Below are 56,587 nucleotides of genomic sequence, written 5' to 3'. Positions count from 1 at the left end.
ACTGCCACCACGTGAACGAAGACTTCTTCCAGTGCGTTATTTACGACGGCAACAAGTCTCACTCACGACTCATCGGTATCGAATACATCGTTTCGGAGAAGATTTTCAGATCGTTGCCCGCTGATGAAAAGCCGCTTTGGCATAGCCACCGACATGAGACGACGTCGGGCGAACTGGTAATGCCCCGCATCCCCATGGAAGTGGAACACACCGCGATTGCCAGTCTCGTCAACACTTACGGCAAAACCTGGCATACGTGGCAAATCGATCGAGATTCGGCGCTTCCGCTTGGAATCCCGCAGTTGATGATGGGCTTCACTCAGGACGGTCAACTTGAGGCGGCAATGATAGAAAGTCGTGACACGGAACTTGGTATTTCAACCCTGAAGGAGCGGCAGAATCGCGAAGATCTGGCTAAATCAGCTGGACCAGTCCAGGCGGGGGCAGACGGGTGGCAGTCCGGTCAAGCTGCGCAACTTGTCTTGCAGAAGCTTCCCTTGAAAAATCGGCGCGGCTGACAAGTGCCTGGTGCGAAGCCGACCAACAGGTGGCGCGCCTTCCCAGGTTCGACACTGTCAACGCAAGTGCGCAAAGGCTTTGATTCACCGGGTGCGTCTATAGTGGTCGTTCAGCGCGAGGTACTCAGGCGCTTCCTGGCATCCGTTGCCTCTCCTTCTCGTGGCTTCTGACAAAGCGAAGAGGCGAGCTCCGAGCCGAAAAGGAAAAACGATAGTGCGAAACTATAGCCGCATCATCGGGACCGCGGGGGAGCTTGCCGTGCCGAAAGCTCCCGCCATTCCAGCGTGCGCCAAATATAAGCCGAACAGGTTTCGTCCCACAGTAAACAGCAACGCTGCGACTGTCCCGCCGATAAGCGCGGGACGGAAGTCGACTCGCGTATCGGATAGCCATTTGATCAGCGCGCCAAGGCCGAAAGCAAGTATGACCGGGCCAACGATAGTCGGCACGATGCCCGCAATGACGGTCAGCGTGGAACTGCCGAAAGAAGGGTACGCCCTGCGCTCTGTATCGCGGCGTCGAGGACGAGCGAAACCACCAGCAAAAAACTCGCATAGCTGCGGCGGTTTCAATGTGCTGCTCCTGGCCGGCTTCCTTGACACCGAGGAAGCCGGTTTTTCCCAATGGCGAGTAACTCACGAAGCCGACGTCGAGGCACGCGCCGCTGCCCGGCACGCTCGCGAGCCAGGATGAAATCTGGCCACCGGTGCACGATTCGGCAGTCGCCAGTTTCAGGCCTGGCGACGTCAGGAATGACACGTTTGCATAGGAATACTCATGGGTTGTCTCCGGCAGTGAACCGGCTACGCGAGGGCAGCAGCAAGGACCGGTCCGCCGGTACATCGCACGCTGCGTTCCGCAGGCGCTCCGCCTGCGTTGCGACCCCCCGGCACGCGCGACGCCGGACGGTTGAACAGGAATGGGCCAGCTTGCGGCACATGGGTTGCTCCCGACCGATTGCCTTAACGGGTTCTTGCAATCACACCGTGCCAGCGGGTTCAGTCCTTGCGCGCAAGACGGTGTGCGGACCCAGACGCTATGAGACCGTCATTGCCTTTGCGTTCGACGAATAACCTCACCATGGAGCACCAAATGAGAGCCCTTTGCTGGCACGGCAAGAAGGATGTCCGCGTCGATAACGTCCCGGACCCCACCATCGAGCATCCACGAGATGCCATCATCAAGGTATCGAGCTGTGCGATCTGCGGCTCGGATCTTCACCTGTTCGACGGATTCATGCCGAGTATGAAATCGGGCGACATCCTGGGGCATGAGTTCATGGGCGAAGTGATGGAGGTCGGCGCCGAGAACAAGCGTCTGAAGGTGGGCGACCGGGTAGTCGTGCCGTTCACGATAGCGTGTGGCGAATGTGATCAATGCCGCCGGGGTTACTTTTCAGTTTGCGAGCGCTCGAACCGGAATAAGGAAATGGCCGACAAGGTGTTCGGCCACAGCACGGCCGGCCTGTTTGGTTATTCGCATCTCACCGGAGGATATCCGGGAGGGCAGGCGGAGTATGTGCGTGTTCCCTTTGCAGATTTTACGCCGGTCAAGATTCCAGACGGTTTGACGGATGAGCAGGTGCTGTTTCTCGGCGATATCTTCCCGACCGGTTGGCAGGCAGCGGTTCAATGCGACATTGAGCCCACCGACACGGTTGCCATCTGGGGAGCGGGTCCGGTGGGGCAGTTTGCGATAAGAAGCGCAATCCTGCTGGGCGCGAAGCAGGTGATCTGCATCGACCGGGTGCCGGAGCGCCTGGAAATGGCGCGCGGCGCCGGCGCTATTCCAATCAATTTCGACGACGAAAGTGTGCTTGACCGGTTGAAAGAACTTACCCAGGGAAAGGGGCCCGAAAAATGTATTGACGCTGTCGGTATGGAATCGCATGCAACGCGGTCGTTTGACGCGATTTATGATCGCGCCAAACAGGCCGTGATGCTTGAGACGGATCGGCCTCATGTGTTGCGCGAGATGATCTACGTATGCCGTCCCGCAGGCATTCTGTCCATTCCAGGGGTCTATGGTGGATTGATCGACAAGATTCCGTTCGGCGCGGCGATGAACAAGGGCCTGACCTTTCGAATGGGTCAGACGCACGTGAACCGATGGACCGATGATCTGTTGCGACGCATTGTGGAAGGGCAGATCGATCCGTCGTTTGTCATCACGCACACCGTGCCGCTGGAAAAGGGCCCCGATATGTACAAGGTGTTCCGCGACAAGGAAGATAGCTGCATCAAGGTGGTGTTGAAGCCGTAGTGCCTCTGCGCGTGTGAACAAGCCGTAGAAGTGATCGTGGACGGGCTGCGGGTTGCGCGCGTCGGTCGTAATCCGGCGACTGGTGCCGAGATCCCGCACCAAGGTGCCGAACGAGCTTTGTTGTCGCCGCGAATCTTGCTCAGCCGGCGAGGTTGAAGTGAGTCAGCATGCGTCGGGTCAAGCTCGATGCATCGCTGACAGGCGGTTCCCGCAGCGTCATAGCGGCTTAGCTCTTCGCGAACGACCGCGCGATTGAAGTGCGATTGCGCGTCATCAGCGAATTGCTGTAAAGCCCGTCCAACGGGGCAAAGGTTCGAGCGAACCGTATCTGGTCCCCATCGCTTTCCGGTGGCTGGGCGAGCGCCGCGCGCCTTGCCCCACAACGGATATTGCGGAGGTCCTTCCGCTCACGGCACGGGAGGGAGATGCCGAATCGAGTCCTGAGGCCATGGTCATAGCCGTGAGGAAGCGCATTGGGCAACGCTGTTCGTCGCCAGGTCGATGCGTACGAGTTTGTGTGCGCTTGCCACGACGAACGCTTGCGCGGGCGCGCCCGGGTCCAGCACCCAGAAGTTGTTTTGCGAATCGCACAACATAGCCTGCACGCAGACCGGGAGTTCTTGCGCGTTCATCTCATAGCGCCTCGCATTGCGCCAGCTATTCCATCTGTCGTCCCGGAAACGGGCGAACGTCGCCTTCCGGTGTCAATATTCCGATCGAAATGGGCGCATCTTCCTTCCACCGCAGGAAATTGACGAAGATGCGTCCGTCCTGGGCAACTGCAAACACCGGTCACCTGGTGCGCGAAAGAGGCTGTCTCGCGCAGATGTGGGCGCGAGCCGTCGCCGCCGACGGTCGATGCGGGGCCCGCGGTGAGCGGCACACGTCCGCGGCGGTAAATTAGCCCTCCAATAGATTTCACCTGCATACAGCGCGCAATTTCGGGGTGCGTGCGTCGTGGCGTGTCGGTGCACATTGTCTCCGCTGAGACCACGGTCGGCAACGCGGGGTTGTGTCGATACGACCGGCGTTTTCGAAGCGCAGTGCCGGCGTTTCCATTGCCATTGCAAAAGCGGTGCGTTTTGGCTATAGCAACTAGATGCTTACCGCGCAAGCGGCCGCGGCACAGCACGCGGATGGGGCCGCAGCATGCCCGACGCGCGGCGCCAACTTACACGATACCTAGGTAGGAGCGGGCTTGTCCGAGCTTATTCTTCCAGCACGCCCCTTTCACCCAACGCGGAATCGATTGCATGGCGTGCGTCGTCCACGGCTGCGCCAATTGCCGCTTTGCCGCGCAGGGGCGAGCGTGCAAGACGCGGCGCGGTCCATCCGGCTCGCTCGGCGGCATCTACTTCGGCGCGGTCGATCCGCGTAGTCACCGAGGAACCGCCAGCAGGGTCGTCCTCGACGAGAACGGTGATATTGAAACCGCGGTGGGCATGAATTTCCTGCATCAGGGGACGCTCCAGAGTTCGCCGCTACGCGTCATAAGGGTTGAGGTGCCGCGCCTGTGTCATCTTCGGCTCGACCGCCGCTGCCAGGTGGCGATGACGTGTCGCGCAGCTCGGTTTCTTCCGTACGCTTGGGCACGACCTTATCGACATCGGAATCGTCGATAGCATTCAGGTTGTTGCCGCCGGGCGTAGGAGAAGCACCGGGGGGCGGCGACGGAATCGGGTCAGGCTGCGCGGGTCCCGTTCCCGACAAGCCGTCTTTGGAAGGCGAAGATGGGGGCGGCTCAGCCGCGGGCTGCTGATCCGAAGGAACCTCTTGATGGTCGGCCATGGTTCATCCCCTGTTGAAGACGTTGAAATGCGTAAAAACCGATGAGGAGGGCGAAGCACATGAAGCTACGGCCGTCAGCGCAGCATGGCGTGTTCCCGCGCATGCTGTGTCGGTGAGTTGAGCCCTTTCGGCGGGCGGGCGATTGTCTCCCCACGTCGCTTGATCAGCGTTGAGCACTCAGCAATTCGTTGCCCTGAGCCGATAGAGGCACCTCGCGTCGCTCGATGAAATTGCGGGCCCATGCGAGCGCCTCGCCCATGGCATCCTCGCGAGTGGGCCGGATCAGATTCGGACACTCCCGGCCGGCACTGATAAGGCGACCTCGCAATGTCACCTCAACCCACGGCACCCACGCGCCGGTTTCAGTCGGCTGCGCTGTCGAGGAAATCAGGTATCCAAAGTAATAGGCCTCTTGTAGTTCTTGCTGGATTTGCAGGATATCTCTCATCATGCCCTCCGTCCGGGTTGGCCGCGCACCAGGTAGTCGTTACGCGAGCACGCGGCCGACAGCCCCAGTGACATGATCGCGGCGAACGCGCGAACCGGTGTATCTGGGGCAATATAACGCCGGACGACAGAATAAAGTCATCTGCTTATCGCCGTAAAGACGACAATCAGGCGCGCAGGGTCCTCGTTGGCGGTCATGCAAACGAAGGACACCGATGTACCCGGCAAGCATCAGTGAGCAAGCTTCATACCCAGAGATATGCGCGCCGTCGCAAAGCAACTGGCTGGGACCCGCACCGTTTCCTCGGTGGCTCAGGCGTCGCCATCAATGCGAATTCGCCGTCCGTAGCCGCACCCGCGCGTTGTGATCTAACGCCTTGTCGCCGATCCGCGGTTCATCCATTGTTTGAGCATGAACGGCGCCATCAAGCCCGCGCCGAATGCGACATAGACAGCCGTGATATGCGCGGCCGGCAGGTGATATTCAAAGCCCGGGGTGAAGCGTTTGGGTACGACGATGTAATCTCCGACCGCGGCCGCAACGGTCGTTCCCACGGCCAGCGCCATGCGATGGTTATGCTCGCGACTTCGGTTCGGGTGCACGCCGGCGGTTCCACGCTGCCGGCCGGTCTCAGCACGTTTCTTCGGGCCGTCCGCGCTGACCTCAGAGCCGCGCTCCTCTGCGTCGTTTTCGGCGCTCGCCTGCGCAATTCCGGCGAGAGCGCTGTCCTGAGTCGAACCGCCATGTCGCTCGAGCGCATCCCGGAGTGCCGCGAGCGCGACCGCATTGAACCCGGCCCACCCGATCGACATCGTCAGATGGATCAGCAGACCCGCGATCACATGCCGGGGAGCCGGGTGAGCGGTGCGGCGCGCTTCTTGCGGCCAGAGCCAGTGACTCACCGCACTGACTGGCGCGGTTGCCCGCTTTCCGTGCAGCTTGCCGCACAGCGCGAGCGCGGCGGTGGACAGCAAGCCCGCCGCTATGCCTGGCGCAAGGATGTCTTCTTTCGCTTCTATCCGGATGGTCATGGTTATCTTCCTCACAGGTGCAACGGGACTGATCGGAACGGCCGTTGCGCGGAAATTCGTCGAGCTGGGACACACCGTCATCTGTGGGGTACGCAATCCCGATGCCGCTTGCGATCGGCTGAACGGTTGCCGCCTGATGCCGCTCGATTTCGCGAAGCTGGCGAATCCCGCAAGCGCGGTGCCGCTCCTCGGCGGGGCCGACGTGCTGGTGAATGCGGTTGGTATTTTCGCCGACGCGTCAGGCAGCGATTTTCAACGTATCCATACCGACGCCGCTATTCGTCTCTTCGAGGCCGCCGTGCGAGCAGGCGTGCAGCGCATCGTGCAGATTTCCGCGCTGGGTGCCGATGAGCAAGCGCATAGTGCCTATCATCTGACCAAGCGCGCGGCGGACGACGCATTGCTCGCGTTGCCGGTTTCCTCGCTGATCGTGCAGCCGTCGCTCGTGTTCGCACCGCAAGGCCGCAGCACCCGCTTCCTGACCATGTGGGCGACTCTTCCGCTCGTTGCCTTGCCAGGCGATGGCGCGCAGCGCATTCAGCCCGTCTGTCTCGACGATCTCGTCGACGTGGTCGTGACGGGCGCTATGACTCTGCCACCCGGACGCACGCATGGCGGCGAACGCCTGGCCGTGGTCGGCCCCGAGGCGTTCACATTGCGCGCGTATCTGGCTCTGCTGCGCCGGCTCTCGGGGGGCGCGCCGCCTGTGTTCGTTCCGGTGCCGCGCAGTTGGGTCGTTCTTGCCGCGCGACTGGGCGAGCGCTTGCCGGGCTCACTGATCAGCACCGACTCGATCGACATGCTTGAGCGCGGCAACGTGGCTTCCGCCGATTCAGTGACGCGCTGGCTCGGTCGCCCGCCTCGTGCGCTATCCGGTTTGCCGCCGGATCGCGAAGGGTTCGGTGCATCGGCGAGACTCGAATGGCTGATGCCGCTCATACGGGTGTCGATTGCGGCGGTATGGATCTGGACGGCGATCGTGTCGGCGGGACTTTATCCGGCGTCGGCTAGCTATGCGCTGCTCGAGCGGGTCGGCGCGCCGCAGATGTGGCGGCCGTTGCTGCTGTACGGTGCGTCGCTGTTCGATCTGCTGCTTGGCATTCTGTCGCTGTGGTGGCCGATGCGGCTCGGCCCGCGCGTGCGGCTCTGGTATTGCCAGATCGCGCTGATGGTGCTCTATACGCTGCTGATTACCTGGCGTCTGCCTGAGTTCTGGCTGCACCCGTATGGACCTCTGTCGAAAAACCTGCCGATGATCGCTGCGCTGATCTGCCTGACGCAGCTGGATTGGAAAGACAGACCATGACGTATCTGCTGGTCAAGTGGCTGCATGTGCTGTCGTCGACCATCCTGTTCGGCACCGGTATCGGATCCGCGTTCTACATGCTGACGGTAAGCCTCGGCAAGGAGACACACACGGTCGCGCGGGTCACTCGGCGAGTGGTCGTGGCCGACTGGCTCTTCACGACGCCGACCGCCATCGCGCAGCCGTTGACCGGGTTTGCCATGGTAAAGCTCGCCGGCATGTCGATTGCAAGTCCGTGGCTTGCGTGGTCAATCGCCTTGTACGCGGTCGCAATAGCGTGCTGGCTACCGGTTGTGTGCTTGCAGATCAGGCTTGCAGCGATCGCTCGACGGTGCGACGAGATGCGCGCACCGCTCACGGCCGGGTACTGGCGACTGTTTGCGTGGTGGATCGGGCTGGGTGTGGTCGCATTTTTTGCGTTCGTCGCGATTTTCTGGTTCATGGTGGCCAAGACCGTGTAAGCCCAGCGCTTTCGGTGCAAATGCTGGGGCGGCAAGTTCGTCAGGTGAGTTGTTGATGCATTGGCAATGGAAGGAGTGAGCAGGATGGCAAGGCCGAAGTTAGCATTCGCGAAGTTGTCGATGAAAGCGGGAGTCGCTCTGCCCGTCAGCGCGACCGACTACCGGATCTACGCGACGTACCGGCGCACGGGCAGCGGCGCCTTCATGGGCGAGTTAAAAGTGGTGAGAACGCTCGACGACCGGCTGCTGTTCCCGTTCGACGGCGCACCCGCGATCGGTCCTTTCGAATTGGCATCCGACGCCCGCGAGGCCGCCAGATTGAAGGGAGAGGAGATAGTCGCGGCGGACCTTGCGAATCCGGAATATTGAAGCGACTCGCGCGGTGCACCGGCATGGCGAATGCACGTTCGGTTGCTGGCCTATCCAGCGTCCCACAGCCTACGGAGGATGAAATGGCACACTCCCAGCAGCAGTGTATTCAAGCCTGCGACGCTTGTGCCGCTGAATGTGGAAAGCACCTGTCAAGCTGCGCACCTGACCCGCGTGTCAGCGTTCGCCGTGCTTGCGCCGTCCTTCGGCCTCATATGCGACTGCCTCGAGGTTGCGTGCGTATTCCCGGACGTGCCTCGATACAGCATCTGTCTCGGTGCGTCGTCGATATCGACGACGCACAGTACTCTTGTGCAAGCCGTATCCCAAGCTCCATGATCGGCGACTCGCGGGCAATAAGGCTGCGGTCAACGCGCTATATGGCCAAATCTGCTCGCGGAAGCAATACTGAAAACGAGGTCTCCGTTCCGTCAGACCGCGCTTCAATCGCGCCGTGATGGGCCTTGGCAATTTCGCTGGCAATATACAGACCTAGTCCAAGGTTGCCCGCCTTGTCATTGGTGCCTTGAGAATTCGCCCCCCTGGTCAGAGGATCGAAGATGTGGGCGAGCGTTACACGCTCAATGGCAGGACCGCAGTTGCAGACGTCAATGCGGACATGCGTTGCATTACCGGTGACCACCACGCGAACTGGCGAGTCTTGCGCCCCATACTTGATGGCATTGAGTACAAGATTCTGCAGCAATTGCTGCAGGCGCTGACCGTCCCAAATTCCCTTTGAATCGCCACTCACCTGTAGTTCAAGCTTCCTGTCAGGATGAACCGCACGCAATTCGTCCAGTTCGTCCGCAAGCACGTCCGCCAGATCTACATGCGTGGGCATGACGTTGATCCCCAAGCCCAACCTGCTCCGATTAAAATCGCTGAAGTCATCTAGTAGTGACTGCATCCGGGCGCCGCTACGTATCAGACGGGCGGCTGCTGCCGATACTCGTTCTCCCGCATTCAGTGCTGCCAGATACGATGCAGTGACCTGAATCGCCTGGAGAGGGTTGCGCATGTCGTGCCCCAGCATGCCGAGGAGGAGGTTACGGCTCTGCTCGACCTGCGCACTAAAAAAATTCACCGATTCGGCGAGTGCCTGATCGATCGCTTCATTGAAGCGAATGACGTCGTCCAGATCAACCGCTTGTGGCGCGCGATGGTCCATCCACAAGCGAAGCACGCTTGCGCGCAGTGCGCGGTATTCGGCGGCGAGCTGATTGATATTGAAACCGGCGCGTGCCCTCAAAAGGGCATGCGTTTGTGCGGCTGTTTCGGTTGCTTCGAGCAGGCGCGGGGCACGCCCCATCGATTTTTCGCGCTGCACTTCGCTGCTTTGCGAAGTTCGCAAATCTTTTGCCACGGCATGCAGAATCTGCTCCGCGTGATTGCGCAACGCCCGCGGTTCCATGTTGGCCGCCGCCGGCAGGAGCGTGCCTGCGAACGTCTCCCATTGCGCCAGAATCGGCTCCATGTCTCGCAAGATAAAATCAGCAAGTCGCATATACACATCTCCACTGGTAAATGGGGTGTAAGGGGGCGATCAGCGGACCTATGAGCGCCATTGAGATTAACCTGGTAAGGGGCGGCTCCGCGTCCACCATTGGCATCAATGACCGAAACGGTTTGTCGGTCAGCCGAAACCCGACCGGCATTAGTAGCACAGCGTCACAGACGCTTGTCGCGTTGATAGGTCGGGGCCAACCTGGCCAGATATGCCTGTTTCCTCCCCGCGGACGCTAGCGATGGTCGCGGTTTGACTGGGCGTCCGAGGGTTTCTCCCATTTTTTATGCGGCGGTTTTGCCGTTCTGCGTATCGCCCTTCCAAGCCGAGCCACGATGTCTCGAAGAGACGATCGCGCATACCAAGGCCACCAGGCCAGGTGATAGAACCACAGGCATGCTGCGCGGTACCCGCTGCGCCACTCTTTGGGGATGCCAGTTGTGGGAAAGCTCTCCAAGGTGCGGTGTCCGAGCGCCATCGCCCCGATCGTCATCCAGACAGAGCGATCACGAGAGTTGGAATAGACAATGCCCGTGCCGCAACGAATAGCGCAAGCGGCAAACAGATATCAAGCGGCGAGAGGGTTTCATTTTCTGATCTCCCGGTCACGGCTCGTTCGGTCCTTTCACTTATATCACCTTGTGAGCAAATTTGAACCAGGTTCTTCACCACCATTTATCCCGGCAGGGTTCAGGTCCGGAAACTGCTCGTCAGGAATTCCACATGCGCGAATGGCGGCCAGATAACGCACTTACAAGGGAAGTGTCTTCCCGGGCTTTTTTGGCGACAGGCGAGGGCCCCGGAGCTGATTCATAATTCGGAGCCACCGCGTTGGGGCCAACCAGTCGTTCAGGGGAGAGCATGAAAGACAGAGCGACAATCGTATGCAGACGCGACGACAAGGTTCTTCTCGTCGCTCGGACGCGGTCACGGTGGTCGTTACCCGGCGGCACGATAAAGCGCGACGAGTCGCCGATGGAAGCGGCTCTGCGCGAGCTCGAAGAAGAAACGTCGCTGGCTGGGACGGAGTTCGTGTACCTGTTCCAGTTCGGCGGGCTCAGCAAACGGCACCACGTTTTCCTGGCGGACATCCCTCGGGATGCTTCTCCCCAACCGAGGAACGAGATCGCTCGCTGCCGCTGGTTCAGTCCTGTAAAGATATCGACGCTCGTTACTAGCATACCGACCCGAGAAATCGTCGATCTCAGTTTTCGACAGAAATTTTTCATAAATCTCTATCCTGTGGCCAGCGCCGAGCCCCTGCTGCACGTTGGTGAGTCGAGTCAGCCACCAGCCCGTGCTGCACAACGTGGGTGCGCGACAGGCCTAGCTCACCTGTCGAAGGGGAATTTGTGACAGGAAAGATCGAGAACCGTGCTAGAGCTTGAGGGAGTCTCATTACGCTCCCTGCGAAACAGCACGCCGTTGCGGTGGGCTTCGAAGCCTTTCTCTTTTGCGCCTTTTGCGATGCTTGTTCTGCGTCACCCGCTAGACGCGTACCGCCAATTGCGGCCTGGCAGAAAGCGGCCACAGACGACTGCGCCGCCGCCGTTCAACCGGCGGCCAGGTGACTGCGCGGCAGGCGCGGTGTTCTGCCCTGGCCGACCATCCGCTCCTCGCCTGCCGTGACGCCCCACGATGCTGTCCGGTGGATGGAGCGAGTTGTAATAAATGTAGTCACCGGGTGGACCAACCGTCTACATTTCCATGACCGCAGGTGGCGGCTCACGAGGGATTCGCGATGGAAACAGAAACAATAGAGCAACGCATCCGAGCCAAGGCGTATGCGCTTTGGCAGGAAGACGGCAGCATGGAAGGCTGCGCCGATGAGTACTGGAAAAAGGCGCGGGCCTTGGTCGAAGCTGAGGTGGCTGAAGAGCGTCGGCGTGAGGCAGCCGACGGACCGGCGAGCAACGAAGAGCGTAGACCCGCTACGGACGATCCGGCTACCTAACGCCGGCGCTGTTGTTTTCGGCTGGACTGCGATGGCGTGGCAGGCTGCCGTCATGAGCGGTGAGCGCGGCGCGGCCTATCGCACAGCCAGATGAACACCGGTTCAGCAAACTTATAGTTCCGGACGCGACGTTCGCCTGAACTGACGCGCAAGCGTATCGCGGTAAATGCCGGGGACGGCGGCGAGTTCGGCCGGCGCGCCATCCTGAACAACGCGACCACGGTTGAGCACGACGATGCGATCGAAGCTTTGCAGGGTCGAGAGGCGATGCGCGATTGCGACGACCGTCCGGTTTTTCATGAGTCGTTCCAAGGCCGCCTGGATAGCGATTTCCGATCCCGTGTCTAGCGCCGACGTGGCTTCATCGAGCAGCAGAATCGGCGAATCCCTCAGGATCGCGCGGGCGATCGCAATGCGCTGGCGTTGTCCGCCGGACAGCTTGGCGCCGCGGTCGCCGGCGATGGTATTGAGCCCATCGGGCATCGCGGCGATGAAATCAAGGCAGTGGGCGTCTTCGCATGCGCGGCGTACGTCTGCCTCGGTTGCATCTGGACGGCCATAGCGGATATTGTCCAGCAGCGAACGGTGAAACAGCGTCACGTCTTGCGGCACGATAGAAATTGCGGCCTGTAGACTTTGCATCGTCACGTTCGAAATATCCTGCCCGGAAATTCGCACATGGCCCGAGTTCGGCTCGTAAAAGTGTTGAAGCAACGCGAGCACGGTCGATTTGCCTGCGCCCGATGGGCCGACCAGACCCACGCGCTCACCTGCGTTGATATGAAGATTCAGCCCCTGGAGCACTGGACGCCGGCCGGGATAGGCGAACGTGACATTTTCGAAGTCTATCGTCGCGTGACCGAGTTCCAGCGGCGCGGCCTTGGTGGGCTCGGGCATCGAATGCGGGGTCAGCAGCGTCACCGAGGCCTCGCCGAGGCGGGCCACGTGCTGCGTCAGATCCACGAACGCCACGGCGATGTCGCGCGAGCCGTGCAGAATGGAGAAGCCCAGCGAGCCTATCAAGACGACGTCGCCGGTGGTCGCATGGCCGATGCTCCACAGCCACACGGTCCACCCGAGCACGCACGCCGACAGGACGCAGGTCGCTCCGGCGTGCAGCAGACGAAGCTTCTCGAGATAGAGCAGGCTGCGCTTGCGCGCATCGGTCTCCGCAGCGAGGTGGCCGTCGAAGCGCCGGCTCTCCATTGGCATCGCACAGAACGCGCGAACCAGTCCCATGTTGCCGATTACGTCGACAAGTTCTCCGTCTATCGATGCTGCTTTTTCCGCGAACGCCTCATGACGGGATGTGCCTCTGCGCGCGAGGAGGAACAGGCCGTAAGCGAGCGCCGCCGAAATGGCGACCAGCGCGAGGCTCATGGGAACGCTGACCGCGCCGACCATGCCAATGGCTCCGACCACGGTCAAGCTCGGTGGCAACGCAGTCCACGCAACCGTGTTTTCGACCACATAAACGGCATTGGCGGTGGCGGAGATACGGCTGGACAGAACACCGGGCTGCTTGTCGGAAAAGAAGGAGGGCGCGTGACCGGCCAGATAGTCGAACATGTCCCGCCGGATGTCGCCCGTGACGGCCACGAAGGCACGTGCTGAAACCCAACCAGCGACCCGCCAGAAGAGGTTATCGGCGAGGATCAGCATCACGAGCAGGGAAAACGCGCGTATCACGGTCTCCGGATGAGCACGGCCGGTCGGCAACGCGTCGATCAAATTGCGAATGCCGTACTGGGACCCCAGCGCACAGCCGACCGCGAAGATGACACTGAGGAGGACCACGGCATGCGCCGCTTTGTGGCGCCCGACGTAGCGCAAGATCAGCCGAACCGGATGCCCGGCATATCTGGACAGAACGCGGGAACGCCGTCGCCTGCGCACGCGACTGGCCCGGCCGCTCTCGCCATCGTCGACTAGTTCCATGATGCGATCACCAGGTTTGGTAGCAGCGAGCCCTACAGTCCGCACGTGAGGCAAACGTCAGGCCGGGCATCGAGGCTGGACCAGGCGTCAGTCACGAACGTCCAGAAGGAAACGCACCGGAGCCGATCTCGTGTAACCACGGAAGGAAATGACGTAAGAAAATCCCGTCGTTGCGGACGGGAGCTAATCAACATCGCGATTTCCCCCGGGGGACGCACTCATTGAGCAAGGCGCATACCGGGGAGTATCAGGCCGTGGCTCCGCGAAGCGTCTTGTTATCCCCGTTAATGTCGGTGTATGCGAAGGCAAGGAACTTTTACAGGCACCTTTTCAACCCTCTCTGTACCGGCCGATCATTGGCAGATCTTGGTGTTGGCGGTGAGACACGTTGCTTATTGGTGAGAAGCCCGGGGGACGCGGTCGGTCGAAGCGGCCATCATCGCCGGCCCGAATGGCCACCGAACCTGAGCCGCTGCACGCAGCACTTGAAAATGGGGCTGGCTCGTCCAACGCATGATCGGTCGCCGCCTTACCGAATGGCGGTTCGTCGCTCGTCAGCGGGCGTTCGCCAATAGTGCGAGGGGCCGTTGATGGCTGCACTGCGCCCCTCAAAAGCCGGCCGGTGTTGTATTCGAAGCTTCGACTGTCGGTCTCAGCGGACCAGCGGACGACATGAGCCGCTTCTTCATGAAGAAGCGGCTGTGTCCGGGAGGAAAGTCGTCGATGGTCCCGAACACCGCATAACCGAGCTTCTCGTAAAATCCGCGCGCTTGAAAGCTGAAAGTGTCGAGCCAGGCACCCACACATCGGCGGCGCCGCGCCTCCTGCTCCGCGAGCGTCATCAATTGACTGCCGTGGCCGCGGCCACGCAGGTGTTCGGGAACAAACAGCTGCCCCACATGAAGCTGCATAAAACCGGTGTCGCCCCATAACCCGCCAAGCACAGCTTCCGTTTCCGGGTGCATCAGCATGACCGCGAGCGGCTGCGGATTAACCGGACCAGCCCTGTGCTCGTTGAACTGCCGCAGCGGCACACTGACCGCGTCGCGCATTTGCTGCGCGTCGGACACCTCGGGAATGACGATAAGTGGAGTCACTGCGCGCGGCCTCATAGGTCTGGTTCACGACGTATTCTAAGGCGAGTGCGATCGCGCCGGCGGCAGCCGTCAACCGAAAGCCGGAGAAGGGTCGGGTCAGTCGTGGCTGCCTACGCGCTTGCAGTCCGAATGTCGACGATCCCGGTCCCAGAGCCGACCGGCTGCTTGTGGCCGAGCGCGGGCCGATGGCGAACGCACCAAACCGACCCTCATCGGACCCGTGAGCACAACGGCGGAGGTCGGAAGTACCCGCCAAACCGGTCGTTCGCGGTCACCGTCGGCGGCTGCTAGCCGGCTAGCGTCACATAGCGGAACCCGTCCGTGTCAAACGTAGATCGAGAATCGCCGCTATCGTTTTTCTTGCGGTGGATTTCGCGACCGGCGTATACGACGCAAAACATACCTACTAGCGTTGCTGCGACAGCAACTGACTCGTCAAACTGGTTTGAGGTATGTGCCGTCTCCGCGTAGCACCAAAGGCCGATCCGTACGGCCGTCATAAACACACCGAAAGTCGGTCCCCATCCCGGCCCTGCGGTTTGGGATTGCAATCTGTGTAGCATTTTTTCACGTATTCGCCGTGCGCTATCAAGTGGGTCTCTATGGTCGCGATTGGGCGAACTTACGGGACGAGTGTGTCGTCTACGATCCGCTGTCCCGCACTGAACCCTGCCATGAGCGCAGCGGCTTCCATCGCGAAAGGCTGCTGGTTATCTGCTGTCAGGCGTATTGGCGTAATTATCGGCCGAGTAGCTCCCGCCGTTCTAATGTGCACGATTGCGATGAACCCGCGTGGTGGCACCAATGTAACGTTGCCAGATGCTTCCCACACTGGTTCAAGCTCGACCGCGATCTCGAAGCCTTTGTACGTGTAGATTCTTTTCATCTGTCTATTTGAATTGCAACGCCACGGTCTCGCACTTTGCGAAATCAATTCTTCGACGTCGGCCCCTTCCTCTCGTTCCACAAGGAGGGTTCGCGGAAAAGTGCTGAGCAATATTTTCAGGGAGCGGCCATATTGACCTTTGTTTCAAAGTTGAGGCCGGTGGGCCGCATGGATGACATTATGCACACGATACCGCTAGGGTAAGTGATCGGCGTTACGGGCAAGCATCGTCGAGGCATCGATAGCTGTCGCCCGTGTTCAGGCGCCGCTATCAATCGGGGCGTCGCCCCGTCGAAGGGCCGCTCGCCTCTGCGAGTTCCGGATTTCGGCCTTCGCCGTCAGCTCAGCACGCGCAACATACGCGTGGCGTTGCCGCACTGGGGGATCAGGGATGCCTGCCGTGACGAGCCGCGCGTGTGTTTACCCACTCAATTGTCGACCTGTGCGGCCAACGTGAGGAAACGGCGTTTCAGTCATATCGTCCGGCGACTCAATCATAGAACTTCAAGACTCCCAAACGTAAATTGAGCGTGCCGGAAAGCCAGATCATTCGACTGGCTCTGGCCGGTGAATCGACACTCAACGCTAGACCGCGTGGCGGTCCATACTGGGAGAATTTCCATGAACGCAATATTGCGGCCGTCCGATCGCGATCGCTACGCCCGATGCATTCGCGCTTCGAAGATGGTCAATTGGGACATCGACCGTGACGTGATTGGAGGCCGTACCTTCGACATGTCGCAGAAGTATTTGCCCGACGGGCTCTCGTTGGTGCCGGATTTCATCATGCTCTCGGAGGCTGAGAAGCGGTTCGTCAGCCAGATTCAGGGGCGCACATACGCGAACGTTTTCGGGCTCGTCGAGCGCTTCATTAACGCCAAGGTTCTGGAAGTGAGCCGCGACTACTGGCTCGGCGATCAGGTGGCGCTCGAAGCGCTCGTGCGTTTCAGCGACGAAGAGCTTAAACACCAGGCGCTGTTTCGCCGCATCGAAAAAATGATCGGCGAAACGCTGCCCGCGGGGTACCGCTTCGACGTCGATCCCGATGCGCTCGCCGCCGTGGTCCTCGGCAAGAGCACGTGGGCGGTGCTGGCCATGACGCTGCATATTGAACTCTTCTCGCAAATTCACTACCGTCAGAGCATTTATCCTGACGATCAGTTATCCGAGCTGTTCAAGGATGTATTTCTGTACCACTGGAAGGAAGAAAGTCAGCACGCCATTCTCGATGAGCTGGAATGGAAGCGGCACGACGCTACGCTGACAGATGCGGCGCGCGACAACGCGGTCAACGAGTTCATCGACCTGATGATTGCGATCGATGGAATTTTGCGCGGGCAGGCGATAGCAGACTCGCGTTATTTCATCGCGAACTGCGGGCGTGCCGTCGTCGAGGCAGAAGCCAATTCGATCGAAGCGAATTTCCATCATGCCTACCGCTGGCAGTACCTCCATTCCGGTATGCATCACCCCCATTTCGCGGAAGTGCTCGATCGGCTCGTCTCCGAAGAGCAGGGGATGCGTATCCGGGCCGCACTCGCCACACTGCATTGAGCGAGCACGAACGCACACGAATCATCCAGCTAAAGGAGAGAGCACTATGAATGCCAATGCACAGTCGAATGAAGCGCACATCGTCAACGGACTGAACGTCGACGACCTGCGCGCACTGATCGACGACGTCAGGCGCGATGCGTCGAAAGCCGCAACCAGTTGGCGCGTCGTGACCGCCTGGCAGGGCCAGACGCGCAGTCGCGCGGAGGTCGAAGGGTTCTCGATCGGGGGCCAGCCGGTGCCGCGCCGTTTCACGATAGATATCGACGAACCATGCGAACTCGGAGGTTCGAACCGGTTTGCGAATCCTCAGGAACATCTGATCGCGGCGTTGAACGCGTGCATGACGGTGGGCTACGTCGCGCAATGCGCGGTTCGCGGGATCGCATTGCAATCGCTCGAGATTGAAACCGAGGGCGACATCGACCTGAGAGGTTTTCTCGGGCTCGACCCGCAGGTCGCGAACGGCTACGAGAGCTTGCGTTACACCGTTCGTATCAAGGGCAACGGCACCAGGGAGCAATTCGCGGAAGTGCATGACGCGGTGATGGCGACGTCTCCGAACGTCTACAACCTGGCGAATGCGGTTGCGTTGAGATCGACGCTCGTGGTCGAGTGAATGGCAATACGTGATGCGCTCCTCGAGGATCTGCGTTTCATCAGTCGAGTCCCTCGTGCTTCATGGCAAGCTGGACGGCCGGATTAACTCGAAGAGCGCTTCGTGAACTACGGCGCGGATGGTTTCAATGTCATGCCGCCGGTATTGCCGAACGGCCTGACCGATTTCGTCGAACTCGTGTTGCCCCGGTTGCGCAGACGCGGCCTGTTCCGCAGCGAGTATGAAGGGCGCGCGTTGCGCGAGAACCTGGGTTTGCGGCGGCCCGCGCATCGCGCTCGATAGGTGGCCTTCGTCGGGCAACGTGCTGCGTTGCTCATGACACGCCCACATCAGGGATGCTGCAATCGATATCACGATAGATTGTTTGGCGGGTGCGCGCGCCGTTGTTAGCATCACAGGCTTGCCTACGAGCCCATCAGTACGACAAAGCGCCGCCGCCATCATGAACGCCCACACCCCGCCGCCGCATCCGTCGCCCTCGCGCACTCGCCGCCGCTTGCTCGGGCGTCTCGCCGCGGGCAGCCTCGTCGCCTCGCACGCCGCGGCCGCCGCCGAACTGCTCAGGCCGCTCGACATCGCGCCGTCGAGCCGCGTGCCCGGTGCGCCCATACTCGAGCATCCGTATGGTGTGCCGTCGCCGCACGAGGCGGACGTCGTGCGGCGCAGTGCGCGGGCGTGGCCGCTGCCCGGCGCGGCTTCATCGATGACGCCGCTCGCCGATCTGCACGGCACGCTCACGCCGAACGGTCTGGTCTACGAACGTCATCATGGTGGCGTGCCCGAGATCGACCCCGCTCAGCATCGGCTCGCCATTCACGGACTGGTGCGCACGCCGAAGCTGTTCACGATGGACGACCTGCTGCGCCTACCGTCCGAATCGCGCATCCATTTTCTCGAATGCTCCGGCAATACCGGCAACGAGTGGAACGGGCCCAGCGGCCTGCCGGTGCAACTCACGCATGGCCTGCTGTCGTGCTGCGAATGGACCGGCGTGCGCTTGTCGACCTTGCTGGAAGAAGTGGGCGGCCTGTCGAATCAGATCGATCCGGCGCGCGGCTGGCTGCTCGCCGAAGGCGCGGATGCCGCCGTGATGACGCGCAGTTTGCCGCTCGAACGGATACTCGAGCGCGGGCTCGTCGTGTACGCGCAAAACGGCGAACGTCTGCGCCCGGAGAACGGTTATCCGCTGCGTCTGATCGTCCCCGGCTTCGAGGGCAATACGAACGTCAAGTGGCTGCGTCGTCTGAAGGTAGTCGATGCGCCGCTGCAAACGCGCGAGGAAACCTCGAAGTACACGAGCCTGCTCGCGAACGGTACCGCCCGTCAGTTCGCGTTCGAGATGGATGCGAAGTCGGTCATCACGCGGCCCTCGCCGGGGCATCGCCTCACCACGCACGGCTATTACCCGATCACCGGGCTCGCCTGGTCCGGGCGCGGCACCGTTCGCAAGGTCGAAGTATCGACCGATGGCGGGGCGACCTGGCGTCTTGCGCGTCTCGATGGCGCGATTCACGATCGCGCGCTTACACGCTTTCAGGCGGACTGGCGCTGGGACGGCGGCCCCGCCGCGATTCTCTCGCGCGCGACCGATTCGACCGGGTACGTGCAACCCACTCGCGCGGAACTCGTTGCCGCCCGCGGGTTGAATTCGCAGTACCACTACAACGCGATCCAGCAATGGCGGGTGGACGCGAGCGGCGAGGTGCGCAATGCGTGACGCTCATTCGAAACGCTGGCGAGTGCGCACGGCGTTGGCCGCATGGCTCTCGCTATGCGCGCTGGCCTCCTGTTCGTCGATCGCACCGGACGCGTCCAACGTTCAGGGCGCGGCACCTGGCCACGGCATCGGCGCGCCGCTCACCGAGCAGGAACTGGCTGCCTGGAACATCGACATCGCGCCGGATGGCCGCGGCCTGCCGGCGGGCAGCGGCGACGTCGCCACGGGCGCGCATGTGTTCGCCGCGAAGTGCGCGGCGTGCCATGGTGCGCAGGGCCAGGGCGGGCTCGGCGACCCGCTGGTCGGCGGGCAGGGCACGCTGACCAGTGCAAAGCCGAAGCGCACCGTGGGTAGTTACTGGCCCTATGCGACGACGCTGTTCGACTATATCCGCCGCGCGATGCCTTACAACGCCCCCGAATCGCTTTCCGCCGACGAGGTCTATGCGCTCAGCGCGTTCCTGCTGAACCAGAACGGCATCGTTGCGGCCGATACGCGCCTCGACGCGGCGTCGCTGCCGCGAGTGGTGATGCCCAACCGGCAGGGTTTCGTGGCGGATCCGCGCCCCGGACGGCTATGAGGCGTCTGTTCGCCGGCGCGAAGGCCGAGGCGGCGCATGCGAGTCAAGCGCCAAGGCCGCCCGCAATGCGTTAAAGCATCGGGTTTATCACTCCAGCAGATAAACGTATCGGATTTGCTTCGTTGTCGCCGCGCGCCTGCGCCGGTACATTCATTGGACTGCGCCCTCGACGGCGTTCTCCGAACAGATCAACGACGAGTTTCCTGTGACGACTGCCTTTGCCCCCACTGCTGCCGGCCATGACGGCCACGCCATTGAAGCCCAGCCCTTCGAGATTCGCGCGTTCGACGGTCCCGTCGGTGCGGAAGTCGTCGGGCTCGATCTCGGCAAGCCGCTGAGCCAGGACGATTTCGCGCGCATTCATCGCGCCCACCTCGATCACCATGTGCTGGTGTTCCGCGACCAACGCATCACGCCGGATCAGCAGATTGCTTTCAGCCGCCGGTTCGGCCCGCTGCAGATTCATGTGCTGCATCAATTCCAGTTGACGGGCTATCCGGAAGTGCTGGTGGTGTCGAACATCGTCGAGAACGGCAAGCCGATCGGCCTCGGCGATGCGGGTCATTACTGGCATTCCGATCTGTCGTACAAGGAAAAGCCGAGTCTCGGTTCGCTGCTGCATGCGCAGGAATTGCCCGCCGAAGGCGGCGACACGCTGTTCGCCAACATGCACCTCGCGTGGGACACCTTGCCCGCGCATTTGCGGACCGCCGTGCAAGGGCGTCGGGCCGAGCACACGTATCTCGCCAAATACGCGGAATTGCAGAAGCGCAGTCCGTGGCGGCCCAATCTGTCCGCTGAACAGATCGCCTCGGTGACACCCGTCGTGCAGCCGATCGTGCGCACGCATCCCGAGACCGGCCGCAAGGCGCTGTTCGTCAGCGAGCATTTCACGACCCGCGTGATCGGTTTGCCGGAAGACGAGAGCAAGGCGCTGCTCGACGAAATATTCGCCCATAGCGTTCGCCCCGAACATCTTTACCGGCATCAGTGGGCCGAGCACGACATGGTGTTCTGGGACAACCGCTCGCTGATGCATCTCGCGGCCGGCACGCCGGACCATCTGCGCCGCAAACTGTATCGCACGACGATCGAAGGCGACGCGCCGTTTTGACGGCACCGTTGCCCGCTTTGACCGCACTAGACGCTGACCGGAGTTCCAATGCTTGCCAGGTTTCGCCCGACCGCCGCGCGGCCGTCGTTTGCCCGCCGTTTCACCGCGACTTTGCTGAGCGTATCGATGGGCGTCGCGAGCTTCGCGGCCACTGTCCCCGCGCATGCCGAAGGGCAGATTCGCGTCGCCGAGCAGTTCGGCATTGTCTATCTGCTGCTGAATGTCGCGCGTGACCAGCAATTCGTCGAGAAAGAAGGGCGTAAGCAGGGGCTCGATATCAAGGTCGACTGGGTGAAGCTCTCGGGCGGCGCTGCGGTGAATGACGCGTTGCTGTCCGGCGCGGTAGACATCGCGGGTGCCGGCGTCGGTCCGCTGCTGACGATCTGGGACCGCACGCAAGGCAAGCAGAACGTCAAGGGCGTCGCGTCGCTCGGCAATCTGCCGTACTACCTCGTCAGCAACGATCCCAACGTGAAGACGATTGCCGACTTCACCGAGAAGGATCGCATCGCGGTGCCGGCCGTCAACGTGTCGGTGCAATCGCGCGTGCTGCAATATGCGGCGGCCAAGCGCTGGGGCGACAAGGACTATAACCGTCTCGACAAATACACCCAGGCGTTGCCGCACCCTGACGCGGCCGCGGCGATCATTGCGGGCGGTACGGAAATCACCGGGCACTTCGGCAATCCGCCGTTTCAGGAGCAGGAACTGGCGGGCAATCCGAAAGCGCATATCGTGCTGAATTCATACGACGTGCTCGGTGGACCGAGTTCGGCGACCGTGCTTTACGCCACCGAAAAATTCCGTAGCAACAATCCGAAGACGTATCGCGCATTCGTCGATGCATTGGCCGACGCCGCGCGTTTCGTCACGGCCAATCCCGAAGCCGCTGCTGATATCTATATCCGCACGAATCAATCGAAGATCGACCGCAATCTGCTCGTGAAGGTCATCAAGAATCCGCAGGTGCAATTCAAGGTCGCACCGCAGAACACATTCGGGCTCGCTCAGTTCATGTATCGCGTGGGCGTGATCAGAAACGAGCCGAAGTCATGGAAGGACTACTTCTTCGACGACCCCGCGACGGCGACGGGGAGCTGAATATGTTCACCATTGCGCGACATTTGCCGGCGCGTTTAGTCCGCACACACGGAGAAATCTGATGGTGGCCAATCCCACGCTTCTGTTTCCGAACCGCGACGGACAGACCGCCACGCCAGCCAGCGAAAGACTGCTCGCGGTCGAAAACGTCAACCTCGAATACCGCACGCGCGAGCGCATCGTGCGCGCGACGCACGGCGTCAGCTTCGACGTCTACGGCGGCGACCGCTTCGTACTGCTAGGGCCGTCGGGTTGCGGCAAGTCGACGTTGCTCAAGGCAGTGGCCGGCTTCATCCAGCCGACTTCGGGCAGCATTTCGCTCGATGGGCAGATCGTGCGCGGCCCCGGCGCCGATCGCATCGTCGTGTTTCAGGAGTTCGACCAGTTGCCGCCGTGGAAGACGGTGCTGCAGAACGTCGCGTTTCCGCTGCGCGTCGCGAAGAAGCTCTCTCGCGCCGAAGCGAATGAGCGCGCACTGCACTATCTGGAGAAGGTCGGACTGGCTTCGTTTGCGAATGCTTATCCGCATACGCTGTCGGGCGGCATGAAGCAGCGGGTTGCGATTGCGCGCGCATTGGCGATGCAGCCACGCGTGCTGTTGATGGACGAACCGTTTGCCGCGCTCGATGCGCTCACGCGCCGCAAGATGCAGGAGGAACTGCTGCGGCTATGGGAAGAGGTGAACTTCACACTGCTCTTCGTTACGCATTCGATCGAGGAGGCGCTGGTGGTCGGCAACCGGATCCTGCTGCTGTCGCCGCATCCCGGCCGCGTACGTGCCGAACTCAACAGCCATCAGTATTCGCAGGATAGCTTTGGCCGCAGCGATTTTCAGCACAGCGTCGCGCGTATTCATCACCTGTTGTTCGAGCAGACGGAGACCGTTCAATGAGCTCGCCTGTCACGTTGCTGCCGCCGGTTCGCGAGGAGTACGAGCGCCCGCTCGAACCGCTCGGCGAACTCGTTCTCGAAGCGCCGTTGCCGCTTGGCAAACGTGTCTTTGCGCAGGGGTGGTTGCGCAAGGCACTGATTGCGCTGGTGCTGATCGCCGGATGGGAGATCGCCGCGCGCGTGGTCGACAACGATTTGCTGCTGCCGACATTCGGTGCGACGTTCAGCGCGTTTGTGCAAGGCATCTGGTCCGGCGAATTGCTGCAAAAAACCGTGGTATCGATGTCGGTGCTGCTGCGCGGTTATCTGCTCGGCGCGGCACTCGCCTTCGTGCTGACCTCGCTTGCCGTGTCGACGCGCGTCGGGCGCGATTTTCTGTCGATGCTGACCGCGATGTTCAACCCGTTGCCGTCCATCGCGCTTTTGCCGCTCGCGTTGCTGTGGTTCGGTCTCGGCACCGGCAGCTTGCTGTTCGTGCTGGTGCATGCGGTGCTGTGGCCGCTCGCGCTCAATACGTACTCCGGTTTTCAGTCCGTGCCGGCGACGCTGCGGATGACCGGGCGCAACTACGGCCTGACAGGCTTGCGCCACGTGCTGCTGATTCTGGTGCCTGCGGCGTTGCCGTCGATTCTGGCGGGTTTGCGTGTGGGCTGGGCATTTGCGTGGCGGACGCTGATCGCGGCTGAACTGGTGTTCGGCGCGAGTTCGGGCAACGGCGGACTGGGCTGGTACATCTTCCAGAATCGCAATGAGCTTTACACCGACCGGGTTTTCGCGGGGCTGGCGGCGGTGATCGTGATCGGGTTGCTGATCGAACACCTGGTGTTCGATACGCTGGAACGCGTCACGGTGCGGAGATGGGGTGTGCAGCAGTAGTGGGTTTGCTGGGGTGAAAGGTTCATCCCGACGCATCGCTCGGGTCGTTGCCTGCTTCCACTGACGCCCGGTTCACTCCAGTTCACGCAAGCTGTCGTGCAGAACTTCGACGCGCTGCAAATGACTATTGCCGCGCTCGAGCAACCGTTCCGCGACGAGCGAGCAAATCAGGTTGACCACCGACGTCATGCCCGCCTTGCTGTCGAACAGCATCAAGCCATCGGTATGGCATCGGATCACCCAGCGCGCCAGCCGCGCAGGTTTGCCCGCGATCACATCCGACATATACAGAACCGGCACGCTTGCCTCGGCCAGCGCGGCGGCAGTCACGCCCACCGCCGGCACGCGGCGCCGCAAGCCGATGATGATTGCGACATCCTGCGCGTTCAGATCGGCAAGATATTCGCCGATGGTGTCGCCGGGCGCAGGCAATAGCATCACGTCCGAACGCACCTGAATCAGTTCGCGTCGGATCATCGTGGCGACCGTGTGGCTATGCCGATAGCCGATGATCGCCACGCGTCGTGCTTGCGCGATTGCGTCGACCACCTCGCTCAGCACTTGCCTATCGAGCGAACGGTAGGTGTTCGCCATGTTTTCGACTTCGTGCTGCAGATGGGCCTGGATCACGTCGTCGAGTTTCGAGCCCGCCGTCTTGCGACCCCTGTCCTGTAGATATAACGGCGAACCGCCGACCTGTGCCGCTCGCGCAATCGCCCGGGCATCGTCATAAGACGCATACCCCAGTTTTTGAAAGAACCGTGTGGCGGTCGCCTTCGACACTTGCGCGGTCGTCGCCAGTTCGGTGGCGGTTTGCATCGCCAGTTGTCCCGGTGCACTCAGAATCACATCGGCAAGCCGCTGATCGATTTCAGACAGTTCGTCATAGCATTCCGCAATCCGGCTTTCGATCGACGGTGCGGGTAGCTTCTCTTTTTTGGCTTGAGCTTTTGACATTTCGGCAGTGGATAAATGGGTTGCCCCTGATGGTGCGATGTCCGCACCGCAAACGTGCATCCAGGCTTGCCTGCACGGGACAGGTGCAGGTAGGCGCTGTCCCGCATCGGCTGCATTATAGGTCCGGCGCCGGAAACGTGAAATCGATGTTTCTCTCGAATCCATTTAGAAACATGTGTTTTCACAGATAAATTCGTGAAACATGCGTTTCAGGCATCCCACTGGTATGGATCATGCATTGCATCGTGCATTGTCCACCTGTCTACGGGAGTCCCATCGATGTCGAAGCGCCACCTCTGCAGCCTTGCCCTTGCCGCGTTGTTACCGTTTGCCGCGTTGATTCACCCGGTCGCCGCCAGCGCCGATACGCTCGACGACATCAAGAGTCGCGGCACGATGACAGTCGCCATCGATCCGACCTTCGCGCCATACGAATACACGGACGCCAGCAACAACATCGTCGGCTTCGATCCGGCCATCCTGGCGGCCGTCGCGAAACATCTCGGCGTGAAGATCGAATATCAGCGTATGGCGTTCAGCGGCATCATTCCCGGCCTGCTCGCGCATTCGTTCGATATGGAAGGGTCGGCTCTGAACGTGACCGCCGAACGCGCGAAGCGTCTCGCGTATGTCGTCCCGACCAGCAAGACCGTCAACGGCGCACTCGTTCGCGCCGATTTCAGGAAGATTCCGGCGAATGCCACCGTCGAATCGCTCGCGGGCCTGACCGCGGCGGTGAAGAGCGCAAGCGCGCCCGAGCAGATCCTCAAGCAGTTCAACGACACGCTGAAAGCCAAGGGTCTCGCGCCCATCACGCTGATCAGCGTGGATAGCGTGGATCAGACGGTGGCGGCATTGATGACGCGTCGCGCCGATTTCGTGTTCGACGATATGACCGTGCTCGCGGGCGTGATCAGGCAGAACCCCGGCAAGCTTAAGTCGACCGGTGAACTCGGCCCGTCGCAATGGATCGCGTGGGCGACTCGCCCGGACGATACGCGTCTGAACAAGGCGATCAGCGACGAAATCATCGCCATGAGGAAATCGGGCGAACTCGCACGCCTGCAAAAGGCCAATCTCGGCGTGAGCTTTGATACGCCGACGTCCAACTTCATTCCCCAGCAGTAAGCGTAGGCAGGCCGAATCAAATGACAGATCCAGTTCAGACTCTCACCGTCAAGGCGGGACATGGCCGTACCTTCGAAGTGAAGGCCGGCCAACGCCTGACGATCATCGACGTCGAAGGCCAGCAGGCCGCCGATTTCGTCGCGGTCGTCGCCTCGAACCATACCGAGAAGCTGTCGCCGACCCACACGCGTCGTCAGCTTCGCACGCTGTTTTTCAATGTCGGCGACGCGCTGTATTCGTCGTTGGGACGCCCTCTGTTGCGGGTCGTCGAAGACACGGTCGGTGTTCACGATGCCAACGTACCTGCGTGCGACGACACGCGTTTCACGGTCGATTTCAACGTGATCGGGCATCGCAACTGTCTCGACAACATGCACGCGGGTCTCGCGCTGTACGGACTGTCGCCGTTCGACGTGCCCGAGCCGTTCAATCTGTTTCAGAACGGCCCGGTCACCGCCGACTGCCGGATGCAGGTCACCGATCCGACCAGCAAGCCGGGCGACCACATCACCTTCGATGTGCTCGAAGACCTGGTGTGCGCGGTGTCGTCGTGTCCGCAGGACATCATTCCCGGCAATGGCCTCAAGGTCACCGACATCGCCATTTCCATCCTGCCCGCGACGCCCGTCGCCGCCTGAACGGACTCAACCATGCTGCTTCTCAAAGAACCGCCCTCACGCGCCGCGCTGCCGCCGCAAACCATCACCGTGCCTGCCGGCGAAAGCGGCGCCATCGAAGTCAAGGCCGGCCAGATCCTGCGCATCGAAGCGAAAGAACCCGGTGCGGTCGCCTCGATGTTCGGCTTCAGCCGCATCAACAGCGACGTCTATATGTCGGTCCATCACACGCGTGTCTTCAGCAATTCGTACGTGTTGCAGGCCGGCATGCGAATCGTCAGCAACCGTCGTCGCGCGATGATGGTGCTCGGCAAGGATTCGAGCGGCAAGCACGACTTGTTGCTGCCCGCATCCACGACCGCGTATCTCGCCGAACAAGGCTACGCCGGACTCACCGGTTGCGTCGAATCGGTCGGCGCGGTGATCGACACGCTCGGCCTCAAGCCGCCGAAGATGCCCGATCCGGTCAACCTGTTCATGCACGTCGCACTGCATCGCGACGGCCGCATCGAACCGCTGCCGAACACCACGCGCGCGGGCGATTTCATCGCGTGTCGCGTCGTCACGGATATGACGTTCATCGTGTCGGCGTGTTGCACCGGAATCGCGGGTAACGACGTGCCTGGTGCGCTCGAACTCTCGAGCGCGGAAGAACTCGACGAACTTTGATTCCGGAAAACACCGCAATGGGCTTCGACCCGCAAGTGATCCATAGCCTGCCGACGTTGATCGACGGCTGGTTGCTGACCGTAGAGCTGACGCTGCTCGGCGTGAGCGGCAGCGTCGTGTTCGGCCATCTCGCACTGGCGATGCAACTGACGCGCATCGCACCATTGCGCTGGGCCGCGCGCCTCTACATCAGCTTCATGCGGGGCACGCCGGCGCTCGTGCAGCTGTTCATGCTGTTCTTCGCGCTACCGCTGATCGGACTGGGCGGCCGGCCGATGCTGGCCGCAGCGCTGACGCTCGGTCTGAACAGCGGCGCGTACACGGCCGAAATCCTGCGCGGCAATCTCCGGGTCGTCACGGCCGGCCAATATGAAGCGGCGATTGCGCTCGGCATGGCGCCGTGGCGTATCGCGTTGCGCATTGCGTTGCCGCAGGTGCTGAAAGCGAGCTTGCCCGCGTTCATCAACGAATTCACGATCCTGTTGAAGACCACGCCGCTGGCGTCGGTCGTGGCTGTCACCGAACTGACGTATGCGGGGCAAATGGTGATCGCGCGGACCTACACGTCGACGCAAGTGATGTTGCTCGTCAGCGTCGGCTATCTCGCGGTCGCGCTTCCCGTCATCTACGCCGCGCGACGCATCCAGCGTAAGCCGCGCCTGCCGCGCGCGTCACGCATCGCAAGCGGAGTCGCACGATGACGTTCGACCTCGGCGTTCTGTCGGGTTATTGGCCCGAACTCGTGCAAGGACTCGGCGGCACGATCTGGCTTTGCGCAGCCGCCGCGGCGATGTCGGGCGTACTCGGTGTGCTGCTGACGATCGGTCAGCGGCGCGGCGCGCCGTGGCTCGTCGCGCTGATTCGCGGCTATACGGCGCTGACGCTTGGTTTGCCCTTGCTCGTCTTACTTTACGTGACGTTCTTCGTCTTGCCGGATTTCGGCGTGCTGCTGCCTGCTCCGCTCGTCGGCACCGTCACGCTCGCGATCTATTACGGCCCGTACGTCGCGGAAGTGATTCAGGCCGCCGTCGCCGCCGTGCCGGCGGGCACTGTCGAAGCGGGTGTCGCCATCGGCATGTCGCCGGTGAAAATCGCGCGACGCATCATCGCGCCGCAAGCGCTGCCGCTGTTGCTTCCCACGTTGACTGGCCTGTTGATCGGTCTGGTCAAGGATTCCGCGCTGCTGTCCGTGATCTCGGTTCATGAGTTCATGTTCGCCGCGAAAGCCGTCGTGTCCGACACCTACGCTCCACTCGAAGTCTATTTCGTCGTCGCGATGGTCTACTGGGCTGCGACGTCCGTCATCCATCTCTTGACCCGTCATTGGGAACGCCGCCTCGGGCGCGCCCGACGGGTCACCCTGCCCCGGTGAACAGCATGAACCTATCCGACAACACGACGCCCGTTGCGTTGAAGGCGAGCCGCATCGTCAAGTCGTTTGGTCCGAATCGCATCCTGGACGGCGTCGACCTGACAGTCGCGCGCGGCGAAACGATCTGCGTACTCGGCCCGTCCGGCTCCGGCAAATCGACCCTGCTGCGCTGCCTGAACTGGCTTTCTCCGCCCGACGAGGGCGCGGTCTGGATCGGCGACGAGCGGATCGGTTTGCGTGAAAACGCGAACGGCTCGACCGGCCCGCGTCCCGATCGCGAGATACGCGCGCAGCGCAGCCGGATCGGCATGGTGTTTCAGAGCTTCAATCTGTGGCCGCACATGACGGTGCTCGAAAACGTGACCGAAGGCCTGCTGTCGGTCAAGCGGATGAGCCGCCTTGCCGCCAGCGACCTCGCGGTCGAAGCGCTGCGGCAAGTGGGGTTGAGTGGCAAGCACACGGCGATGCCCGCGAACCTCTCGGGCGGACAGCAGCAACGCGTGGGCATCGCGCGCACCCTGGCGATGGCGCCGGAAGTGATCCTCTTCGACGAACCGACCAGCGCGCTCGACCCGGAACTGGTCGGCGAAGTACTCGGGGTGATGCGCGGTCTCGCCGCGAACGACACGACGATGATCGTCGTCACGCATGAGATCGGCTTCGCGCGCGATGTCGCCGACCGCGTGATCTTTATGGACGGAGGACGCATCGTCGAACAGGGGCCGCCTGCACAGGTGCTCGACGCACCGTCGTCGCCCCGTCTTCAGCAATTTCTCTATCGCTTCAACCTGGAATCTAAAAGCTCATGAGCTACACGAATCAACCCACATCGACCGTTCCCGCCGGCCACGGCAAAGCCGTTCGACTGAAAGCAGGCCAGGCCGTGCGCGTCATCAATACGCATGGCAGCCAGGTGGTGGATTGCTGGGCCTGGAATGCGTACGACCTGAACGAATACATGTGCATGGAAACCACGCGCGTGTGGAATCAGCGGCTGAACCCGATCGTCGGCGACAGCTTCGTGACCAATCAACGTCATCCGGTGCTGACCGTAGTCGAGGATACGACGCCTGGCGTTCACGACACCTTCATGGCGGCCTGCGATCGCAAACGCTATGAACTGCTTGGTGTGCGCGGCTATCACCGCAACTGTTGCGACAACATGTTCGAAGGCATGTTCGAACTCGGCGTTACGCCGCCGCGGCAGAACCTCGCGTCCTTCAACATCTTCATGAATATTCGCGTGCAGCCCGACGGCATCACGCTCCATACCTTGCCCACCGTGACGAAGCCCGGCGAGTACATCACGTTGCGCGCGGAAATGGATTGTTTCGTCGCGTTTTCCGCCTGTCCGCAAGACATCGTCAAGATTCAGGGGCAAGGCGACAACACGCCAAAGCCGGTGGAAATTGCAGTGCTCGACAATTTCGAGTCGGATCTGCAAGGCACGCAATCGTGGGTGCCTGCCGCCTGAGCATCCCGGTCCATTAACCGATCTAACCGATCACTTCGCGTAAAGACAGATGGCACTCCCCACTTTCGATCCCGACGCACCCGCCTTCACACGCACGGGTATCAACCTCGCGGACCCGCGACTCGGCGCGCAGGCTATATTCGCCAGCGACGATTTTTTTGCACCGATGGCGCGCATGCTTGACCCGAACCCGGCCGTCTTCATTCCCGGCAGATACGACGACAACGGCAAATGGATGGACGGTTGGGAATCGCGCCGCAAGCGCGAGACCGGCCACGATTTCTGCATCGTCAAGCTGGGCGTGGCGGGCGAATTGACGGGTGTCGATATCGACACGAGTCATTTCACCGGCAACTTTCCGCCGGCTGCGTCGATCGACGCGTGCCGTTGCGACGACGATATGCCGCCCGCCGACGCAAAATGGACTGAGGTGCTGCCCGCGACCGCGCTCAACGGCAACGCACATCATTATCACGCGATCGATCCGGCCACTCGCGGAATGTATACGCACGTGCGCCTCAATATCTATCCGGACGGCGGCGTAGCGCGTTTTCGGGTGTACGGCCGGCCGCGCCCGGAACTCGCGCCACGCGCCGAACTCGATCTCGCGTCCGCGATGAACGGTGCGCGGATCGTCGCCGCGAACAACCAGCATTACGGTTCAGCGTCGAACCTGCTGCTGCCGACGCGCGCGGCCAACATGGGCGAAGGCTGGGAAACCCGGCGACGCCGCGAACCAGGCTGCGACTGGTGCATCATCGAACTGGCGACGCCCGGTGAAATTAGTCAGGTCAACGTTGACACCGCGCATTTTAAGGGCAATTTTGCGGACCGATGCTCGCTACAAGGCGCGTACGTCAGCGCGGGAACGGAGGAGTCCCTGATTACGCAATCGATGTTCTGGCCGGTATTGCTCGACGAGCAGAAGCTGGAGATGGACAGGGTACATACCTTTGCGCCGAGCCGAAGCATGTCCGTTACACATGTGCGCTTCAACATTTTGCCGGATGGTGGCGTCTCGCGACTGAGTCTGATGGGGCACACCTTGACTTGATCCAGGGCAAGCCTTCACCTGTATTGATCCGCAGGTTACTCGCAAGGACTCACGACTCATGCGCAGCGATCGAACGGCCGCCTCTCGAAGCGGCCTTCGGCGCAATCTGAGTCCGACTGACGGCAATGGGTCGGAAGACTCATTCGTCAATGACCAGACGTGGCGTTTCACGAGGCAATGCCTGGATAACAAAAAGGTAATCTGCGGGTCAGTGCTCCGACAGGTGAAATGACGAGAATGGGAAGCGTGGATCAGGCCACTCACTTCTTGCCGCTACCCGGAGAGACATCATGAAACTGCTTACCGCGATTGCCGTTGCTGCACTTAGCTTGCCGTTCGGCGCAAACGCTTTTGCTCAAACCACGTCGTCGGGATTGACACGCGCTGAAGTCATCGCGCAGTTGAAGCAGGCACAGGCCGAAGGGCTGGTGCCGACGTCCAATAGCGACTATCCGCCGACGGCCGCAGAGATCGCGCGCAATCGGGAGATCTATGCGATCCAGCATGGCACACACGGTACTGCCGCAATTCGCACGGCGGGCATGCCGGCGGCGCACCCGGCGTCGGAATAGAGTTGAGAACGGGGTCGCTGGGTGCGAGCCTTCTTGATGCGCGAAAACCGCATGTGACCTCTTACGGCTGCTTCGGCAATTGCCTCTGCCTCACTAAAGTCGTTCTTGTTCGATTTGCGAAATGGTGCAGCAAACTTCGCCGGAGCGAGCCGTACTTCGTGACCGAGCATTGGCGTTTTGGTCGCCAGAAACTGTGCTCCTGCTGCACGACATAACAGAAGTGCCTCGCGGTAATCATCACGGCGGCAGTAGTAACGAGAGGAATGACGACAGTCCTGTCGAAGAAGCCTGGTCAATGACCGAGGTGCCTGTTGAAGAACTCGGTAATTTCACCAAACGCTTCTTTTGTCTCGGGTATGCGGTCATCCATTTGGTACTGCGCGTGCGACATGCCGTCAAAGACCTCGAGTTGTGCATCGATACCCGCCTCTCGAAGCTTCCGATGCACACGAATGGTGTTGCTGAGCAGCAGGTCCCGGGTTCCCGTGGTCAGGATAGCCGGCGGAAAACCGTGCATGTCTCCGTAGACAGGTGAGAGCAGTGGGTCTTTGAGATCATGGCCGTGCGCATAGACTACGGCCGCGGCATCGCAGAATCCATCGCGTGACACCAGGACGTTGTCGACCTTCTCATTGGTGTAGAACGAATCGCCAGTCTTCGTGAGGTCCGACATCGGCGTACCCGGCGCGATCGCGCCGGGCATTTGCAGGCCTTCCTGTTTCGCGCGCAGCATCAGCTCCAGCACCAAAGCACCACCCGCCGAGGTCCCGAAAACGCCCACGTTCTTTGCATCGTTCGACCGCAGTACCGCCTTGTAGACCGTCTCGACATCGTCAAGCGCAGCGGGGAAGTAGCCCTCAGGCGGCATCCGGTAGTCAACAGAAATCACCTTGTAATGCGCGAGGCCCGCCATGATGACGGCTTCGTTCGTGCCCGCCTCGCCCGGGTAAAGCTCGTAACAGCCGCCATGAATGTGAATTAGCACCTTGTCGCGGTGATCGGGCGGAATAACATCGGGCGTCACGACGTACACCCTCACACCGTTGATTGTATTGGGCTGCACCGTCACACCGAGGCGTTGCCGCATGGCCGGTTGGGTTTGCATGACCGTGGCAGCCTGCGCGTTGGCAGCCACTCTCCATTGCTCGCCCGTGGTCCACAACACATTCCATGTTGGGTTATAGGGCGCCGCGATGAGTCTTTGCAATTCGGGGCTAACATCTGCCGGCATTGGCAGGGTCTTTGCGGGCACCTGCCGCGGGGCAAGCGCGGCGTCTCTGGCGAGCGCAGCGCCCGAAACACCCGCGAATGCAGCGCACGCGAGTACAAACAACTTGGTGAATTTCATGGATGACTTCCGTTTGCTTGCTTAAAGCGCGAGTTCATAAACGATCTCGAATGGTTTCAGGGCGCGAATCCGTCCGAATTCCTGATCGTCACCGACGCTCATGGTGTGATCTTTTTGTGCTCGATGTCCGCGTGGAAATATCACACCGTCAAGCCGCTGTCGTCAGCGTTGTGTTCGGCTCGGCGCGATCGGCACGGTCACCCCCAAAAAAAGCCCGCCAGAATGGGCGGGCCAACTGTTTCCCGGAGAACGCTTCTCGGTGACAGGGACTACGGGCAACGTACAAATATCATTCACCGCCGGTTGAGAAATACCCCTGCCTGCCGCACGCGAATCGCCGCAAGCCCGGCGTTCCTCAACCGTTCGATCAGGCCTAGAAGCGGGTGCGCAGACCAGCGCCCACGACGACTTGGTTCTTCGTTGCCGCAATCCCGCCGACATAGGAGCTTGCGCCTTCAAATGCAGTCAAGCTCGAATTACCCGGTGCCGCCGAGTTCAGACCGCCGCTCAGGTGTGACCAGTTGGCCACTGCGTACACGTCCGTGCGGTTCGACAGGGCGTAATCCGACAACAGGCTGAGCTGGTTCCACTTCGGCGATGCCGCGTTTCCAGCATTGTCGAACTTGCCATCGGTGAAAGTGTAAGCTGCGCCCAGGGTCAATGCCGAGGTAAGGCTGTAATGTGCGTTCACTTCATAGTTCGTGAAATGAACATAAGCGGCGTTTGCAGCCGTCAACGTACCGCCGCCGGGGAAAGCGGTTGCGTTGTTCAGCTTGGTGTCCGTGATCACAAAACCAACTTTGGCCGGGCCGAACGCGTAGTTCAAGCCGCCACCGAAGATACGCTGACGCCCTGCGGTGAAGTTCTGGTCACCGGTGCCGCTGCCGTTGGCGCTGTTATCAACTGCGCCACTGTTGTTGAGGCTGCTGATGTTGTTGTTGATCTGCGTGTAACCCAACGTCGCAAGAATCGGCCCGTTGTTGTACATGGCACCAAAACTGTACGCACGGTTGTTCGCGAAGCCGCCGGCCTGGTTCGAGAGGCCGTACAAGGCGCCGACGGTCAGGCCATAGTAATTCGAGCTCTGGTATTTCACCGCGTTGTTGACGCGGAACGTTCCGAGCATGTTGTCGTTGTCCATCACGTGCGCGAAGGTATTGCCACCTGCGCCGTTGAAGTTTTCCATCGATACATGGCCGACCCAGTCGTACATGAATTCGTTCTGACGACCCATGGTCAGGGTGCCGAACTGGTTGCTCGACAGGCCGACATAAGCGCTTCGGCCGAATTCGCGGCCACCCTGGCCAAGCTTGCCATTGCTCAGCGTGAAGCCGTTTTCCAGCACGAATAGTGCCTTCAGGCCACCACCCAGATCTTCGGCGCCTCTCAGGCCCCAACGATTGCTTTGCATCATGGCGTCGGTCAGCTTGACATTGCTGTGACCGCCGGTGTTGTTGCTATAACTAATGCCTTCATCCAGCAGGCCGTACAGGGTCACGCTGCTTTGCGCATATGCCGCGGTCGTGCCGAGTGCAGCAAGCAGCGTGGCGGACAATACTTTGTACTTCATCAAGACTCTCCATAACTGAGTACTCCTCGCAAACAGGGCAGCGTTTGCAGGAGACGAAAGTCTAGCCTTGTATACATGGTGAATTTCTTGAAATATGGGCACCGTGCGTTTTATACAAATATGTCAAACATGTAATTTTCACGTCACGGAGGTAACACCAGCAGTGGTGTGTGTACGGCTTGATAAGTAGGGATCTTCGCGTGGCGAATTTGATGAGCGCGGTGATCGTCCTTAACCGGCTCGCTGTCCCTGGAGGCAATGCCTTTCAGCGACCGCTTGAACTTTCTGGTGAGCGCGCACCGTGAATTGAAAGATCGCGCCGCGAGGCTCGTTCGCGTTCGCCCACAATTGGCCGCCGTGTGCCTCGACGATCGAACGGCAGATCGACAGCCCCATGCCCAAACCGGTGGGCTTCGTTGTGTAGAACGAGGCGAAAACATGCTCGGGGGTGCTGTCCGGGGCAAAGCCCGGCCCCGAATCGCGCACGGTGACAAGTACGCAGTCGGCGTCGGCGTTTGCCGTACTGATCAGCACTTCCCGCGCGCCATCGCTGACGTCGCTCATGGCCTCGATTGCGTTGATGACCAGGTTCAGGAGGACCTGTTGCAATTCGACACGGTCTCCTTCGATGAAGGGCAAGCCATCTGCAAGGCGCGTCTTCACCGAGGCGCCGCGTTGGTGACCGTCGCGGCGATCGGCTGGTTGACCTCATGCGCGATGGAGGACGCGAGCTGGCCCATGGTGGCTACGCGGTTCGCATGCGCCAGTTCCATCTGCACTTCACGATAGCGCCGCTCGCTCTCGCGGACTTTTCCCTCCGCCTGCTTGAGCTCGGTCAGATCGAGCACGAAAGCGACACCCGCGCTGCCGCCTTCCTCGAAGACCGCTGCCCCGGGAGCGCAGCCGTTTTCTAGCAGTGATGAGTCGTTCGCCCCTACGAGCGCTGCATGGATCAGACACGTTGCACGCCGAATTCCTTGAGCGCATTGCTTAGCATGTCGACGGCCGGCTCGGTAACGGCGTTATATAGCGACGCGCGCAGTCCTCCGATTGACCGATGTCCCTCCAGTCCGACGATGCCTCGTTCCCGGGCCGCCAGGATAAACGCATTGTCGAGTCGGGAGTCCCCGAAGGTAAAGGCTACATTCATTTGTGAGCGCCAGCGGCGGTCCGCGTGAATGGATATGGCGTCTTCCATGGCGTCCAATGTCTCGTACAACCGCCGCGCCTTTCTTTCATTGACGCTTTGCATTGCCTGCAAGCCACCGACATCGAAGCGCAGCCAGCGCGTAATCAACGTCAGCACATAGATCGCGAACACCGGCGGGGTGTTGTAATTCGAACCATGCGTTATATGCGTGCGGAAATCGAGAATGGCGGGTAGTGCGTCTGGAATCCGTTCCAGAAGCGCACGCTTGATCACCGCAACCGTTACCCCAGCGGGACCGAGGTTCTTCTGCGCGTGGGCATATATCATCGAGAACAGGTCGGGCCGGAATGGCTTTGACAGAAAGTCAGAGGACATGTCCGCAATGAGGGGTACTGACATCGGTTCGTCGTCAACCGGAAACTGCAAGCCCTCCACAGTCTCGTTCGACACATAGTGCAGATAGGCGGCCGATCTGGATATATCCAATGCATGAAGGTCCGGCAGTTGCCGATAGCCGGTAGCCTTGCCATCCCAGGCAATCTTTCTCGTCGTAACCTTGGCCGCCTCCAAAGTCGCCCGGCCGCTCCAGTAGCCCGACGTCACATATTCTGGTGGTGAGAGGTCGTTGCCAGCAAAGTTCATTGGAATCATTGCGAACTGCAGACTGCTACCGCCCTGCAGAAACGTAACGGCGTAGTCGTCGGAAATACCGAGCAGGTGGCGCAGATTCAGCTCGGCTTCGTTCAGTATTGAGCGGAACCAGTCCGAGCGATGGCTCATGCCAAGCACCGAGATGCCCGTTTCCGGCAGGGTCAGCACGGCCTGGCGAGTCTGCTCCAGTACAGTTTCCGGAAGCGCTCCGGGACCACCAGAGAAATTCAATGCATTGGATTTCATTGTTCTTGGAAAGCCGTCAGGTTGGATCGGCACGACTTTGCGGACGTGCGGCGCAGCATTTGATCAAATGCGTCGAATACCCGGCGCATTTGCGGCAACTTGTAACGAAAGATGTTCGGATCGTCCATGTCGTGCACGACCATCGCAGTCGCGACTTCAAAGATGAGCAGCCGGCCATCCGCCGTTTCGGCACAGTCAAATCCAACGTAGTCAAGGCAGGTCAGTTCCGCGATCATGCGAAACGCCTCCTTGTGACGTACTGCAAAGTCGGAATCGAAATTCGCCATCAGATGCGCTTCTTCGTCCCGACGGTCGGCGTGCGCGACCATTTCTGCGTACGGATAGTGAACCATCCATTCTTTCGAAATGCCCATATGGCACACGAATGGCTTCCCCTCGATCATCACGATCCGGTACTTGCGAAAAAGGCCATCCGCGCTGGAGTAATCGATAAAAGGCGCCACATAGAATTCCGTGGCCGCGGAATCATTCACGTATAGGGCGAGTCCCCGGCTGTCAGTCACCTTTGCCAGTCCCTGTCCCGCGTGCGATCCTGTCGGTCGGATGATGAACGGGTAATGTCCGTCCAGCAGATCAGACAGCTCGGATGCACCCGACGCCGCTTCGAGGACCCGCTCGCGTCGCAGGCGTACCGTGTGAGCCATGCAGATGCCGGGCACAGTTCCCAGCAACGTATAGGCTGCATCGCGCGTCGTGTGCGCGATACGTTCCGGCTGGTTCAGCACCTGGCAACGTGTGCCGCTGATTAGCGACGCAATTTGTGCAAGAACGCCGGCGTTTTCATCGGATGCGCACGCGGCCACGAAGATTACGTCATGCTCTGGCAGACTGATGTACTGCTGCGGATGGGCGTCGACATACACGACATCTATCTGCAAGTCGGCGTTCTCAAGCAGGCATTCGAAAGGCGTGTTCGCCATCAGATCGCCAGGAGCCTTGAGCACTAGTACCTTGACTGAACGCCCAGCTGTTTGGGCGTCCTTCAATCGATAGTGCCTGCACATCTGGATCGCCTGCGCCTGGACGGCGATCGCGGCTTCCTTCTCGTACTTCAATTGCAGTACGAGCGACAGATCGAGGAGCGCGTACGGGTCGTCATGGTGTGTGACGTGCTCAAGCAGGCTTTGCCCGAACGGTGTCAGATCGTTTCCAGCCGTTGCCGCCCTGAGCAATACGGCCAGTCCCAACGGCTGATGCGTTGATGGATGCGTGGCATCACTGGTTAGTTCCGCCTGAATAGTATTCATGGATGGAGCACTTCGATGGAATGATGCCCGCGCTCAACGGCCGCGTTTGTCGGCATTGTTTTTTTGTGACGCTCAGTCGAGCCGTTGCCCATGCATGCCCGCGAAGCTACGAAGGCTCATCGGCGTTTCGCTGAGATAGCCGACCTCTTCGTCGAATCATCCTTCTGGCATCGGCGCGGTCCGCGTTGCACGACGATCCGTAGGAATTGCGACGGCAGTCGATGCGTCGAGAATTATGGAGAACTTATCCAGGTTCGTGCGTCGATTGAAACGTGACATAAATGTGTTCCTTCAACTGGCAGCGCTCAAGATCCGGATTAGTGGCCTTGTTGGCGGCCGCCACAATGGCCGACCTCGGCTTCGTGATCCACGCGGCGACGGTCATCGACAGCGAAGCTCCGATGGATGTCTTCGAAATTGGGGAATGTCTATCGTCCGAGTGATGCTTGCATGAGATCTTGCCGTGGCGATTCTGTCGAAAGGGTGTCGGGAAAATTACCGTTTTGTCATGTTGACTGCTCTCCGCGATGCGCATTTGAAACCAATTGGGTGGCATCACGCCCGTTGACCACCTGCCGTCGCCGTGGCGTCAACCGCCGGGCCTTGGTAAGGCGGGTCGCCACGACCAGTATCTTTATGGTGTGCGCAGATGTCGACCTCGACCGACGGCAGAAGTTTTCATGGTGTGCAAGCGCTGTGAGTTGGTTGCGGCGGTCCATGATGAGGCGCTTCAACGCACGTTCGAGGACGCGGCACGTGCTGCGCGTTGCGTCGCGGAGGGCCAAGGAAACGGAAATTCAGGGGGGTGCGAAACATGCGGGGACGCTGGCGGAGTTCTCGTGCCCGTGGGGCGTCGTGCATGCGCGAGCGTGACAAGTGAACGCCAGGCTATTTCATTTATATTCGCAATGTTATAACATTGCGAATAGCGCTGCCTTTCGAGCTTCCCGCGAAGAAAAGCAGCCAGTCGCTGGACGACGACGAAGCAAAGAAGCGGCAGCGCAGCGCTGTATATCTTGGGGCAAGTGAGCCTGCCCACTACGCACGGGGGTTAAGCGCGTAGCGCGATGCATCTATTCAATAACGACAGTCGAAACAATGAAACATCGCACACTTATCTCGCACGCTGTGCTGCTACTACTTGCCCAAAGCATAACCGGTCATGTTTGTGCCGCGCCGAGCGACAGCTCGGTAGGGGGACTTGTCACCGATAGTCTCGGCAAGCCGGTCGCAACCGCCAGTGTGATCCTTCAAACCGCGACCGGCGCCTCGGCAGGAGAGACAAAAACCGATGCAAGCGGGCATTTCTCAGTGTCCAACGTCGCGCCCGGAACGTATGCGGTGGTGGTCACCGCGACGGGCTTCGCGAGCGGCAGCAGCGTCGCCACTACCAGCCCCGGAACGGCAAGTTCCGTCACCGTCGCGCTGGCGAGGAGCGACGCGATTGACGTCCGTGTGAACGCGCAGCGTCTGGACCAGGCGCGCAACGGATTGTCGCCGGAAACCGGCAGCAGCGTGTACCGGATCACCGCGGCGGACATCAACAATATGCCGCAAGGCGAATCGACGCCGTTCAACCAGGTCCTGCTGCACGCGCCCGGCGTCGCGCAGGATTCCTACGGCATGGTCCACGTGCGCGGCGAACACGCGAACCTGCAATACCGGATCAACGGCATCATGATTCCGGAGCCGATATCCGGCTTCGGCCAGTCATTCGATACCCGCATCATCGACCAGATGGACCTGCTCACCGGCGCGCTTCCCGCGCAATACGGGTGGCGCACGGCCGGCATCGTCGACATCAAGACCAAATCGGGTGAGACCGGTGACGGCGGAACGATAGACGTATATGGCGGCAGCCATGGCACCGCGCAGACAAGCGGCGACGTGTATGGCACCAGGGGCGCGCTGAGCTATTACTTTAGCGGGTCGGCGGGCGTCAACGATCTCGGCATCGAAGCGCCGACGTCGAACGGTTCGCCGCTGCACGATCATACCCGGCAAGGCAACGCGTTCGGCTACATGTCGTACCTGATCAATCCGCTTACGCGGGTCAGCGTCGTGTTCGGCACCGCGAGCAACCAGTTCCAGATCCCGAATACACCGGGTCAGCCGACCCAATTCACCCTCAATGGCCAGACCAGTTTCGATTCGGCCGCGCTCAACGAAACCCAGAGCGAGCTCAATAACTTCGCGACGGTCGCGTTGCAGGGGACGAACGGCGACAAGCTCGACTATCAGATCGCGTACTTCACGCGCTATACGCGCACGCAGTTCAACCCCGACCCGATCGGCGACCTGCTTTTTAACGGTGTCGCCTCGCAAGACTTCCGCAGCAATTGGGCCAATGGACTGCAGGGCGACACCACCTACCGGTTGAACAGTTCGCACACGCTGCGCGCCGGCGTGTCTTTCGAGCAGGACCGGGCGGTCGCCAGCGACAGTGTCTCGGTGTTCCCCACTGTCGATGGCGTACAGTCCTCCGACCAGCCGTTCCCGGTCAACAGCGCGAGCACGACGATCGGCCGGCTCTTCGGCGTCTACGTGCAAGACGAATGGAGGGTGAACGACAAGCTCATCATCAATTACGGCGTGCGCTACGACAAAATGAACGAAGTTGTCGACGCCAGTCAGTTGAGCCCGCGCATCGGCGCCATCTACAAGGCAACGCCGACTACCACGCTGCATGCGGCCTACGCCCGGTACTTCACGCCGCCTCCGCTCGAATTGATCGCGCCGACCACGGTTGCGCAGTTCAACAATACGACGAACCAGGCAGCGAGTCAGCAAAATTCGCCGGTGCAGCCCGAGCGCAGCCATTACTTCGATGTCGGCGTAAGCCAGCGCGTCACCTCCGCCATCACGGTAGGCGTGGATGCATACTACAAGAAGGCAACCGATCTGCTCGACGAAGGACAGTTCGGCACCGCCCTGATCAACACGCCGTACAATTACCAGACCGGCCACGCCTACGGCGTCGAACTCACCGCCAACTACATCGACGAGCATTTTTCCGCATACGCGAACCTTGCGCTCAGCCGCGCAACCGGCGAAAACATCATCACGGGCCAGTTCAATTTCACGCCCGATGAACTTGCGTACATCGCCAACAATCCCGTCCACCTCGATCACGACCAGTTGGTCACCGGTTCTGCCGGCATCGCCTACACGTTTGCGCGCACGACCTACAGCGCGGATACCGTCTTCGGCAGCGGGCTGCGCAGCGGCTTTGCGAACACGGACCATGTGCCGTTCTACGTGAATGTCAACCTCGCGGTCATCCATCACTTCAACGCGCCCCTCATCGGCAAATTCGATGGGCGCGTGGTCGTGGTCAATCTGCTCAATCGCAGCTACCAATTGCGCGACGGTTCAGGGATCGGCGTTGGCGCCGCGCAGTTCGGACCGACGCGCGCGTTCTATGCAGGCATGACGAAACACTTTTAACCCGCCCGCGCGGCGTACGCCGCGTGCGCAAGAGGTCACGACATCATGAACGATCTTGCCGAACTGTTTCTCGCCGTACGCCTGGGCGGATGGGTGATCTACCCGCTCACCGTCCTCGCGGTGGCCGGCCTGGCGATTATCCTCGACAAGGCTTACTCGCTGCACCGATTCGCGGCGATCCCGGCCCGCATCGACGACCTGATCGAAGCGCCCGTTGTCGATTTTGCGCAGACACGCGCGCAGATTGCCGCGCTGCCGGAGCGCCATGCGCTGCGCAGCTTCGCCGCGCCGATCCTGGAGGGCGGCAACGCGCCGATCTGGTGGATCGAGTCTCGTGCCGAGACCGCCGCGCAGCATATCGAGCGCGCGCTGAACCGGGGGTTGTGGCTGCTCGAAACCATTGTCACAGCCGCGCCTCTGCTTGGGCTGCTCGGAACGATCATCGGCATGATGCACTCGTTTCGGCTGATCGGTGGACAGGGCGTCGTGAACCCGACCGGCGTGACGGGCGGCGTCGCGCAGGCGCTGATCGCGACCGCGATCGGACTGCTGATCGCTCTCGTCGTGCTCTTCGCGTTCAACTACTTTTCGCGGCGGGTGGGCGAGCTGCTCGATCACTTCGAGCGGGTCGGCACACGGCTGATCGGGCAGCTCCGGCTCGACCGGGAACACGCGGAAGGAACGGTCCAGGCGCGGCCTGAGCGGGAACGCGCGGAAGGAGCGGCGCAGTTGCGGTTCGCCTCTGAGCATGAGGAAGGGCAGCGCACGTGAAACTGAAACGCTCAAGACAGGCACGGCGCGGGAAGATCGAAATCATCCCGATGATCGACGTGATGTTCTTCTTGCTGGCGACGTTCATGCTCGCATCGCTTTCGATGCAGCGGCTTGATTCGATGAAAATCAACTTGCCGGGCGGCCAGGCACAGCAGCTTAGTCTGGATACGCCCCTCACCCTCACCGTCACGCGCGCCAATGCCATCTTCGTCAACCGCCAGGCGGTGCCGCTCGCGGCGCTGGCGGGTGCGCTGCGGCCGCTGCTGAAACCGGACGGCAATCTGGTGGTTGCGGCCGATGACGCCGCATCGCACGGCGTGGTCGTCAAAGCGATGCTCGAAGCGCGAAAAGCTGGCGCCCAGCATTTCCTGATCGCCGTTCACCATGAGTAACGATGGCCGCCGCCTCGACACGGCCTGGCTCGACGAACCGAAAACACGCATCGCGGTTGTAGCGGTCATCGCGTTCGGGTTGTGGTGCGCAGCGCTCTTGCTCGTCGGCGGACTGCTTGTCACGCCGGAGATTAAACTGCCTCCGCCCGCACATCTCGACGCGCAGCTCATCGAAATCGAGCCACCTGCGCCGCCCCCGCGCACGGGTGCACCCGCGCAAGCTGCGCCGACGCACCCGATACCGCCCGCGAGCGTCGCGCGTGCAGCACCGCCGCCGGTGCATCACGCGCGCCCCGTGCACGAAGAACCGGCCCCGCAACATGCCGCGCCCAGGCCGGCAGCAGCGCCACCGGCTGCGACCGCGCCACCTGTCACACCCTCGCCCGTTGCAGCAACCTCCGCTGTGCCATCGCCCGCGCCGTCAGCCGCGCCTTCCGCGCCACTGGCATCGGCCAGCACGGCCAATCACTCGCCGGGCGCGACCGACCCCGCCGCCAACGGCAGTGGTCATACCGCCGCACGCGCGATCGCGCAGCCACTGCCGGAAATCCCGGACGACTTGCGTGAAGCCGCGTATCACGCGATTGCTCTTGCGCGCTTCACGATTCACCCGGACGGTTCTGCCGACGTCGAACTCCTGCAGCCGACGCAACAGCCGCGTCTGAATCAGTTGTTGCTCGCCTCGCTGCACAACTGGCGTTTCTTCCCCGCCATCGAGAACGGCAAGCCTGTCGAAAGCCATCAGGACGTTCGCGTCCACCTTGTGGTCCAGTAGCGTATGCACCGGCCGCGCCTTGGTGCGTCAGCGGTGCGCCTGCGGCGGTGCTAGATAAGCGGGAACCGGCTCGCCAGCGCGACACCAAGCCCGCCTGTGTCGAGTTGCAATGTTGCCAGTCTTGTTTAGATAGGAGTGTCCCAACGGCTTGGCCGGACTGGCTTTCCATCATCGGTTCTTCCCGCAGGCGGGAAAGAGTACGAATAGGGTAGGTGCTATCGAATCCATGTCCGCAGCCGGCGCTAGCTCAGCGCGAGAAGGTGCATCTCGGCGGACTTTCAGGGCAGGTAACCCCACGCTCGAACAGGAGCTCTTCGATATCACGCAGGCTGAGCTGAAACCTGAAAAAAATCAGCGCACCGCGCAACTGATGACCGCCGCTGGAAAGCGATGGCCGTGGTAAAGCGATTTCTCATTTTTCATCACGCGAACTTACTCGGCCATCTCAGCAACGTGACACCCATTAGCCGGCTCAAGTCAAGGCACGAATGCATCCATCGCCGGATCGCAGTGGCGACGGTATTTCCATCGACACTGCAATCCGGCGATGCTTTTTCGTTGTCTGTCATTTACTGGCTCGCCTCCATGCGTCGACCCGTCAGGCAAAACATCGCTTCACGTCAAACGGCTGGTGCTCACGCAACATGTGATAGCACGCGCGTGCCAGCTTGTGCGCCAGCGCCTCGATTGCGGGGATCCCATTCCTTGCGCGCTTCTTGCGCTCATAAAAACGCCTGGCCTGCGGGCAGTAGCGAATGGCATAGTTCGCCGCCTCGACAAACGCTCAGGCGAGGTACCTGTTTCCATTCTTCGTGCTGCCTTCCCCTTTCTTGCGGTTCTTGCTTTCCCGTCGGCTATCCACACAGCGACAATATGAGCTGAAGTTGCCAACGTCGGCAAAGCGCGTGATGGCGCCCGTCTCCAGCATGATCGTTGTCGCCAGTACGGGGCCGACGCCGGGTATCGACTTCAGCAGCGCATAGTCCGGGCGCAGTTGTACACGCTCCACGAGTCGCTTCTGCAAGATGGCAATTCCTCCTGCAGCGTGCGCATCACCGCCAGATTGGCCTGCATGGCGAGCGTCACATCAGGCGCAAAACCGAGCGCATTGACCTGGCTCGTCGCTCAGACGCCTGTTCACTTCTCCGGTCATCCGCTGACCTGTCTGTCGGAATGCAGGTTTTCGATTGAGAGTATCTGTGCGGTCCGGCAGCGCACCAGTTGCATTCGTTTGCGTGAGAGCTCCCGTACTGGCCGCTCTTCTGCTGGATAGATGTAGCCTTCTGGCAATAGCCCCAGACGCAGGAGTTGCGTCAGATGGGCTGCATCGGTGAAGTCACCGCTGTATTTCAGGCCCTCGTACTGCCTGATTGCCGCTGGGTCGCCAGATGGACCTGATAGCCATCCTCCATTAACTCATCCACCAGCCAGTACCAGTTGAACGTCGCTTCGATGACCGAGTGCAGGTCGATTCCACTAAACTTGTTCATGCCGGGCTCTGCGTCACGTCGGTGTTCGCACCTCCGCCTCTACGCCAGCCGTTCGAGTCGAACGGAGGGGGCCGGCTATATGATTACCAGCGCCGTCCCGACCTCCAGCAACATTACCGGATCGTAATCACCCGCCCGGCTGCTTGACGGTATGATTTGATTTGATGGTCAACGCAAGCGGAGCAACCGATGCGAATCCTGGTGATCGAGGACGAGCCAAAAACAGCGGCTTATCTGAAGAAAGGTCTGGAAGAATCCGGCTACGCGGTCGACGTCGCAAACGATGGCCCGCAAGGGCTGATCCTCGCCCAGGAAGAAGAATACGACGTGATCGTGCTCGACGTGATGCTGCCCGGCATGGACGGCTGGACCGTCGTCAAGACGTTGCGCAACACGCGCTCCACGCCCGTGCTGTTTCTTACCGCGCGCGACGACATCGACGACCGCGTGCGCGGCCTGGAGCTCGGCGCGGACGATTACCTCGTTAAACCTTTTGCGTTCGTCGAACTGCTGGCGCGCGTGCGTACGCTGGCGCGCCGCGGGCCGCCGCGCGAAAGCGAACTGATCAAGGTGGGCGACCTGGAAATGGATGTGTACCGCCGCCGCGTCAAGCGGGGCGGCACGCGCATCGATCTCACGCCGCGTGAATTCTCGCTGCTGCAACTGCTCGCGCGGCGTCAGGGTGAGGTGCTGAGCCGCACGCAGATCGCGTCGTATGTGTGGGATATGAATTTCGATAGCGACACCAACGTGGTCGAGGTGGCGATTCGCCGGCTGCGCACCAAGATCGACGACAACTTTCCCATCAAGCTGATTCACACGGTGCGCGGCGTCGGCTATGTGCTTGAACTGAAGGACACGGCCTGATGCGCGTGCGCTCGCTTGCCGCGACGCTCGCGCTTGCCTTCGGCGCCACGACGCTGGCGGTTTTCGTGCTGGTCGGCAGCTTTCTGTATCTCGCGCTCGAAAAGCAGATCAAGGCGCAGGACAATCTCGACATCGTGCTTGCCGCGCGCCACGCACGGCGGCTTGCCGAGGAGTTGGAGACGTCGATGGGCATTCGCGAGCATAGCGACCGTTTGATCAGCATCGTGCTCGGCAACCAGGCCATGTCGATGGAAGTGTTCGATCCCGCTGGCAACCGGGCAGTCGAACACAACATCGCCGACACTTTTGCCGTGCCCAATGTGGCGAGCGGCGCGGCGACGCTCGCCGCGTTGCCGCCGCTCGCGCGCGTTGCGGCTTCGGCGCGTATCACCGAGGCCGATATCGGTGAGTGGACCGGCCGCAACGGCGCGCCGATTCGGGGCATTCTCACCGACGCGCGTCTACGCGACGGCGAAACGGCGAGCGTGCTGGTGGCGCGCAACATGAGCGACCGCTGGCTGCTGCTGGACCGTTATCGCGACAGGCTTCACCTGGCGGGCGTGGCCGGCGTGACGCTGGCGATGCTGCTCGGTTATCTGCTGATCCGCGCCGCGCTGCGGCCGTTGCGCGATATCGCGGCTAGCGCGAGCCTGGTCACGGTAAATCGCCTCAATACGCGGATCGCGGTGGCGCGTGTGCCGAGCGAACTCGAGACGCTGGTGGCGTCGCTGAACGCCATGCTCGAGCGCGTCGATCTCGGGTTTCAGCGTCTGTCGCGTTTCACCGCTGACCTCGCGCACGACATGCGCACGCCGCTCAGCAATATGCGCGGGGCTGCCGAAGTGGCGCTTGCCCGGCCGCGTTCCGTCGATGAATACGAGTCGCTGCTCGCCTCGAATCTGGAAGAGTGCGACCGGCTGTCGAGAATGATCGAGAACGTGCTGTTTCTGGCGCGCGCTGAACATCCGCAGTTCGTCAAGCACATGCGTGAGTTCGATGCGGCGCGAGAGTTGAGCCATATCGCCGAATACTTCGAAGGAATTGCCGAAGAGGCGCTAGTGCGCGTGCGTGTCAGCGGCGCAGCCAGCTTGACGGCGGATCTCGAACTGTTTCGCCGCGCGGTGAGCAATCTGCTGGCCAATGCCATTCGTTATACGCCGCAAGGCGGCGAGATCGTGCTGGACGCGAGCGCATCGGCCGACGTGGTGCGCGTGACCGTGTCGAATGAAGGACAGCCTATTGCCGCCGAACATATCGAGCGGATTTTCGACCGCTTCTATCGCGTCGATCCGTCACGCAGCTCGCTGCCGTCATCGGGCTTGTCGCGAGGGTCGACGGGATCGGCGGGGCTCGGGCTTGCCATCGTGCGCACGATCATGGAGTTGCACGGCGGCTCGGTGCATGCGCAGAGCGATGCACGGAGTACGCGCTTTGTGCTGGTGTTTCGGCGGGGCGGGTGAAGGGTACCCAAGGGCTTACACAGACCCGGTCGCACGCTTGCCCTCATCACCCCACGTCCCACCCAGCGCCTTCAACAGCAACACACTCGACTCCAACCGCCGTGCGGCGATCTGATCGGCGACACGCTGATTCGTCAACGCAATCGTCTGCGCCGTGACCACGTCGAGATAGCTGACTGCGCCCGCGTTGAAACGGTTCGTCGTGAGCCGCAACGACAGTTCAGCGGCCGTGGTGGCGCGCTGCTGACTGGCGGCTTCGTCGGCGAGGGAATGCAAGGCGGACAGATTGTCCTCGACCTGCTGGAACGCCACCAGCACCGACTGACGATAGTCCGCGACCGCGCCGTCGTATTGCGCCGTCGCGCCATGTAGGGCTGCCTTCCGCTTGCCGCCGTCGAACAGCGTGCCGGCCAGTTGCGGGCCGAGCGACCAGAACAGACTCGGCGCACTCAGCCAGGGTGCGAAAAAGGTGCTTTCCAGTCCCGCGCTCGCCGACAGCATCAGATCCGGGAAGAACGCCGCCTGCGCGGCGCCAATCTGCGCATTGGCCGACGCCACGCGCCGTTCGGCCGCCGCGATATCCGGGCGACGCTCCAGCAATTGCGACGGCAAGCCGACCGGAATCGCGGGCGGTGTGACGGCCGAGCCGTTCGGCGGCAGCGCGAAGCTCGAAGCCGGCTCGCCGGTCAGCGTGGCAATCGCGTGCTGCATCTGTGCGCGCGTCACGTCGATGTCGGTGTCCTGCGTGCGCGTCGCTTCGAGTTGCGTCGTGGCCTGGGCCACCGCGGACGCATCGATCGCACCGTTTTTCAGTTGCTGCTGCAGCAGTTTCAATGCGGCCGCGTAGGCGCTCACGCTGTCGTCGAGCAGCTTCTTCTGCGTGTCGAGCGAGCGCAGGGAGAAATAGTCGACGGCGAGATCCGCGCTCATCGACAGGCGCACGCCTTCGAGGTCGGCTTCGCTCGCCTGGGCGTCGGCCTGCGCGCCGTTCACGCTATCGCGCACGCGTCCGAACAGATCCGGCTCCCAGCTCGCCGACACGCCCGCCGAATAGTCCGGCACGGTCTTGCCCGCGAGCGATTTGCCTTCGACATTCTGCGAGGTCCGCGAGCGATCCTGCGCGACCCCAGCGGTAATCGTCGGGAAAAAACCGGCGCGCTGATAGTCCACCATCGACCGCGCTTGCTGGAGCTGCGCGACCGCCTTGCGCACGGTCTGGTTCGACACGTCGATACGCGCTTCGAGTTGATTCAGCACCGGATCGTTGAAGATCGTCCACCATGGGCCGCGCGGCGTGGCGTCAGCCGGTGCGGCCCGCGCCCAGCCGGGTGCGGTGCCCGCATATTGCGCGGGAATCTCGGCGCTCGGGCGCTGATAGGAGGGCAAGGTCGAGCACGCGCTGAGCAGTGCGCCGATCATCCCAGCCACCAGCGTGCGGCGCTGCACCGGCCGTGAAAGAGACAGGGAAACCATCAGTGAATCCTTTCTGTAACGATGCACCTAGCCAGGCATGGCCGGCGCAATCTGCACGATCTGGCCGGTGTTCAGCGAATCGCCGGGGTTGTCGATCACGCGGTCGGTGGCGGCGAGGCCTGTCGTGATTTCCACGTGCGTGCCGAAATCGCGGCCGATGTGGACGGTCTTGAGCAGCGCCCGGCCGTTGCTATCGACCACGGCGACCGTCACGCCGTCCGGCCGGAACAACAGGGCGCTGACAGGCAGGTCGAGCGCCGGCGTGGTCGATCGCAATTGCAGATGCACCTGCGTGTAAGCACCGGGCATCAGCGCGCCATCCTTGTTATCGACGTCGATCTCGACGCGCAGCGTGCGGCTCGACGGATCGATCGAATCGGTGCTGCGCGCCACCTTTGCGGCGATGCGGCGACCCGGATACTGCTGGGCGGTGAGATACACGCCGGTCGCCGGCGTGACATACGGCGCGTCGTTCTGCGGCACATCGACGAAGACCCGCAGCACGCCGGTCTGCTGGATGTGGAACAACTCGCCCGACATGCCCGCGGTGCCCGGCGTGCCGCCCGCCGTGACCAGCGCGCCGACGTCGACGTTGCGCGCAGTGATCACGCCGTCGAACGGCGCGGTGATCTTCTCGTATGAGACAAGCTCGGCCAGATGCGCGACGTTCGCCTGCGTCGACGCGAGCATCGCGCGGCGCGCTTCCATGTCGCTGACCTTGGTGTCGGCGTCCTGCTGCGCGACCGATTGTGTCTTCAGCATGGCCTGCCAGCGCTGCGCGGTAGTCTTCGCAAAGTCGAAATTGGCCTGCGCGGTGGCTTCGTCGGCACGGGCCTGGCGCAATTGCGCATCCAGTTCGGGGGCTTCGATTGTCGCGAGCGTCTGACCGCTTTTAACCTGTGTACCGATGTCGGTGTTCCAGTGCGCCAGGTAGCCGCTCGTGCGCGCGTAGATCGACGCTTCCGCGAACGGCGTGACGGCGCCCGGCAGCAGCAGTTCGTGGACGGCTGGCGCGGCGCGCGGCGCGACGACTGACACGCTGAGCATGCTTTGCGCCTGCGTCTGTTGCGTCAGCGCGGCACTGGCGTGCAGACGCGGCACGATGCCGACGATCAGCAACGCCGCGGCAAGTCCGGTCAACGCAAGCGGCCAGAGGCGGCGGCGCGGTTTCGTGCTGCCGGGCTCTGCCGCCGTGGCGCCGGCATGCCGGGTTTCCCTGGCGCTATGCAAACGCGCGGTGTCGGCGGTCTCGGCGGTCCCGGCGGACGCTTCTGACCGCTCGCCAAGCTCGGGCGGAAGGGATGAATCGTTCATGGGCAAGGTCTCGTCAGAATCAATGAGTGCGGGCGGGAACGCCGGATTCGTGCGTGTCGAGGCGTGCCGCGCGGCGTTTGTCGAGCCACGCATGCACCATCCCGTAGACGACCGGGACGAACAGCAAGGTCGACACCGTACCGAGCGCGAGGCCACCGATCACGGCGCGTCCGAGCGGCGCGTTCTGTTCGCCGCCATCGCCGAGGCCGAGCGCCATCGGCAGCATGCCGATCAACATGGCGAGCGCCGTCATCAGCACTGGACGGAAGCGGCTGAAGCCGGCTTCGAGCGCGGCCCGCAGCGGCGGTTTGCCGCCGTGGTGAAATTCGCGTGCGGTGTTGATCACCAGAATGCTGTTGGCCGTGGCGATGCCGATACATAGAATGGTGCCGGTGAGTGCCGGCACGCTCAGGCGAGTGCCGGTGCTGAACAGCATCCATGCGATGCCCGCGAGCGAGCCCGGCAAGCCGCTGATGATGATGAACGGGTCGAGCCACGACTGGAAATTGACGACCATCAGCAGGTAGACCAGGGCGATCGCAAACACGAGGCCACTCGCAAGACCGCTGAACGAGTCGTGCATCGCCTGCACCTGGCCGCGCATGACGATCGACGCGCCAGGCGGCAATTGCGGCCGGATCTGATCGACGAGGCGGGTCACGTCTGCTGCCACGCCGCCAAGGTCGCGTCCTTGCGCCGACGCGAAAATGTCGAGCACCGGCTGCACGTTGTAGTGCGAGACGACCGCTTGCTGGGTGACGCGTGTCAGTGTGCTCAACGCGCCGAGCAGGTTTTGCGGCGCCGGAGCGCCCGTGTTGGCGGAGGCCGCCGCCGTCATGACCCCGGCGGTGGCGCCGCCATTCTGCGCGACCGGAATATTGGCGAGCGCCTGCAACGAGTTGATGTCGTACTGCGGCATCATCGCCATCAGCGGATAGCTCACGCCGTTGCGCGGATCGAGCCAGAAATTCGGCGTGGTCTGCGAACTGCCCGAGAGCGCGATCAGCAGGTTCTGCGACACGTCGCGTTGCAACAACCCGGCCTGAATTGCGCGGGTGCGGTCGACGTTGACGTTGATGGCGGGGGCATCGCCAGGCTGTTGGATACGCGCGTCGACGAGGCCGCGCACGCCGCGCAGTTGGGCGAGCAGGCGGTTCGCCACGATGCGATTGGCGTCGAGCTTGTTGCCGACGATCTGGATATCGATCGGCGCGGGCAGCCCGAAGTTGAGAATCTGGCTGACGATGTCGGCGGGCAGAAAGGCGAACGTGACGCCGGGGAAATCCCTGGCGAGCGTCGTGCGCAGTCTCGCCACATATTGAGCGGTCGGTTTGTGCTTGGCCGCGAGGGTGATCATCACGTCGGCGTCTTCCGGGCCGATCGGGTCCGATGAGTCGTAGGTCAGATTGATCCCGCTCACCGGCACGCCGATATTGTCGAGCATCGCCGAGAGTTCCTGCTTCGGAATCATGCTGCGCACACGGGCTTCGACTTCGTCGGTGAGGCGCGCGGTGTCTTCGATACGCGTGCCGGTCGGCGCACGCAGATGCAGGCGGATCTCGCCAGTATCGACGGCGGGGAAAAAATCGCGACCGGCAAACGGCACCAGCGTGAGCGAGCCGATGCATAACAGCAGGAAGATCGCGACGAACCGTCGCGGACTCGCTATCGCCGCGCCGAGCACGGCGCGATAGCGTTCGCGCAGCCGCTCGAAGCGATGCTCGAAGGCGGCCTGAAAGCGGATCAGGCGCGCAATCGGTCCATTGCCCGTCACCAGCGCGTTGCTGCGTGCGCGCATGAGATACATCGCGAGCGTCGGCACCAGGGTGCGCGAGAAAAAGTACGACGCGATCATGGCGAACACCACCGCCTCGGCGAGCGGCACGAACAGATAGCGCGCCACGCCGGAGAGCAGAAACATCGGCACGAACACGATGCAGATCGACAGCGTCGAGACGAACGTCGGCACGGCGATTTCGCCGGAACCGTTCAGGATCGCGTCGTGCAGCGGCTCGCCGTTCTCCAGATGATGCGTGATGTTTTCGATGGCGACCGTGGCGTCGTCGACGAGAATCCCTACGGCGAGCGCGAGGCCGCCAAGCGTCATGATGTTGATGGTCTGGCCAAGCGCGGACAGCGCGATCAGCGAGGTCAGCACCGCGAGCGGAATCGACACCGCTATGATCAGCGTGGCGCGCCAACTGCCGAGAAAGAGCAGGATCATCAAAGCGGTGAGGGCGGCGGCAATCAGCGCTTCGCGCGCCACCCCCACGACGGCCGACTTCACGAACACCGATTGATCCGACAATGCGGTGACATGCAGCGCGCTCGGCAAGCCGGCCACGATATGCGGCAGCATCGCCTTGACCTGCTGGATGATGGTGAGCGTCGACGCGCTGCCGGACTTTTCGATGGTAAGAAGCGCGGCGCGTTTGCCGTCGCTGCGCACGATGTTGGTTTGCGGCGCGTAGCCATCGCGCACATGGGCGACGTCGCGCACATACACCACGCCGCCCGCCACCGTCTTGATGGGCAGATCGTTGAGCGCGGCTACGGTGTCCGTGCTGCCGTTCATCTGCACGTTGTATTCCTTCGTGCCGATCTTCGCGGTGCCGCCCGGCAGGATCAGGTTCTGCGCGTTGACAGCGTTGACCACGTCGAGCGGCGCGAGGCCTTTGGCTTGCAATGCGCGCGGGTCGATATCGACCATGATCTGCCGCACCTTGCCGCCGAACGGCAGCGGCACCGACGCGCCTTGTACCGTCGCCAGTTGCGTGCGGATCTGGCTGTTGCCGAGGTCGTAGAGCTGCTGCTCGGAGAGCGTGTCGCTGGAGAGGCCGAGTTGCAGGATCGGCACCGTCGAGGCGTTATAGGTAATGATGTTCGGCGGCAGCGTGCCGGGCGGCAGCACGCGCAGGATCGATGCGGAGTTCGACGCTGCCTCGGCGATCGCGCGATTGATGTCCGCGCCCGGATGGAAAAAGATCTTCACCACCGAGACGCCATTCAGCGATTGCGACTCGATATGCTCGATGTCGTCGACGTCCGAGCTCAGCGCGCGCTCGTAATTCGACGTGATGCGATTGGCCATGTCCTGGGCGGAAAAGCCGTTGTAGGTCCAGACGATGCTGACCACCGGGATATCGATGTTCGGGAAGATATCGGTCGGCGTGCGCAGTATCGCAAGCGGGCCGACGATAAGGATCAGCACCGCAAGGACCACGAAGGTATAAGGGCGGCGCAGCGCGAGCCGGACAATCCACATGACGGGTTCCTGAAATGAGGCCATGAAGGCACGCCGCTGCTGCGCTGTCAGAGCGCGTGACGCGGGCTTCTCGACTCAGGAGTGTGATGGTGGGGCCCTTACGGGGCGCGGTCGGCTAGATTACCGTTCCGTTATCTGGGCGTCGATTCGAGCTTGCGGTGACATGAGGACTCACGCGCGATCTATCGATCGTGGCCGGCTTCACGTATCTCGAGACGGTTCAGGAAGACACCGGCGACTCGACCACCCATGGCAAGCGCGCTGCCAACGCGTTCGGCTATTCCGGGCGCTTTTCCGAGCCGGACTCCGCGTCCCGGTTCGAAGGCGCGCGATCGGTACGCTTTTCGCCGAGATCGAACTGCCGTCGCGCCGATTCCATTTCCGCCATATGCGCTTCCACCCAGTCCCAGATCCCACAGATCTTGTCGAGCAGACTGCGTCCTAGCGGCGTCAATTGATAGTCGACACGAGGCGGTATCACGGGATGCACATAGCGCGTGACGAGACCGTCGCGCTCGAGTTGCCGCAAGGTCTTCGTGAGCATCTTCTGACTGACGCTTCCCACCTCATCGCGTAGCCGCGAAAAACGCATCTCGCCATGTGTGCCCAACGCGTCGATCACAAGGATCGTCCACTTGTCGGCGATCTGCTCGATGACGTTGCGCGCGAGGTCATCGGTTTTCTTCTGTGCGTTCTCGGCGGCGTGAGGGCCGTCGTAGCAATTTGTTTCCATGGGGAAAGTATGGAACCTTCAGGTGCCTTCTTGTGATCGCCGGATGCGGCTGAAATAATCGACTCGCCTGCCCGTCCTTTGGGCACGTCGCATTTTCTCGGACCGCATTCGACATGGATGCGGCGCTTTAACCAGAGAGCATCGCATGACTATTGAAACAATTGAAGTTGAGGGTTTATCGACGCCTGTATCGCGTATCGGCCTGGGCACGTGGGCGATCGGCGGATGGATGTGGGGCGGCACTGATGAGAAGGACTCGATTGCGGTGATCCGCCGGGCGCTCGACAGCGGCGTGAACCTTATCGACACGGCGCCGGCGTATGGCTTCGGCGCATCGGAGGAAATCGTCGGCAAAGCGCTGGCCGATGGATATCGCCACAAGGCAGTCATCGCGACTAAAGTCGCTCTCGAATGGCAGGACGGCAAGGTATTTCGCAATGCTTCACCGGAGCGCATTCGTCACGAAGTAGAGGATACACTTCGGCGCTTGCGGACAGATTACATCGATCTATACCAGGTTCACTGGCCCGATCCGCTCGTGCCAATCGAAGAGACGGCCGCGGTGCTGGACGACCTGCGCAAGGAAGGCAAGGTTCGCGCGCTCGGCGTCAGCAATTTCTCTGCGGCGCAAATGGACGCGTTCCGCCGCGTGGCGCCGCTGTCCACCACCCAGCCGCCTTATAACCTGTTTGAACGCGACATCGACCGCGACGTGCTGCCTTATGTGAAACAGCATGGGCTGGTTGCACTCGCCTATGGCGCACTGTGCCGCGGATTGCTCGCAGGGCGCATCGGCGCCGAGACGCGTTTCGAGGGCGACGATCTGCGTCAACATGACCCGAAGTTCCGAGCGCCGCGTCGTCAGCAGTATGTCGACGCTGTGAAAGCACTGGACGTCTTCGCGCGCGATAACTTCGACAAGTCGGTGCTTGCGCTTGCCGTGCGCTGGGTGCTGGACCGCGGCCCGACGATCGCGCTGTGGGGTGCGCGCCGTCCGTCGCAACTGGACGGACTCGAAGCCGCGTTCGGCTGGCGACTCGACGACAAGGCCTTCGCGCAAATCGACGCGATCGTCTCGCAATTCGTCAAGGACCCGGTAGGTCCGGAGTTTATGGCACCGCCGCAACGTGTTCTGGTGTCGTGAAAGGAGTGTATTGAACATGCGAACCAATCGACGAACTTTCATTGTGCATACCGTTGGCGCCGCGGCGCTGGCAGTAACCGGCGGCACGGCGTGGGCCGCGCCCACGCAGCTTCAGGAAAGCGATGCGGGCGCGCAGGCGCTCGGCTACCGGACCGACGCATCGCGCGTCGATCACGCGAAATATCCGCGCTTCAGCGCCACCCAGCGCTGCTCGAATTGCCAGTTCTACCAGGGCAAGCCAGCCGACACGAGCGCGCTTTGCGCGCTGTTCGGTGCGAAGCAGGTGAACGGAGCGGGATGGTGCAACGCCTATCAGGCGAGAGCCTGATCGGCTTGTGCGGGTAAAGCGATACGGCGCATGACGACGTTGGGCCGTTCGCGTCGACTACGAGGAATCAGTTGATGGAACTCATTGTGAACGGCGTGCATCACAACGTCGATGCGGATGCGAATATGCCGCTGCTGTGGGCAGTCCGTGATCTGCTCGGGCTGCACGGGACCAAGTTCGGTTGCGGGGTCGGTGCGTGCGGCGCATGCACGGTCCATCTGGACGGTGTCGCTGTGCGTTCGTGTGTGACCGCACTGGCGGATGTTCAGGGCAAGCCCGTAACGACCATCGAGGGACTCGGCCAAGGCGGCGATCACCCGGTGCAGCGCGCGTGGAAAGCCGCCAACGTGCCGCAGTGCGGTTACTGCCAGCCGGGGCAGATCATGCAGGCCGCGTCGCTGCTCAAACAGACGCCGAAGCCGAGTGACGAGCAGATCGTCGAAGCGATGTCCGGCAATGTTTGCCGCTGCGGCACCTATCAACGCATCAAGGCCGCCATCAAGGCGGCGGCGTCGGAGGCGTGATGGGCGAAATCGTCAATATGAGCCGGCGCGGGGTGTTGAAAGGGACCTTGGCGGGCGGGGTTGTGCTGGGCTTGCAGATCGGCGGCGCGGGTACCGCGCTCGCGGCGAGCGTGCTGTCATCCGCGAATGGCGCGAAAGGGACTTTCGCACCGAACGTGTATGTCTCGGTCGCGCCGTCCGGCGAGATCATTCTGGTCGTGCATCGTTCGGAGATGGGGACCGGTATCCGCACCAGTCTCGCGATGATTCTTGCCGACGAACTCGATGCCGACTGGAACGCCGTCAGGGTCGTGCAGGCGCAAGGCGATGCGAAGTATGGCGATCAGAATACCGATGGCTCGCGCAGCATCCGCCAGTTCTTCCAGCCGTTGCGCGAAGCAGGCGGCACGGCCCGGCAGATGCTCCTGGCGGCGGCCGCCGTGCAATGGCGCGTGGCGCCGGCGACCTGTCACACCGAGCCGGGTCATGTCGTGCATGCGGCGAGCGGGCGGCGCGTGGCCTACGGCG

55 protein-coding genes and 3 pseudogenes (2 of these 58 cut by a window edge) are annotated in these 56,587 nt (G+C 61.7%); 36 read left to right on the top strand and 22 right to left on the bottom strand.

The features are described 5' to 3' along the window. On the top strand, positions 1–518 hold the 3' portion of the coding sequence (locus HV770_RS26875; RefSeq protein ID WP_175164635.1) for an OBAP family protein. Its footprint begins 289 nt before the window's first position; the window shows 518 of its 807 coding nt (coding positions 290–807); its start codon lies off the left edge, out of view; its stop codon occupies positions 516–518. A 222-nt stretch (positions 519–740) separates the two neighbouring features. Here HV770_RS26875 and HV770_RS39845 read toward each other — a convergent pair whose 3' ends face one another. Further along, positions 741–968, bottom strand: a complete 228-nt coding sequence (locus HV770_RS39845; RefSeq protein ID WP_425497483.1) for a hypothetical protein — start codon at positions 966–968, stop codon at positions 741–743. Between the two features lie 103 nt (positions 969–1,071). Next, positions 1,072–1,298, bottom strand: a pseudogene (locus HV770_RS26865) (CinA family protein); the annotation flags it as partial. 313 nt (positions 1,299–1,611) lie between these two features. Between HV770_RS26865 and HV770_RS26860 the strand changes: the two are divergent. Then, complete coding sequence (locus tag HV770_RS26860; protein WP_175164634.1) at positions 1,612–2,781, top strand: zinc-dependent alcohol dehydrogenase; 1,170 nt, start codon at positions 1,612–1,614, stop codon at positions 2,779–2,781. Positions 2,782–3,989: 1,208 nt separating this feature from the next. On the opposite strand, the gene HV770_RS26855 is transcribed toward HV770_RS26860, so the two are convergent. The 3 genes from HV770_RS26855 to HV770_RS38910 all read right to left on the bottom strand — a co-directional run bounded on the left by HV770_RS26855 (position 3,990) and on the right by HV770_RS38910 (position 6,048). Continuing rightward, positions 3,990–4,238 carry a hypothetical protein gene (locus HV770_RS26855; protein WP_175164633.1) on the bottom strand — a complete coding sequence of 83 codons (249 nt, stop codon included), beginning with the start codon at positions 4,236–4,238 and terminating at the stop codon, positions 3,990–3,992. A gap of 494 nt (positions 4,239–4,732) precedes the next feature. Then, complete coding sequence (locus tag HV770_RS26850) at positions 4,733–5,020, bottom strand: DUF6566 family protein (RefSeq protein ID WP_175164632.1); 288 nt, start codon at positions 5,018–5,020, stop codon at positions 4,733–4,735. A gap of 365 nt (positions 5,021–5,385) precedes the next feature. Continuing rightward, complete coding sequence (locus HV770_RS38910) at positions 5,386–6,048, bottom strand: hypothetical protein (RefSeq protein ID WP_246291196.1); 663 nt, start codon at positions 6,046–6,048, stop codon at positions 5,386–5,388. On the opposite strand from HV770_RS38910, the gene HV770_RS26840 reads away from it, so the two are divergent. From HV770_RS26840 to HV770_RS26830, 3 genes are all read left to right on the top strand, one after another. Beyond that, complete coding sequence (locus HV770_RS26840; protein ID WP_175164631.1) at positions 6,047–7,354, top strand: SDR family oxidoreductase; 1,308 nt, start codon at positions 6,047–6,049, stop codon at positions 7,352–7,354. The two genes, HV770_RS38910 and HV770_RS26840, sit on opposite strands and share 2 nt — an antisense overlap. Then, on the top strand, positions 7,351–7,815 hold the full coding sequence (locus tag HV770_RS26835) for a DUF2269 family protein (protein WP_175164630.1): 465 nt from the start codon (positions 7,351–7,353) through the stop codon (positions 7,813–7,815). Before HV770_RS26840 ends, HV770_RS26835 begins: the two co-directional genes overlap by 4 nt. Before the next feature lie 84 nt (positions 7,816–7,899). Further along, a complete protein-coding gene (locus tag HV770_RS26830; RefSeq protein WP_175164629.1) occupies positions 7,900–8,184 on the top strand; it encodes a DUF6723 family protein in 285 nt (94 codons plus the stop codon). 376 nt (positions 8,185–8,560) lie between these two features. Here HV770_RS26830 and HV770_RS26825 read toward each other — a convergent pair whose 3' ends face one another. Next, complete coding sequence (locus tag HV770_RS26825; protein ID WP_175164628.1) at positions 8,561–9,691, bottom strand: sensor histidine kinase; 1,131 nt, start codon at positions 9,689–9,691, stop codon at positions 8,561–8,563. An 861-nt stretch (positions 9,692–10,552) separates the two neighbouring features. Here HV770_RS26825 and HV770_RS26820 point away from each other — a divergent pair. Beyond that, positions 10,553–11,047: an NUDIX domain-containing protein gene (locus tag HV770_RS26820; RefSeq protein WP_175164627.1), complete on the top strand. Its 495-nt coding sequence runs from the start codon at positions 10,553–10,555 to the stop codon at positions 11,045–11,047. A gap of 385 nt (positions 11,048–11,432) precedes the next feature. Next, positions 11,433–11,645 carry a DUF2934 domain-containing protein gene (locus HV770_RS26815; protein ID WP_175164626.1) on the top strand — a complete coding sequence of 71 codons (213 nt, stop codon included), beginning with the start codon at positions 11,433–11,435 and terminating at the stop codon, positions 11,643–11,645. A 111-nt stretch (positions 11,646–11,756) separates the two neighbouring features. On the opposite strand, the gene HV770_RS26810 is transcribed toward HV770_RS26815, so the two are convergent. Beyond that, positions 11,757–13,583 (bottom strand): ABC transporter ATP-binding protein, encoded by a 1,827-nt coding sequence (locus HV770_RS26810; protein ID WP_175164625.1) that lies wholly within the window; start codon positions 13,581–13,583, stop codon positions 11,757–11,759. Positions 13,584–14,191: 608 nt separating this feature from the next. Continuing rightward, the gene (locus HV770_RS26805; RefSeq protein WP_246291194.1) at positions 14,192–14,680 is read right to left on the bottom strand and encodes a GNAT family N-acetyltransferase; all 489 of its coding nucleotides are present in this window, start codon (positions 14,678–14,680) and stop codon (positions 14,192–14,194) included. A 1,507-nt stretch (positions 14,681–16,187) separates the two neighbouring features. Between HV770_RS26805 and HV770_RS26800 the strand changes: the two genes are divergently transcribed. The 9 genes and pseudogenes from HV770_RS26800 to HV770_RS26760 all read left to right on the top strand — a co-directional run bounded on the left by HV770_RS26800 (position 16,188) and on the right by HV770_RS26760 (position 24,018). Continuing rightward, the gene (locus HV770_RS26800; RefSeq protein ID WP_175164623.1) at positions 16,188–17,120 is read left to right on the top strand and encodes a hypothetical protein; all 933 of its coding nucleotides are present in this window, start codon (positions 16,188–16,190) and stop codon (positions 17,118–17,120) included. Between the two features lie 46 nt (positions 17,121–17,166). Next, entirely contained in the window at positions 17,167–17,739 is a 573-nt protein-coding gene (locus HV770_RS26795) for an OsmC family protein (RefSeq protein WP_175164622.1), read from the top strand. An 87-nt stretch (positions 17,740–17,826) separates the two neighbouring features. Next, positions 17,827–18,021 (top strand): annotated as a pseudogene (locus tag HV770_RS26790) (nitrilotriacetate monooxygenase); the annotation flags it as partial. A 160-nt stretch (positions 18,022–18,181) separates the two neighbouring features. Then, positions 18,182–19,456, top strand: coding sequence for a sulfite dehydrogenase (soxC, locus tag HV770_RS26785; RefSeq protein ID WP_175164621.1), 1,275 nt, complete (start codon positions 18,182–18,184; stop codon positions 19,454–19,456). Beyond that, positions 19,449–20,036, top strand: a complete 588-nt coding sequence (locus HV770_RS26780; protein WP_175164620.1) for a c-type cytochrome — start codon at positions 19,449–19,451, stop codon at positions 20,034–20,036. The genes soxC and HV770_RS26780 overlap by 8 nt, the downstream gene beginning before the upstream one ends. A 205-nt stretch (positions 20,037–20,241) precedes the next feature. Beyond that, positions 20,242–21,150, top strand: coding sequence for a TauD/TfdA dioxygenase family protein (locus HV770_RS26775; RefSeq protein ID WP_175164619.1), 909 nt, complete (start codon positions 20,242–20,244; stop codon positions 21,148–21,150). A 48-nt stretch (positions 21,151–21,198) separates the two neighbouring features. Next, positions 21,199–22,251, top strand: coding sequence for an ABC transporter substrate-binding protein (locus tag HV770_RS26770; protein WP_175164618.1), 1,053 nt, complete (start codon positions 21,199–21,201; stop codon positions 22,249–22,251). A 61-nt stretch (positions 22,252–22,312) separates the two neighbouring features. Next, entirely contained in the window at positions 22,313–23,143 is an 831-nt protein-coding gene (locus HV770_RS26765; RefSeq protein WP_175164617.1) for an ABC transporter ATP-binding protein, read from the top strand. Then, a complete protein-coding gene (locus HV770_RS26760) occupies positions 23,140–24,018 on the top strand; it encodes an ABC transporter permease (protein WP_175164616.1) in 879 nt (292 codons plus the stop codon). The genes HV770_RS26765 and HV770_RS26760 overlap by 4 nt, the downstream gene beginning before the upstream one ends. 72 nt (positions 24,019–24,090) lie before the next feature. Here HV770_RS26760 and HV770_RS26755 read toward each other — a convergent pair whose 3' ends face one another. Then, positions 24,091–24,975: a MurR/RpiR family transcriptional regulator gene (locus tag HV770_RS26755; RefSeq protein ID WP_175164615.1), complete on the bottom strand. Its 885-nt coding sequence runs from the start codon at positions 24,973–24,975 to the stop codon at positions 24,091–24,093. 279 nt (positions 24,976–25,254) lie between these two features. Here HV770_RS26755 and HV770_RS26750 point away from each other — a divergent pair, with 279 nt between their 5' ends. The 9 genes from HV770_RS26750 (at position 25,255) to HV770_RS26710 (ending at position 31,861) form a co-directional block, all read left to right on the top strand. Next, positions 25,255–26,103 (top strand): transporter substrate-binding domain-containing protein, encoded by an 849-nt coding sequence (locus HV770_RS26750; RefSeq protein WP_175164614.1) that lies wholly within the window; start codon positions 25,255–25,257, stop codon positions 26,101–26,103. A 20-nt stretch (positions 26,104–26,123) separates the two neighbouring features. Further along, positions 26,124–26,741 carry a DUF1989 domain-containing protein gene (locus tag HV770_RS26745; RefSeq protein ID WP_175164613.1) on the top strand — a complete coding sequence of 206 codons (618 nt, stop codon included), beginning with the start codon at positions 26,124–26,126 and terminating at the stop codon, positions 26,739–26,741. 12 nt (positions 26,742–26,753) lie between these two features. Next, positions 26,754–27,389, top strand: coding sequence for an urea carboxylase-associated family protein (locus tag HV770_RS26740; protein ID WP_175164612.1), 636 nt, complete (start codon positions 26,754–26,756; stop codon positions 27,387–27,389). Between the two features lie 17 nt (positions 27,390–27,406). Continuing rightward, positions 27,407–28,090, top strand: coding sequence for an amino acid ABC transporter permease (locus tag HV770_RS26735; RefSeq protein ID WP_175164611.1), 684 nt, complete (start codon positions 27,407–27,409; stop codon positions 28,088–28,090). Beyond that, positions 28,087–28,761, top strand: a complete 675-nt coding sequence (locus HV770_RS26730; RefSeq protein ID WP_175164610.1) for an amino acid ABC transporter permease — start codon at positions 28,087–28,089, stop codon at positions 28,759–28,761. The genes HV770_RS26735 and HV770_RS26730 overlap by 4 nt, the downstream gene beginning before the upstream one ends. A gap of 5 nt (positions 28,762–28,766) precedes the next feature. After that, entirely contained in the window at positions 28,767–29,570 is an 804-nt protein-coding gene (locus tag HV770_RS26725; RefSeq protein WP_175164609.1) for an amino acid ABC transporter ATP-binding protein, read from the top strand. Then, positions 29,567–30,235 (top strand): DUF1989 domain-containing protein, encoded by a 669-nt coding sequence (locus HV770_RS26720; protein ID WP_175164608.1) that lies wholly within the window; start codon positions 29,567–29,569, stop codon positions 30,233–30,235. Before HV770_RS26725 ends, HV770_RS26720 begins: the two co-directional genes overlap by 4 nt. A gap of 49 nt (positions 30,236–30,284) precedes the next feature. Then, positions 30,285–31,289, top strand: coding sequence for an allantoicase (alc, locus tag HV770_RS26715; RefSeq protein WP_175164607.1), 1,005 nt, complete (start codon positions 30,285–30,287; stop codon positions 31,287–31,289). A gap of 290 nt (positions 31,290–31,579) precedes the next feature. Continuing rightward, positions 31,580–31,861, top strand: a complete 282-nt coding sequence (locus HV770_RS26710; RefSeq protein ID WP_175164606.1) for a DUF4148 domain-containing protein — start codon at positions 31,580–31,582, stop codon at positions 31,859–31,861. A 292-nt stretch (positions 31,862–32,153) separates the two neighbouring features. Here HV770_RS26710 and HV770_RS26705 read toward each other — a convergent pair whose 3' ends face one another. The 6 genes from HV770_RS26705 to HV770_RS26685 form a co-directional block, all read right to left on the bottom strand. Continuing rightward, positions 32,154–33,209, bottom strand: a complete 1,056-nt coding sequence (locus HV770_RS26705; protein ID WP_175164605.1) for an alpha/beta hydrolase — start codon at positions 33,207–33,209, stop codon at positions 32,154–32,156. Positions 33,210–33,582: 373 nt separating this feature from the next. Beyond that, positions 33,583–34,779, bottom strand: coding sequence for a porin (locus tag HV770_RS26700; RefSeq protein WP_175164604.1), 1,197 nt, complete (start codon positions 34,777–34,779; stop codon positions 33,583–33,585). Positions 34,780–35,010: 231 nt separating this feature from the next. After that, positions 35,011–35,442: an ATP-binding protein gene (locus HV770_RS26695; protein ID WP_425497480.1), complete on the bottom strand. Its 432-nt coding sequence runs from the start codon at positions 35,440–35,442 to the stop codon at positions 35,011–35,013. Then, positions 35,439–35,627 (bottom strand): hypothetical protein, encoded by a 189-nt coding sequence (locus tag HV770_RS39840; protein WP_425497479.1) that lies wholly within the window; start codon positions 35,625–35,627, stop codon positions 35,439–35,441. Before HV770_RS39840 ends, HV770_RS26695 begins: the two co-directional genes overlap by 4 nt. A gap of 104 nt (positions 35,628–35,731) precedes the next feature. Next, positions 35,732–36,826 (bottom strand): 3-phosphoserine/phosphohydroxythreonine transaminase, encoded by a 1,095-nt coding sequence (serC, locus tag HV770_RS26690; RefSeq protein ID WP_175164603.1) that lies wholly within the window; start codon positions 36,824–36,826, stop codon positions 35,732–35,734. Further along, positions 36,823–38,094 (bottom strand): ATP-grasp domain-containing protein, encoded by a 1,272-nt coding sequence (locus tag HV770_RS26685; protein ID WP_175164602.1) that lies wholly within the window; start codon positions 38,092–38,094, stop codon positions 36,823–36,825. The genes serC and HV770_RS26685 overlap by 4 nt, the downstream gene beginning before the upstream one ends. A gap of 281 nt (positions 38,095–38,375) precedes the next feature. Between HV770_RS26685 and HV770_RS26680 the strand changes: the two genes are divergently transcribed. The 5 genes from HV770_RS26680 (at position 38,376) to HV770_RS38250 (ending at position 43,482) form a co-directional block, all read left to right on the top strand. After that, a complete protein-coding gene (locus tag HV770_RS26680) occupies positions 38,376–38,537 on the top strand; it encodes a hypothetical protein (RefSeq protein ID WP_175164601.1) in 162 nt (53 codons plus the stop codon). A 655-nt stretch (positions 38,538–39,192) separates the two neighbouring features. Next, entirely contained in the window at positions 39,193–41,541 is a 2,349-nt protein-coding gene (locus HV770_RS26675) for a TonB-dependent receptor (protein ID WP_175164600.1), read from the top strand. Positions 41,542–41,586: 45 nt separating this feature from the next. Further along, complete coding sequence (locus tag HV770_RS26670) at positions 41,587–42,312, top strand: MotA/TolQ/ExbB proton channel family protein (protein ID WP_175164599.1); 726 nt, start codon at positions 41,587–41,589, stop codon at positions 42,310–42,312. Beyond that, positions 42,309–42,707: an ExbD/TolR family protein gene (locus HV770_RS26665; RefSeq protein WP_175164598.1), complete on the top strand. Its 399-nt coding sequence runs from the start codon at positions 42,309–42,311 to the stop codon at positions 42,705–42,707. The genes HV770_RS26670 and HV770_RS26665 overlap by 4 nt, the downstream gene beginning before the upstream one ends. Next, the gene (locus tag HV770_RS38250) at positions 42,700–43,482 is read left to right on the top strand and encodes an energy transducer TonB (RefSeq protein ID WP_217468650.1); all 783 of its coding nucleotides are present in this window, start codon (positions 42,700–42,702) and stop codon (positions 43,480–43,482) included. The genes HV770_RS26665 and HV770_RS38250 overlap by 8 nt, the downstream gene beginning before the upstream one ends. 289 nt (positions 43,483–43,771) lie before the next feature. Here the strand turns inward: HV770_RS38250 and HV770_RS26655 are convergent. From HV770_RS26655 to HV770_RS38890, 3 genes and pseudogenes are all read right to left on the bottom strand, one after another. Further along, positions 43,772–43,905 (bottom strand): annotated as a pseudogene (locus HV770_RS26655) (IS6 family transposase); the annotation flags it as partial. 361 nt (positions 43,906–44,266) lie between these two features. Continuing rightward, complete coding sequence (locus tag HV770_RS38895) at positions 44,267–44,506, bottom strand: IS110 family transposase (protein ID WP_246291179.1); 240 nt, start codon at positions 44,504–44,506, stop codon at positions 44,267–44,269. Positions 44,507–44,831: 325 nt separating this feature from the next. After that, positions 44,832–44,972, bottom strand: a complete 141-nt coding sequence (locus tag HV770_RS38890; RefSeq protein WP_246291177.1) for a hypothetical protein — start codon at positions 44,970–44,972, stop codon at positions 44,832–44,834. 189 nt (positions 44,973–45,161) lie between these two features. Between HV770_RS38890 and HV770_RS26645 the strand changes: the two genes are divergently transcribed. Next, positions 45,162–45,839: a heavy metal response regulator transcription factor gene (locus HV770_RS26645; RefSeq protein WP_175164597.1), complete on the top strand. Its 678-nt coding sequence runs from the start codon at positions 45,162–45,164 to the stop codon at positions 45,837–45,839. After that, the gene (locus tag HV770_RS26640; protein ID WP_175164596.1) at positions 45,839–47,299 is read left to right on the top strand and encodes a heavy metal sensor histidine kinase; all 1,461 of its coding nucleotides are present in this window, start codon (positions 45,839–45,841) and stop codon (positions 47,297–47,299) included. Before HV770_RS26645 ends, HV770_RS26640 begins: the two co-directional genes overlap by 1 nt. Before the next feature lie 15 nt (positions 47,300–47,314). Here HV770_RS26640 and HV770_RS26635 read toward each other — a convergent pair whose 3' ends face one another. The 4 genes from HV770_RS26635 to HV770_RS26620 all read right to left on the bottom strand — a co-directional run bounded on the left by HV770_RS26635 (position 47,315) and on the right by HV770_RS26620 (position 54,084). After that, positions 47,315–48,772, bottom strand: a complete 1,458-nt coding sequence (locus HV770_RS26635) for an efflux transporter outer membrane subunit (protein WP_175164595.1) — start codon at positions 48,770–48,772, stop codon at positions 47,315–47,317. Between the two features lie 27 nt (positions 48,773–48,799). Then, positions 48,800–50,086, bottom strand: coding sequence for an efflux RND transporter periplasmic adaptor subunit (locus HV770_RS26630; protein WP_175164594.1), 1,287 nt, complete (start codon positions 50,084–50,086; stop codon positions 48,800–48,802). A 19-nt stretch (positions 50,087–50,105) separates the two neighbouring features. Beyond that, positions 50,106–53,351, bottom strand: coding sequence for an efflux RND transporter permease subunit (locus HV770_RS26625; RefSeq protein WP_175164658.1), 3,246 nt, complete (start codon positions 53,349–53,351; stop codon positions 50,106–50,108). 277 nt (positions 53,352–53,628) lie between these two features. Next, positions 53,629–54,084, bottom strand: a complete 456-nt coding sequence (locus tag HV770_RS26620) for a winged helix-turn-helix transcriptional regulator (protein ID WP_175164593.1) — start codon at positions 54,082–54,084, stop codon at positions 53,629–53,631. A 145-nt stretch (positions 54,085–54,229) separates the two neighbouring features. On the opposite strand from HV770_RS26620, the gene HV770_RS26615 reads away from it, so the two are divergent. The 4 genes from HV770_RS26615 to HV770_RS26600 form a co-directional block, all read left to right on the top strand. After that, complete coding sequence (locus HV770_RS26615) at positions 54,230–55,228, top strand: aldo/keto reductase (RefSeq protein WP_175164592.1); 999 nt, start codon at positions 54,230–54,232, stop codon at positions 55,226–55,228. 16 nt (positions 55,229–55,244) lie between these two features. Continuing rightward, entirely contained in the window at positions 55,245–55,556 is a 312-nt protein-coding gene (locus tag HV770_RS26610; RefSeq protein ID WP_175164591.1) for a high-potential iron-sulfur protein, read from the top strand. Between the two features lie 71 nt (positions 55,557–55,627). Continuing rightward, positions 55,628–56,080 (top strand): (2Fe-2S)-binding protein, encoded by a 453-nt coding sequence (locus HV770_RS26605; RefSeq protein ID WP_116120524.1) that lies wholly within the window; start codon positions 55,628–55,630, stop codon positions 56,078–56,080. Next, positions 56,080–56,587 carry the 5' end (the start) of a xanthine dehydrogenase family protein molybdopterin-binding subunit gene (locus HV770_RS26600; protein ID WP_175164590.1) on the top strand. It continues 1,757 nt past the right edge of the window, so the window shows 508 of its 2,265 coding nt (coding positions 1–508); its start codon is at positions 56,080–56,082; its stop codon lies off the right edge, out of view. Before HV770_RS26605 ends, HV770_RS26600 begins: the two co-directional genes overlap by 1 nt.

The sequence above is a fragment of the Paraburkholderia fynbosensis genome, from assembly GCF_902859935.1.
In the GTDB taxonomy this organism is placed as follows: domain Bacteria; phylum Pseudomonadota; class Gammaproteobacteria; order Burkholderiales; family Burkholderiaceae; genus Paraburkholderia; species Paraburkholderia fynbosensis.
Note: the sequence above shows the minus strand (reverse complement) of the source record. Positions and strands in the feature narration are given on the sequence as shown.

Excerpts from the sequence above, each read along its gene's own strand:
- HV770_RS26770 (WP_175164618.1), top strand. The coding sequence starts at position 21,199 with ATGCTTGCCAGGTTTCGCCCGACCGCCGCGCGGCCGTCGTTTGCCCGC.
- HV770_RS26680 (WP_175164601.1), top strand. The coding sequence starts at position 38,376 with ATGTGTTCCTTCAACTGGCAGCGCTCAAGATCCGGATTAGTGGCCTTG.
- HV770_RS38250 (WP_217468650.1), top strand. The coding sequence starts at position 42,700 with ATGAGTAACGATGGCCGCCGCCTCGACACGGCCTGGCTCGACGAACCG.
- HV770_RS26710 (WP_175164606.1), top strand. The coding sequence starts at position 31,580 with ATGAAACTGCTTACCGCGATTGCCGTTGCTGCACTTAGCTTGCCGTTC.
- HV770_RS26730 (WP_175164610.1), top strand. The coding sequence starts at position 28,087 with ATGACGTTCGACCTCGGCGTTCTGTCGGGTTATTGGCCCGAACTCGTG.
- HV770_RS26640 (WP_175164596.1), top strand. The coding sequence starts at position 45,839 with ATGCGCGTGCGCTCGCTTGCCGCGACGCTCGCGCTTGCCTTCGGCGCC.
- HV770_RS26735 (WP_175164611.1), top strand. The coding sequence starts at position 27,407 with ATGGGCTTCGACCCGCAAGTGATCCATAGCCTGCCGACGTTGATCGAC.
- HV770_RS26825 (WP_175164628.1), bottom strand. The coding sequence starts at position 9,691 with ATGCGACTTGCTGATTTTATCTTGCGAGACATGGAGCCGATTCTGGCG.
- alc (WP_175164607.1), top strand. The coding sequence starts at position 30,285 with ATGGCACTCCCCACTTTCGATCCCGACGCACCCGCCTTCACACGCACG.
- HV770_RS26850 (WP_175164632.1), bottom strand. The coding sequence starts at position 5,020 with ATGATGAGAGATATCCTGCAAATCCAGCAAGAACTACAAGAGGCCTAT.
- HV770_RS26830 (WP_175164629.1), top strand. The coding sequence starts at position 7,900 with ATGGCAAGGCCGAAGTTAGCATTCGCGAAGTTGTCGATGAAAGCGGGA.
- HV770_RS26610 (WP_175164591.1), top strand. The coding sequence starts at position 55,245 with ATGCGAACCAATCGACGAACTTTCATTGTGCATACCGTTGGCGCCGCG.
- HV770_RS26810 (WP_175164625.1), bottom strand. The coding sequence starts at position 13,583 with ATGGAACTAGTCGACGATGGCGAGAGCGGCCGGGCCAGTCGCGTGCGC.
- HV770_RS26755 (WP_175164615.1), bottom strand. The coding sequence starts at position 24,975 with ATGTCAAAAGCTCAAGCCAAAAAAGAGAAGCTACCCGCACCGTCGATC.
- HV770_RS26625 (WP_175164658.1), bottom strand. The coding sequence starts at position 53,351 with ATGTGGATTGTCCGGCTCGCGCTGCGCCGCCCTTATACCTTCGTGGTC.
- HV770_RS26620 (WP_175164593.1), bottom strand. The coding sequence starts at position 54,084 with ATGGAAACAAATTGCTACGACGGCCCTCACGCCGCCGAGAACGCACAG.
- soxC (WP_175164621.1), top strand. The coding sequence starts at position 18,182 with ATGAACGCCCACACCCCGCCGCCGCATCCGTCGCCCTCGCGCACTCGC.
- HV770_RS26700 (WP_175164604.1), bottom strand. The coding sequence starts at position 34,779 with ATGAAGTACAAAGTATTGTCCGCCACGCTGCTTGCTGCACTCGGCACG.
- HV770_RS26765 (WP_175164617.1), top strand. The coding sequence starts at position 22,313 with ATGGTGGCCAATCCCACGCTTCTGTTTCCGAACCGCGACGGACAGACC.
- HV770_RS26630 (WP_175164594.1), bottom strand. The coding sequence starts at position 50,086 with ATGAACGATTCATCCCTTCCGCCCGAGCTTGGCGAGCGGTCAGAAGCG.
- HV770_RS26705 (WP_175164605.1), bottom strand. The coding sequence starts at position 33,209 with ATGAAATTCACCAAGTTGTTTGTACTCGCGTGCGCTGCATTCGCGGGT.
- HV770_RS26675 (WP_175164600.1), top strand. The coding sequence starts at position 39,193 with ATGAAACATCGCACACTTATCTCGCACGCTGTGCTGCTACTACTTGCC.
- HV770_RS38910 (WP_246291196.1), bottom strand. The coding sequence starts at position 6,048 with ATGACCATCCGGATAGAAGCGAAAGAAGACATCCTTGCGCCAGGCATA.
- HV770_RS26750 (WP_175164614.1), top strand. The coding sequence starts at position 25,255 with ATGTCGAAGCGCCACCTCTGCAGCCTTGCCCTTGCCGCGTTGTTACCG.
- HV770_RS26615 (WP_175164592.1), top strand. The coding sequence starts at position 54,230 with ATGACTATTGAAACAATTGAAGTTGAGGGTTTATCGACGCCTGTATCG.
- HV770_RS26800 (WP_175164623.1), top strand. The coding sequence starts at position 16,188 with ATGAACGCAATATTGCGGCCGTCCGATCGCGATCGCTACGCCCGATGC.
- HV770_RS26645 (WP_175164597.1), top strand. The coding sequence starts at position 45,162 with ATGCGAATCCTGGTGATCGAGGACGAGCCAAAAACAGCGGCTTATCTG.
- HV770_RS26795 (WP_175164622.1), top strand. The coding sequence starts at position 17,167 with ATGAATGCCAATGCACAGTCGAATGAAGCGCACATCGTCAACGGACTG.
- HV770_RS26860 (WP_175164634.1), top strand. The coding sequence starts at position 1,612 with ATGAGAGCCCTTTGCTGGCACGGCAAGAAGGATGTCCGCGTCGATAAC.
- HV770_RS38890 (WP_246291177.1), bottom strand. The coding sequence starts at position 44,972 with ATGAACAAGTTTAGTGGAATCGACCTGCACTCGGTCATCGAAGCGACG.
- HV770_RS26720 (WP_175164608.1), top strand. The coding sequence starts at position 29,567 with ATGAGCTACACGAATCAACCCACATCGACCGTTCCCGCCGGCCACGGC.
- HV770_RS26820 (WP_175164627.1), top strand. The coding sequence starts at position 10,553 with ATGAAAGACAGAGCGACAATCGTATGCAGACGCGACGACAAGGTTCTT.
- HV770_RS26760 (WP_175164616.1), top strand. The coding sequence starts at position 23,140 with ATGAGCTCGCCTGTCACGTTGCTGCCGCCGGTTCGCGAGGAGTACGAG.
- HV770_RS26635 (WP_175164595.1), bottom strand. The coding sequence starts at position 48,772 with ATGGTTTCCCTGTCTCTTTCACGGCCGGTGCAGCGCCGCACGCTGGTG.
- HV770_RS26745 (WP_175164613.1), top strand. The coding sequence starts at position 26,124 with ATGACAGATCCAGTTCAGACTCTCACCGTCAAGGCGGGACATGGCCGT.
- HV770_RS26815 (WP_175164626.1), top strand. The coding sequence starts at position 11,433 with ATGGAAACAGAAACAATAGAGCAACGCATCCGAGCCAAGGCGTATGCG.
- HV770_RS26725 (WP_175164609.1), top strand. The coding sequence starts at position 28,767 with ATGAACCTATCCGACAACACGACGCCCGTTGCGTTGAAGGCGAGCCGC.
- HV770_RS26780 (WP_175164620.1), top strand. The coding sequence starts at position 19,449 with ATGCGTGACGCTCATTCGAAACGCTGGCGAGTGCGCACGGCGTTGGCC.
- HV770_RS26740 (WP_175164612.1), top strand. The coding sequence starts at position 26,754 with ATGCTGCTTCTCAAAGAACCGCCCTCACGCGCCGCGCTGCCGCCGCAA.
- HV770_RS26670 (WP_175164599.1), top strand. The coding sequence starts at position 41,587 with ATGAACGATCTTGCCGAACTGTTTCTCGCCGTACGCCTGGGCGGATGG.
- HV770_RS26685 (WP_175164602.1), bottom strand. The coding sequence starts at position 38,094 with ATGAATACTATTCAGGCGGAACTAACCAGTGATGCCACGCATCCATCA.
- HV770_RS26855 (WP_175164633.1), bottom strand. The coding sequence starts at position 4,238 with ATGCAGGAAATTCATGCCCACCGCGGTTTCAATATCACCGTTCTCGTC.
- HV770_RS26835 (WP_175164630.1), top strand. The coding sequence starts at position 7,351 with ATGACGTATCTGCTGGTCAAGTGGCTGCATGTGCTGTCGTCGACCATC.
- serC (WP_175164603.1), bottom strand. The coding sequence starts at position 36,826 with ATGAAATCCAATGCATTGAATTTCTCTGGTGGTCCCGGAGCGCTTCCG.
- HV770_RS26840 (WP_175164631.1), top strand. The coding sequence starts at position 6,047 with ATGGTTATCTTCCTCACAGGTGCAACGGGACTGATCGGAACGGCCGTT.